This is a genomic window from Barnesiella sp. WM24, from assembly GCF_004570975.1.
Lineage (GTDB): Bacteria > Bacteroidota > Bacteroidia > Bacteroidales > Muribaculaceae > Muribaculum.
On the sequence record NZ_SPPC01000005.1, the window covers coordinates 1 to 56,344 of the forward strand.

At 50.8% G+C, this 56,344-nt stretch carries 63 protein-coding genes and 2 pseudogenes (1 of these 65 cut by a window edge); 50 read left to right on the plus strand and 15 right to left on the minus strand.

From position 1 onward, the window contains the following. Positions 1 to 267: 267 nt before the first annotated feature. On the minus strand, positions 268 to 675 hold the full coding sequence (locus tag E4T81_RS06160) for a helix-turn-helix domain-containing protein (RefSeq protein WP_135042460.1): 408 nt from the start codon (positions 673 to 675) through the stop codon (positions 268 to 270). Between the two features lie 125 nt (positions 676 to 800). On the opposite strand from E4T81_RS06160, the gene E4T81_RS06165 reads away from it, so the two are divergent. From E4T81_RS06165 to E4T81_RS06250, 16 genes and pseudogenes are all read left to right on the plus strand, one after another. Continuing rightward, positions 801 to 1,013 carry a hypothetical protein gene (locus E4T81_RS06165; RefSeq protein WP_135042462.1) on the plus strand — a complete coding sequence of 71 codons (213 nt, stop codon included), beginning with the start codon at positions 801 to 803 and terminating at the stop codon, positions 1,011 to 1,013. Between the two features lie 6 nt (positions 1,014 to 1,019). Continuing rightward, positions 1,020 to 1,340: a hypothetical protein gene (locus tag E4T81_RS06170; protein ID WP_135042463.1), complete on the plus strand. Its 321-nt coding sequence runs from the start codon at positions 1,020 to 1,022 to the stop codon at positions 1,338 to 1,340. A 117-nt stretch (positions 1,341 to 1,457) separates the two neighbouring features. Further along, positions 1,458 to 1,538: pseudogene (locus E4T81_RS06175) on the plus strand. Between the two features lie 15 nt (positions 1,539 to 1,553). Beyond that, complete coding sequence (locus E4T81_RS06180) at positions 1,554 to 1,775, plus strand: hypothetical protein (RefSeq protein WP_135042465.1); 222 nt, start codon at positions 1,554 to 1,556, stop codon at positions 1,773 to 1,775. Positions 1,776 to 2,182: 407 nt separating this feature from the next. Next, positions 2,183 to 2,566, plus strand: coding sequence for a hypothetical protein (locus tag E4T81_RS06185; RefSeq protein WP_135042467.1), 384 nt, complete (start codon positions 2,183 to 2,185; stop codon positions 2,564 to 2,566). Between the two features lie 11 nt (positions 2,567 to 2,577). Then, positions 2,578 to 4,578, plus strand: coding sequence for a hypothetical protein (locus E4T81_RS06190; RefSeq protein WP_135042469.1), 2,001 nt, complete (start codon positions 2,578 to 2,580; stop codon positions 4,576 to 4,578). 56 nt (positions 4,579 to 4,634) lie between these two features. Next, positions 4,635 to 5,507 carry an ATP-binding protein gene (locus E4T81_RS06195; RefSeq protein ID WP_135042471.1) on the plus strand — a complete coding sequence of 291 codons (873 nt, stop codon included), beginning with the start codon at positions 4,635 to 4,637 and terminating at the stop codon, positions 5,505 to 5,507. Next, the gene (locus E4T81_RS06200) at positions 5,504 to 5,737 is read left to right on the plus strand and encodes a hypothetical protein (RefSeq protein WP_135042473.1); all 234 of its coding nucleotides are present in this window, start codon (positions 5,504 to 5,506) and stop codon (positions 5,735 to 5,737) included. The genes E4T81_RS06195 and E4T81_RS06200 overlap by 4 nt, the downstream gene beginning before the upstream one ends. A gap of 2 nt (positions 5,738 to 5,739) precedes the next feature. Continuing rightward, on the plus strand, positions 5,740 to 6,366 hold the full coding sequence (locus E4T81_RS06205) for an AAA family ATPase (protein ID WP_135042475.1): 627 nt from the start codon (positions 5,740 to 5,742) through the stop codon (positions 6,364 to 6,366). After that, positions 6,366 to 6,581, plus strand: coding sequence for a hypothetical protein (locus E4T81_RS15755; RefSeq protein ID WP_135042477.1), 216 nt, complete (start codon positions 6,366 to 6,368; stop codon positions 6,579 to 6,581). Before E4T81_RS06205 ends, E4T81_RS15755 begins: the two co-directional genes overlap by 1 nt. A 5-nt stretch (positions 6,582 to 6,586) precedes the next feature. Further along, positions 6,587 to 6,805 (plus strand): hypothetical protein, encoded by a 219-nt coding sequence (locus tag E4T81_RS06215; protein ID WP_135042479.1) that lies wholly within the window; start codon positions 6,587 to 6,589, stop codon positions 6,803 to 6,805. Beyond that, a complete protein-coding gene (locus tag E4T81_RS06220; RefSeq protein ID WP_245207022.1) occupies positions 6,786 to 7,298 on the plus strand; it encodes a hypothetical protein in 513 nt (170 codons plus the stop codon). The genes E4T81_RS06215 and E4T81_RS06220 overlap by 20 nt, the downstream gene beginning before the upstream one ends. Before the next feature lie 23 nt (positions 7,299 to 7,321). After that, positions 7,322 to 7,981, plus strand: a complete 660-nt coding sequence (locus tag E4T81_RS06225) for a DUF3164 family protein (protein WP_135042480.1) — start codon at positions 7,322 to 7,324, stop codon at positions 7,979 to 7,981. 451 nt (positions 7,982 to 8,432) lie between these two features. Then, a complete protein-coding gene (locus tag E4T81_RS06240; protein ID WP_135042486.1) occupies positions 8,433 to 8,990 on the plus strand; it encodes a phage virion morphogenesis protein in 558 nt (185 codons plus the stop codon). Continuing rightward, entirely contained in the window at positions 8,987 to 9,469 is a 483-nt protein-coding gene (locus E4T81_RS06245) for a hypothetical protein (RefSeq protein ID WP_245207023.1), read from the plus strand. The genes E4T81_RS06240 and E4T81_RS06245 overlap by 4 nt, the downstream gene beginning before the upstream one ends. A gap of 24 nt (positions 9,470 to 9,493) precedes the next feature. Then, complete coding sequence (locus E4T81_RS06250; RefSeq protein WP_135042488.1) at positions 9,494 to 9,823, plus strand: hypothetical protein; 330 nt, start codon at positions 9,494 to 9,496, stop codon at positions 9,821 to 9,823. An 80-nt stretch (positions 9,824 to 9,903) separates the two neighbouring features. On the opposite strand, the gene E4T81_RS06255 is transcribed toward E4T81_RS06250, so the two are convergent. The 9 genes from E4T81_RS06255 to E4T81_RS06295 all read right to left on the minus strand — a co-directional run bounded on the left by E4T81_RS06255 (position 9,904) and on the right by E4T81_RS06295 (position 17,795). Then, positions 9,904 to 10,749, minus strand: a complete 846-nt coding sequence (locus E4T81_RS06255; RefSeq protein WP_135042490.1) for a DNA adenine methylase — start codon at positions 10,747 to 10,749, stop codon at positions 9,904 to 9,906. Beyond that, complete coding sequence (locus tag E4T81_RS06260; protein ID WP_135042958.1) at positions 10,746 to 11,390, minus strand: thymidylate synthase; 645 nt, start codon at positions 11,388 to 11,390, stop codon at positions 10,746 to 10,748. The genes E4T81_RS06255 and E4T81_RS06260 overlap by 4 nt, the downstream gene beginning before the upstream one ends. 70 nt (positions 11,391 to 11,460) lie before the next feature. Next, positions 11,461 to 11,733: a hypothetical protein gene (locus tag E4T81_RS06265; RefSeq protein ID WP_135042492.1), complete on the minus strand. Its 273-nt coding sequence runs from the start codon at positions 11,731 to 11,733 to the stop codon at positions 11,461 to 11,463. A gap of 199 nt (positions 11,734 to 11,932) precedes the next feature. After that, positions 11,933 to 12,463, minus strand: coding sequence for a hypothetical protein (locus tag E4T81_RS06270; RefSeq protein ID WP_135042494.1), 531 nt, complete (start codon positions 12,461 to 12,463; stop codon positions 11,933 to 11,935). A gap of 208 nt (positions 12,464 to 12,671) precedes the next feature. Next, positions 12,672 to 13,937, minus strand: a complete 1,266-nt coding sequence (locus tag E4T81_RS06275) for a phage minor head protein (protein WP_135042960.1) — start codon at positions 13,935 to 13,937, stop codon at positions 12,672 to 12,674. A gap of 122 nt (positions 13,938 to 14,059) precedes the next feature. Then, on the minus strand, positions 14,060 to 15,328 hold the full coding sequence (locus E4T81_RS06280; RefSeq protein ID WP_135042496.1) for a DUF935 family protein: 1,269 nt from the start codon (positions 15,326 to 15,328) through the stop codon (positions 14,060 to 14,062). Positions 15,329 to 15,330: 2 nt separating this feature from the next. Next, positions 15,331 to 15,747, minus strand: coding sequence for a phage protein Gp36 family protein (locus E4T81_RS06285; protein ID WP_135042499.1), 417 nt, complete (start codon positions 15,745 to 15,747; stop codon positions 15,331 to 15,333). A gap of 1 nt (position 15,748) precedes the next feature. Beyond that, the gene (locus E4T81_RS06290; RefSeq protein WP_135042507.1) at positions 15,749 to 17,317 is read right to left on the minus strand and encodes a hypothetical protein; all 1,569 of its coding nucleotides are present in this window, start codon (positions 17,315 to 17,317) and stop codon (positions 15,749 to 15,751) included. Further along, positions 17,307 to 17,795, minus strand: coding sequence for a DUF1804 family protein (locus tag E4T81_RS06295; protein ID WP_135042509.1), 489 nt, complete (start codon positions 17,793 to 17,795; stop codon positions 17,307 to 17,309). Before E4T81_RS06295 ends, E4T81_RS06290 begins: the two co-directional genes overlap by 11 nt. 167 nt (positions 17,796 to 17,962) lie before the next feature. On the opposite strand from E4T81_RS06295, the gene E4T81_RS06300 reads away from it, so the two are divergent. The 4 genes and pseudogenes from E4T81_RS06300 to E4T81_RS06315 all read left to right on the plus strand — a co-directional run bounded on the left by E4T81_RS06300 (position 17,963) and on the right by E4T81_RS06315 (position 20,829). After that, positions 17,963 to 18,841: an HK97 family phage prohead protease gene (locus E4T81_RS06300; protein ID WP_135042511.1), complete on the plus strand. Its 879-nt coding sequence runs from the start codon at positions 17,963 to 17,965 to the stop codon at positions 18,839 to 18,841. Positions 18,842 to 18,860: 19 nt separating this feature from the next. Then, positions 18,861 to 19,798, plus strand: a pseudogene (locus tag E4T81_RS06305) (hypothetical protein); the annotation flags it as partial. A gap of 30 nt (positions 19,799 to 19,828) precedes the next feature. Further along, complete coding sequence (locus E4T81_RS06310) at positions 19,829 to 20,296, plus strand: N-acetylmuramoyl-L-alanine amidase (protein WP_135042513.1); 468 nt, start codon at positions 19,829 to 19,831, stop codon at positions 20,294 to 20,296. A gap of 26 nt (positions 20,297 to 20,322) precedes the next feature. After that, positions 20,323 to 20,829, plus strand: coding sequence for a hypothetical protein (locus E4T81_RS06315; RefSeq protein ID WP_135042516.1), 507 nt, complete (start codon positions 20,323 to 20,325; stop codon positions 20,827 to 20,829). A gap of 58 nt (positions 20,830 to 20,887) precedes the next feature. Here E4T81_RS06315 and E4T81_RS15605 read toward each other — a convergent pair whose 3' ends face one another. Further along, a complete protein-coding gene (locus tag E4T81_RS15605; RefSeq protein WP_167761748.1) occupies positions 20,888 to 21,025 on the minus strand; it encodes a hypothetical protein in 138 nt (45 codons plus the stop codon). A 94-nt stretch (positions 21,026 to 21,119) separates the two neighbouring features. Between E4T81_RS15605 and E4T81_RS06320 the strand changes: the two genes are divergently transcribed. From E4T81_RS06320 to ispG, 25 genes are all read left to right on the plus strand, one after another. Continuing rightward, complete coding sequence (locus E4T81_RS06320) at positions 21,120 to 21,626, plus strand: hypothetical protein (RefSeq protein ID WP_135042517.1); 507 nt, start codon at positions 21,120 to 21,122, stop codon at positions 21,624 to 21,626. Positions 21,627 to 21,629: 3 nt separating this feature from the next. Continuing rightward, entirely contained in the window at positions 21,630 to 22,106 is a 477-nt protein-coding gene (locus E4T81_RS06325; RefSeq protein WP_135042519.1) for a hypothetical protein, read from the plus strand. Between the two features lie 38 nt (positions 22,107 to 22,144). Continuing rightward, complete coding sequence (locus E4T81_RS06330; protein ID WP_135042962.1) at positions 22,145 to 22,342, plus strand: hypothetical protein; 198 nt, start codon at positions 22,145 to 22,147, stop codon at positions 22,340 to 22,342. Then, positions 22,339 to 26,220, plus strand: a complete 3,882-nt coding sequence (locus tag E4T81_RS06335; RefSeq protein WP_135042521.1) for a hypothetical protein — start codon at positions 22,339 to 22,341, stop codon at positions 26,218 to 26,220. Before E4T81_RS06330 ends, E4T81_RS06335 begins: the two co-directional genes overlap by 4 nt. A gap of 1 nt (position 26,221) precedes the next feature. Beyond that, positions 26,222 to 26,689, plus strand: coding sequence for a hypothetical protein (locus tag E4T81_RS06340; RefSeq protein ID WP_135042524.1), 468 nt, complete (start codon positions 26,222 to 26,224; stop codon positions 26,687 to 26,689). Between the two features lie 23 nt (positions 26,690 to 26,712). After that, a complete protein-coding gene (locus tag E4T81_RS06345) occupies positions 26,713 to 29,652 on the plus strand; it encodes a hypothetical protein (protein WP_135042526.1) in 2,940 nt (979 codons plus the stop codon). A 13-nt stretch (positions 29,653 to 29,665) separates the two neighbouring features. Then, on the plus strand, positions 29,666 to 30,850 hold the full coding sequence (locus E4T81_RS06350; RefSeq protein ID WP_135042528.1) for a hypothetical protein: 1,185 nt from the start codon (positions 29,666 to 29,668) through the stop codon (positions 30,848 to 30,850). Between the two features lie 32 nt (positions 30,851 to 30,882). After that, positions 30,883 to 31,248 (plus strand): hypothetical protein, encoded by a 366-nt coding sequence (locus E4T81_RS06355; RefSeq protein WP_135042530.1) that lies wholly within the window; start codon positions 30,883 to 30,885, stop codon positions 31,246 to 31,248. Next, positions 31,245 to 32,321: a hypothetical protein gene (locus E4T81_RS06360; RefSeq protein ID WP_135042532.1), complete on the plus strand. Its 1,077-nt coding sequence runs from the start codon at positions 31,245 to 31,247 to the stop codon at positions 32,319 to 32,321. Before E4T81_RS06355 ends, E4T81_RS06360 begins: the two co-directional genes overlap by 4 nt. Beyond that, complete coding sequence (locus tag E4T81_RS06365) at positions 32,321 to 33,733, plus strand: hypothetical protein (RefSeq protein WP_135042534.1); 1,413 nt, start codon at positions 32,321 to 32,323, stop codon at positions 33,731 to 33,733. Before E4T81_RS06360 ends, E4T81_RS06365 begins: the two co-directional genes overlap by 1 nt. A 32-nt stretch (positions 33,734 to 33,765) precedes the next feature. After that, entirely contained in the window at positions 33,766 to 34,305 is a 540-nt protein-coding gene (locus tag E4T81_RS06370; RefSeq protein ID WP_135042536.1) for a hypothetical protein, read from the plus strand. 48 nt (positions 34,306 to 34,353) lie between these two features. Continuing rightward, positions 34,354 to 34,644 (plus strand): pyocin knob domain-containing protein, encoded by a 291-nt coding sequence (locus E4T81_RS06375; protein WP_135042538.1) that lies wholly within the window; start codon positions 34,354 to 34,356, stop codon positions 34,642 to 34,644. A 25-nt stretch (positions 34,645 to 34,669) separates the two neighbouring features. Then, complete coding sequence (locus E4T81_RS06380) at positions 34,670 to 35,095, plus strand: hypothetical protein (RefSeq protein ID WP_135042541.1); 426 nt, start codon at positions 34,670 to 34,672, stop codon at positions 35,093 to 35,095. A gap of 66 nt (positions 35,096 to 35,161) precedes the next feature. Next, positions 35,162 to 35,932, plus strand: a complete 771-nt coding sequence (locus E4T81_RS06385; protein WP_135042543.1) for a hypothetical protein — start codon at positions 35,162 to 35,164, stop codon at positions 35,930 to 35,932. Between the two features lie 337 nt (positions 35,933 to 36,269). Continuing rightward, positions 36,270 to 36,764, plus strand: a complete 495-nt coding sequence (locus E4T81_RS06390) for a hypothetical protein (RefSeq protein ID WP_135042545.1) — start codon at positions 36,270 to 36,272, stop codon at positions 36,762 to 36,764. Beyond that, entirely contained in the window at positions 36,761 to 37,312 is a 552-nt protein-coding gene (locus tag E4T81_RS06395; protein WP_135042547.1) for a hypothetical protein, read from the plus strand. The genes E4T81_RS06390 and E4T81_RS06395 overlap by 4 nt, the downstream gene beginning before the upstream one ends. Positions 37,313 to 37,544: 232 nt before the next feature. Next, positions 37,545 to 38,099, plus strand: coding sequence for a hypothetical protein (locus E4T81_RS06400; protein WP_135042549.1), 555 nt, complete (start codon positions 37,545 to 37,547; stop codon positions 38,097 to 38,099). 933 nt (positions 38,100 to 39,032) lie between these two features. Beyond that, on the plus strand, positions 39,033 to 39,881 hold the full coding sequence (locus E4T81_RS06405) for a 1-acyl-sn-glycerol-3-phosphate acyltransferase (RefSeq protein ID WP_135042551.1): 849 nt from the start codon (positions 39,033 to 39,035) through the stop codon (positions 39,879 to 39,881). Between the two features lie 24 nt (positions 39,882 to 39,905). Next, a complete protein-coding gene (locus E4T81_RS06410; protein ID WP_135042553.1) occupies positions 39,906 to 40,844 on the plus strand; it encodes a GNAT family N-acetyltransferase in 939 nt (312 codons plus the stop codon). Further along, positions 40,841 to 42,355: a capsule assembly Wzi family protein gene (locus E4T81_RS06415; protein WP_135042555.1), complete on the plus strand. Its 1,515-nt coding sequence runs from the start codon at positions 40,841 to 40,843 to the stop codon at positions 42,353 to 42,355. Before E4T81_RS06410 ends, E4T81_RS06415 begins: the two co-directional genes overlap by 4 nt. A 2-nt stretch (positions 42,356 to 42,357) precedes the next feature. Further along, positions 42,358 to 42,816, plus strand: coding sequence for a lipocalin-like domain-containing protein (locus E4T81_RS06420; protein ID WP_167761749.1), 459 nt, complete (start codon positions 42,358 to 42,360; stop codon positions 42,814 to 42,816). A gap of 72 nt (positions 42,817 to 42,888) precedes the next feature. Continuing rightward, positions 42,889 to 44,322, plus strand: a complete 1,434-nt coding sequence (rpoN, locus tag E4T81_RS06425) for an RNA polymerase factor sigma-54 (RefSeq protein ID WP_135042559.1) — start codon at positions 42,889 to 42,891, stop codon at positions 44,320 to 44,322. Between the two features lie 42 nt (positions 44,323 to 44,364). Then, a complete protein-coding gene (locus E4T81_RS06430; RefSeq protein ID WP_135042561.1) occupies positions 44,365 to 44,964 on the plus strand; it encodes a hypothetical protein in 600 nt (199 codons plus the stop codon). A 46-nt stretch (positions 44,965 to 45,010) separates the two neighbouring features. Further along, positions 45,011 to 45,517: a 5-(carboxyamino)imidazole ribonucleotide mutase gene (gene purE, locus E4T81_RS06435; RefSeq protein ID WP_135042563.1), complete on the plus strand. Its 507-nt coding sequence runs from the start codon at positions 45,011 to 45,013 to the stop codon at positions 45,515 to 45,517. 16 nt (positions 45,518 to 45,533) lie between these two features. Next, entirely contained in the window at positions 45,534 to 47,201 is a 1,668-nt protein-coding gene (ispG, locus tag E4T81_RS06440) for a (E)-4-hydroxy-3-methylbut-2-enyl-diphosphate synthase (RefSeq protein ID WP_135042565.1), read from the plus strand. Positions 47,202 to 47,299: 98 nt separating this feature from the next. On the opposite strand, the gene E4T81_RS06445 is transcribed toward ispG, so the two are convergent. From E4T81_RS06445 to E4T81_RS06460, 4 genes are all read right to left on the minus strand, one after another. Continuing rightward, positions 47,300 to 47,773, minus strand: coding sequence for a hypothetical protein (locus E4T81_RS06445; protein WP_135042567.1), 474 nt, complete (start codon positions 47,771 to 47,773; stop codon positions 47,300 to 47,302). Between the two features lie 110 nt (positions 47,774 to 47,883). Next, on the minus strand, positions 47,884 to 48,645 hold the full coding sequence (locus E4T81_RS06450; RefSeq protein ID WP_167761751.1) for a polyphenol oxidase family protein: 762 nt from the start codon (positions 48,643 to 48,645) through the stop codon (positions 47,884 to 47,886). Further along, entirely contained in the window at positions 48,620 to 49,807 is a 1,188-nt protein-coding gene (gene obgE / locus E4T81_RS06455) for a GTPase ObgE (protein WP_135042573.1), read from the minus strand. Before obgE ends, E4T81_RS06450 begins: the two co-directional genes overlap by 26 nt. 175 nt (positions 49,808 to 49,982) lie before the next feature. After that, positions 49,983 to 50,237: a DUF86 domain-containing protein gene (locus E4T81_RS06460; RefSeq protein WP_135042574.1), complete on the minus strand. Its 255-nt coding sequence runs from the start codon at positions 50,235 to 50,237 to the stop codon at positions 49,983 to 49,985. Positions 50,238 to 50,346: 109 nt separating this feature from the next. Between E4T81_RS06460 and E4T81_RS06465 the strand changes: the two genes are divergently transcribed. The 5 genes from E4T81_RS06465 to E4T81_RS06485 form a co-directional block, all read left to right on the plus strand. Then, a complete protein-coding gene (locus E4T81_RS06465; protein WP_135042576.1) occupies positions 50,347 to 53,040 on the plus strand; it encodes a glycogen debranching protein in 2,694 nt (897 codons plus the stop codon). Between the two features lie 6 nt (positions 53,041 to 53,046). Continuing rightward, positions 53,047 to 54,897: a glycoside hydrolase family 13 protein gene (locus E4T81_RS06470; RefSeq protein WP_135042578.1), complete on the plus strand. Its 1,851-nt coding sequence runs from the start codon at positions 53,047 to 53,049 to the stop codon at positions 54,895 to 54,897. Positions 54,898 to 54,912: 15 nt separating this feature from the next. Continuing rightward, a complete protein-coding gene (locus E4T81_RS06475; RefSeq protein WP_135042580.1) occupies positions 54,913 to 55,416 on the plus strand; it encodes a metallophosphoesterase in 504 nt (167 codons plus the stop codon). A gap of 15 nt (positions 55,417 to 55,431) precedes the next feature. Further along, the gene (locus E4T81_RS06480) at positions 55,432 to 55,956 is read left to right on the plus strand and encodes a hypothetical protein (protein WP_135042582.1); all 525 of its coding nucleotides are present in this window, start codon (positions 55,432 to 55,434) and stop codon (positions 55,954 to 55,956) included. Between the two features lie 337 nt (positions 55,957 to 56,293). Further along, a protein-coding gene (locus tag E4T81_RS06485) for a hypothetical protein (protein ID WP_135042584.1) crosses the window boundary here: on the plus strand, positions 56,294 to 56,344 show its beginning. It continues 2,331 nt past the right edge of the window; 51 of the gene's 2,382 nt are visible here — the first part of the coding sequence; the start codon lies at positions 56,294 to 56,296; its stop codon lies beyond the right edge, outside the window.

The following is a 56,344-nucleotide window of genomic DNA, read 5'->3' on the forward strand; positions in this document are numbered from 1 at the left end:
TAATTGGGGGGGGTGATAGAGGGGTGGAAAAATACCGTTTTTTCAAAATAGACCCCCGATTTTTGCATTTCACTATTAAGAAAAAACCATCACTCTGCGAGTTTGCACCTTATTAAATAAGGTAATTTCAGTGATTTAGGTGGTTTTATGACCCGTTTTGAGGGGGGGTAACACCCCGGAAAAGGGCGGTTCGGTGATCCGCCGGGGTTCCCTTTGGTATCCATTTCGTTCAGTTGGGACATATCCCATATTTATCCCACATCTCTTTTAGTCTGCCGGGGAAGTCGAAAGTTCCCTTGGGGCATCTTGATAGGGTGCCGTGGGTTCGTTTTTTTCGCGCTCAAGCTGCTCAATGCGCTCCTTGAGGTGACCTATCTCTTCTGCCTGAGCAACAATACGGTCAAGGAATTGATTCTCATCTTTTGCAACTTCTTTTGTGGGTATTGGTGCTTCATCAAGGTGTAGTGCAGGTGTTCCTCTACCTGTGATAAGCCAATCGATATTGACCTGTTCACAAACTGAAAACACAAGTGGCAAATCTATCGAATTACGGTTTCGCCAATTAGAAAGTGTGGCCTTCTTGATGCCAAGAAGGTCAGCTAATTCAGTATCAGTTCCTACTGATAAGGCCGTTTTTAGACGGTTTAGAATGTCATCTGAAGAAAAAGTTTTCATTTTGTGTATCTTTTTCGTCCTAAAATTTGGTGGTTCACAATTTGTGTACTATCTTTGTGTCGTATTCCAATTGGAACGAGCGGTCAAATATACTAAAAAACCGCGAGTTCACAAAATTTAAGATTATGAGTGAGACAGACGAAATAAAAGAGTGGCAGACGCAGAGTGCTAAGCACAAGGTGGCCTTCGTGCTGATGATGGACGGCGTGTCCTTCCGCTACGATGAAGAGAACGGCATCACGTTCACGGCCCCGGACTTCTATGTAGAGAAGTTGAAAGATCGCCTGGTTTATGCCCACGGCTGCTCAGTAAGACCTATTATTAAAGAAATCAAATAAAAGACAATGAGAATAACACTTAAAGACCTTCTGCACGCAATTAACATTCTTGGCGATGACCGCGATGTAACAGTTGATGGAATGGACTCAATCGCAGTATGTCCTCCCGTAAAGATTACCCCGGAAGGAGAAAAGCATTTTCATAAGGCACTTGAAGCAACCGTGGAGGTGGAATACAAAAACGACTGCCATTACAGCACATATGTCAGCGATGACGAAGAGGATATCAACGAAGAAGCATGGGACTTGTTAGTCTCGCTCGCCGGATGCTGTACAGAGAATAAATTCAATAAATGGTTTGAAGGTGACACTGCCAAGGTTATTTGAAAACTTCAAAATACAGGGTTAGACCCAAGAGAGGGCAATCCTCCGGCAAGAGAGCCGGTTAAAGCCGAAAGGCACAACATTAGAACCCTCGGCGTTGCCAAATGCGCCGAGGAATTCGGGAGGATAGTTCAGTTGGCAGAACAAGCGGCGGTAACCAATCCGACTGTATAGTCCTCGGTTCGAGTCCGAGTCCTCCCACTAACAATTCAAACGATGAAACGACTTTCAGAACAAAGGACAGACCGAGCCATAAGGCTGCTGTTGCAGACGCTGGAGCAGAACGTGGCCGATGCCGGGACAATTCTCGACGAGTTCGAGGCTACCCACGACGACTGCGAGTTGTGCGACTCAAAGCAATACAACGCGCTCAATGCCGGCTACTTTGCCATGAAGGATGCCATCGAAAAAATCAACAACCGACTAAACAAAAAGTGAGACTATGAAGATTATGTATCTGGTGCTGAAATTTCTTGGACTTCAGCTGTATATGAAAATTGCGAAGAGGAACCAAGCGCACATAGTGAGAAGACTATCTGAGACAAATGCACGACTGACTGCGGTCTCACACAAGATTTATCAATGTGAATCTGAACTCCGGCAAATTCTATTCAGCGAGCTTCAGCCTCTTCGTCAGGATGGAAGTAAAAGCGCTTGCTCTGCAATTCAAACCCAAGAGGGCGAAGAATCCCAGCAAGCTCGGCAACGCGAGAGTCCAGTATGGCTCCGGGCAGTTTCCGGGCAGTGGACGGATACTGATCTTCATTGAAAGATGATACATAATTGTTCTATTTGGAATTCTGCCATAAAGTTAACAAAAATATCAATATACATAAGTGAGAACAATGAATAAGTACATTTCAGTCAACAAGGAGGGTATCAAGGCCCTACAGCGAACCTTCAAGGTCAACGGAAAGGAAATCTGCGAGCGGTGCGTCAAGAACGCCCTGGCTTACCGCACGAATAACGAGCTTGCCCGGAAGATACGTTTCGCTGCTATCAAGCATCATGGCGGCTGCACCTACTACAACATCCCGGAAGGCGAGTTCTTCTTTGACTCGGACAGTTGCTGGCATGCTGTCTACCCCAACGGAGCCGAGGTATATCTGGATAAGCAGACAGGTGAGGGAGTTGTCTACGGGCCCAAGGGTAATGTGGTGGCAAAATACGCCAACGTTTTGCTAAGTCAGATCGATGATATAAAAGAACAGGCAGCAGCCTTGAGATAAGGGTTAGGGATATGGAATACTACGGTGACAGACTTTGCATCTCGATGCGCGACCTTGTAGCTGGCGGCATTATGTCGGAACCCAACTACAAGCAGCTTGCCGCCCGTGGCCGCTTTGATGTGGTGCGGAAAGGTCGCGGTCAGGGATGTTATGCGTTGGTTGCCGTTGACAGCTTACCCCAACGCTACCAAGACAAAGTCAAAGAGGTTTATCCCGACGGCGCACAGGCTCGACTTGAGGGTTGGATAAAGAGCAACTACGAAATTGACCAACAGGCTACCGTCTTCTTCTTCTCAAAAGAGAAGTGCGGAGTGGCACTCCCACGCGAGAAGGCACAGGAATACATCACCAACGCCTCAGTGCTCAACACATGCATCAAGCTCTATGAGAGAGCAGCCACCGCGCAGAAACTCTTCGGAGGCAAGTATGATTGGGGTATGATGACAGCGACCATCGAGATATTGCGCAAGCATTTCGGCCACACCCTCCCGGCATCGACACTGCGGTTCCGCAAAAAGGTCAATGACTACAAGGCCAACGGATATGCCTGTCTGATCAGCGGCAAGTTCGGCAATCAGTCGGCACGAAAGGTCGATTACAAGACTGAGCGTCTTATCCTTGGCATCGCAGTTCAGCCCAACAAGCCTTGGAACACCAACGTCCTCGAATTATACAACTCCTTTGTGACAGGCGAATTTGATGTCTTTGACCCGGATACAGGCGAACTCTTCAATCCCGATGACTTTACCGACAAGAACGGAGAACCGATGGTTCTAAGCGAAGCTACAATATGTAACTACCTCAACAAGCCGAAAAACAGGGCACTAATAGACCATCGCCTCATGACTCCGATAACCTTCATGCACGAGGTAATGCCCCACATGCACCGCCATCACGGCGAGTTCTCACTGTCGAAGGTATCATTCGACGACCGTGACCTTCCGCGAAAGCTCAAGGATACCCGGATTCGCCCGAAGGCATACTACGCCTATGATGTCACAAGTGGATGCTGCATCGGCTACGCCTACAACCGAACCAAGAACGTCGACCTTGTTGTGGATATGTTCCGGAATATGTTCCGGCTGCTTGACCGCCAAGGCTGGGGTTGCCCTGCCGAGGTAGAGGTAGAAAACCACCTCATGAGCCAATGGCGAGATTCCTTCCTCCGAGCCGGAGTCATGTTCCCCTTTGTGCGGTTCTGCGCCCCCATGAACTCACAGGAGAAACACGCCGAGCAGTTCAACGGCGCAAAAAAGCGGAGTATCGAGCACCGCAACCATGTTGGCATCGGCAAGTTCTTCGCCAAGAGCAGACAGTATCGCACTGAGAGCAACAAGGTATTCGATGAGTTTAACAACACCTACGTCGAGAAAGAATACTACACTTGGGACGAATTGATCGCTGACGATATGCGTGACATCTACGAATACAACCATGCCCTGCACCCCAATCAGAAAAAGTACAAGGGCATGACACGATGGGATGTGCTTGTCGCCAACATCAACCCGACACTGCAACCCCTCGACAAAGCGACCATCGCCCGGTATGTAGGCGAGAGAGTCGGCACCACAATCCGGCGAAACTCATATTGCCGGGTAGCCGGAGAGGATTGGTGGCTTAGCAAGACAGAGGCCATTGAGCTGCTCTCACCGAATGACTATAAGGTCGAGGCTTACTATCTAACCGACGAAGAGGGCAAAGTAACTGATATGTTCATCTACCAAGGCGATATGTATATCGACCGCCTTGAAAATATCGGAACCTACAACACAGCCCGTGCCGAGCAGACCGAGGCGGACGAGAGAATCTTCGTGGAGCAGCGCAAAAAAATCAGCCAGTTCAACAAATATGTAGAGGATAACGCTATCGGGCGTGTGGGCGTAATAGAGCGCGACACACGGTCTCAGACTATCGAGGTGGAAGAAGTTATCGTCCCGGAGCCGGAAACGCGAGAAACGCAAGATTATGGCCTCAGTGAAGATTACGCTGCACGAGCCTTGCAAGACTTATAGAACGAAATTCTTTGCCTTGCAAAGCGATTAAAATCGATAAATAACACTGTTAGAATATGATTACAACAGAAGTCAAAAACAAAATCCTCGCCGCAATCAAGGCGAACCGCGCCAACTATCCAAGCGACGCAAAGCATGCCGCCTCCCTCGGCATCACTACCTCGGTTTACAGCGCGGTCAAGAACGGTCAGACCGACCGTGTTCTGAGCGATGCCAACTGGATAAGCATCGCCCGGAAGCTCGGAGTCAGCCTCCGGGGAGAGATTGAATGGAAGGTGGCTAAGACCCCGACATTCATGTTCATTACAGCGCAGTTGGAGGCCTGTCAGTCGAGCGGCATCAGCGCAATCCTCTGTGACCTGCCCAATATCGGCAAGACCTTCACTGCCCGGCACTACGTCAAGACGCACCCCAACACCATCTACATTGACTGCTCGCAGGTCAAGACCAAGCTCAAGCTCGTGCGTAAGATAGCCGCAGAGTTCGGCGTGGACAGCAAAGGGCGGTACTCAGATGTGTATGAAGACCTCGTTTACTACCTCGGCTCCATCGACAGCCCCCTCATCATTCTCGATGAAGCCGGTGACCTTCAGTATGAGGCTTTCCTTGAGCTGAAAGCACTGTGGAACGCTACCGAGCGGTGCTGTGCATGGTATATGATGGGAGCCGACGGTCTCAAGGAGAAAATCAACCGCTCCATCGAGTGCAAGAAGGTTGGCTACACCGAGATGCTCAGCCGCTACGGCGACCGCTACAGCAAGGTCACGCCGGACGACAGCAAGGAGCGTACCAAGTTCCTCATAGAACAGGCACGAATCGTGGCCAAGCTCAATGCCCCGGAAGGAGTCGATGCCGGGGAGATAGCCCGGAAGACCGGCGGCGGACTTCGACGAGTTTATACCGAAATCGAAAAACTTAAAAGACAATGATAATGATAAGTGTAATTGAAAAAGAATACATGGAGACCGTCATCAGAATGGGTAAGCGTCTCCAAAGCGGCCAACCCGATTGGGAGCAGCGTCGATATGAAATAGCTTTGACTATCTATATGAAACGGAGAGAACACATTCTTTCATCAAGAGAAGATGATGCCAGAGGAGCTGTAGAAGAAGCAAATTTGCTTATTGCAGAACTGAAAAAGACTCAAGATAAGAAGTAACGATGGCCAAGCGAGCATATAGTCCGAAAGAGGTTCTTGCCAAGACCTACAAAACCTTGCCTTGGGGTGTGCGGTGGAGCCGACCATTCGGCTTCCCGACCACCAACGAGGCGTGGTTCATCAGCGGCGCGTCCGCTTCCGGCAAGAGCAGTTTTGTGATGCAGCTCGCCAAGGAACTTTGCAACTACGGCATGACACTCTACTGCTCCTACGAGGAAGGTGTGAGCCAATCGTTCAAAGAGCGTGTCGAACGGTTTAAAATGGGTGATGTTCAGGGAAGGTTCCGTGTCGCTACAAGTGACTCCTACGATGAACTTATAGAACGTCTCGCTAAACCCAAGAGTCCACACTTTGTGATAGTGGACAGCTTTCAAGTTGCCGGGTGGTCATACGACCAAGCAAAGCAACTCATAGACCGCTTCCCCTCAAAGAGCTTCATCTTCATATCGCAGGAACATAAAGGTCAGCCAATGGGTAAAGCAGCCGTCCGGCTCCGCTACATCGCCGGACTCAAAGTCCGAGTGGTAGGCTACAAGGCGTTTTGCCAAGGCCGCTTCACCGAAGACCCCGGCAGCTACTATGTGGTGTGGGAAGAAGGCATTTTAAGAACCTCAAACAATATCGGATAATGAGTAAGAAAAGAGAAATGATAATACTTGAGCCGGATGGGCGCATCCACAAAGAAGGGTTCTGCTCCCGGCCAATGACGTGTCCTTACTGCGGAGGCAAAGGATGGTTCTACAGTGGGCGGCAGGAGCCGGAGACAATACCATGTCCCGACTGTGAAGGAACCGGCGAGGTCATCGCCTTAGTAACGATAGATTGGAAACCTAATAAACAATAAATAAAATGGCACAAAACATTGATCAGGCCTTCCGTCAGTTAGGCCGAACCGAAAAGGCTCGATTCATCGAGAAGAATCTTGAGTATGCCTCTGAACAGGCAATTGCAGAATTTGTGGATACCTACTTCTTGGGGGTAGCACGTCATCTGCCCATAGAGACACTTGAGGCGATGCTTCATTCAAAGGAAGATCAAAACAAGAGCAATGAAGCAACAGGTAACTAATTTCGGACGGTTCTACTCCGCTTTCCATAAGCTCACCATTCATGGCGAGCCGGATGAGGCAAAGCGTCAGTTTGTGTTGCAGTACACAGCCGGGCGCACCGACTCCCTCAAGGAGATGACTCGAAAGGAGTACACCGACCTCTGCATCGCCATCGAGGGCATGAACGGCACCAAAGACGAACTGAAGCGTCGCCGGAGCATCGTTCTCAAGCTGATGCAGGAACTTGAGGTTGACACAACCGATTGGGCGCAGATAAACGACTTCTGCCGACATCCCCGAATCTCCGGTAAAGCCTTCGGGCAGCTATCAATCGATGAACTGATGGAACTCGCTACCAAACTTCGTTCGATAAAGCGTAAGGGGTGGCAACGCAAGAAGTCCTTGCAAAGCAATGCACCGGGAGCGATGGGAGAACCGACACAAGACCCGGCAAATCCACACCAACACATAACATATCTTATAACCCTTGCCTCCCCCGGCATGACTAACTAACAATATAAATTAAAGTAACTATCATGAACAAAGAAAAAGTAGAAATGACAGCCGAAGAGCGTCAGGAATTCGAGGCTTACAGAGCCGAAAAAGAAAAAAAGCGTCGTGAGCAGGAACGCAAAGAGCAGCGCAAGCAGTACGCCGACATGGTGGATGACGAAATATCCACCACGATTCCTCAGCTCCGCGAACTGAGCGACCAGATCAAACTGGTCAAGGAAACCATCTTTGGCAACTTCGAGACAATCCTCAAGATGAAGTCCGAGATTACCGGCGTTGCCCGTGACAATCAGAACAGCCACACGTTCACCAATTCCGACAGCACCCTGCGCGTCATCCTCGGGGTGAACACTGTCGATGGCTACCGCGACACAGTCGAGGATGGTATCGCGATGGTCAAAGGTTACATCGAGAGTCTTGCTAAGGATGATGCCACAAAGGCTCTTGTCAACGCTGTGCTGCGCCTGTTGAGCCGTGACGGGCAGGGCAACATAAAGGCCAGCCGAGTGCTTCAGCTCCGCAAAATGGCAGAGGACAGCGGCAACGAACAGTTCCTCGAGGGAGTGAAAATCATCGAGGAGGCTTACCAGCCCACTATCTCCAAGAAGTTCATCCGCGCCCAGTACAAAAACGACAAGGGCGCATGGTGTTATATTCCTCTCGGCATGACCGATGTCGACTAAAACGTAACGAAAATGGAAAAAGAAATCAAAAGACCGCCCCGGATCGCAGTGTGCCGGGAGTGCAACGGAACCGGGCTTCAGCAGACCGAGTCACCGCAAAGATACCCGGCGAGATGCTCCCAGTGCGATGGCAGCGGCAGGGTTACTGTCAGCAGTGTGATGAGGCTCGATATTCGACCTTATAAACCGATACCTCTAAACTGATATTGATAAATGGGTAAGAAACCCGGAAAGAGTTATCAAAAGAGAGTTACAGACATCAACAGGATATATGACCAACACGCCAAACAAGGAATTCCCAACCGGGAAATATGGCGCAGGTACATATATCCTGTGTATGGTATCTGTGAGCGTACTTTTTACAACCTTTTGAAAGCTCCGACCAAGCCGGGTTTCAGTGAAACATTACCCAATTTACCCAATCTTTTCGATATGTTTGACAATAAGAACGATGGCGAATAATTATGACCAAATAATCAAAAATATCCTCCGCGACATACAAGTGGAGATGACCGATGAGTTTGACCGCAATTTCGAACGACAGGCCTTCTTCTCCGAGGCATGGCAACGCAGGAAGAGTCCCACTCGCCCCGGTGGTCATATCCTTGTTGACAGCGGCGGTCTTCGCCGGAGCATCATGAGCTATCAGACCGAGAACAGTATCGTGTTCCGAACCGAACATCCAGCAGCGGCCATTCATAACGAGGGCGGTGAAATCAAGGTAACCGCTAAAATGAAACGCTTCTTTTGGTATAAATACTATTCGGCCACAGGCTCCTTTGGCAGACGCAAGGACGGCTCACTGCGCAAGGATAAGAGAACGGTACAATTGTCAACCGAGGCAGAGTTCTGGAAATTCATGGCATTAATGAAAGTTGGATCCACAATCAGGATACCGCGCCGACGATTCCTTGGTACAGCTCCGGAGGTCGAGCAGACAGTCCGACAAATTATCGAAGAGAATATCACAGAATTTTTCAACACCGATTTTGACATCATAGAACGATGAGAGAAGAATTATACCGTAAACTCAAGGCTCAGCTTGAGACATTGTGTATCAATGCATCCGGAGAGTATTTTGAATGCTCAAGCGAAGCGGATGCCGATGATTCACTATATCCTCGTGCGATAAAACACATAGATCTTTGGAATCATAATATTGAGTTCATCGAACAAGAGAACGCATGGGCACGACCGGCTGTATTCATCGAGTTCGTGCCTTTTAAGTGGCGTGCTATCGTGCCTGGAGTTGAATACCGGGCTAAACCTCTAATTAATCTCCACATAGTGACCGACTGGGCGGAGCAAAAGAATATCGGCGAGTTCCAGCTGCTCGATAAGATTCATGGACTGCTTGCCGGGCTGGAGGGTGAGACTTTTATGGAATTTGACATTGACAGTTCTGCCACCAATCATAATCACGAGGATATTGTAGAAAACATTGAGACATTTACTTGTGTAGGTTTTAGACATTTACATAAGAATTGATTATTTTTGCAAAAAAATACGGACATGAAGAAGGCTATATTGTTTATTTCACTGATTATTCTCCTTGTATCATGCAAAGAGGAGCTGGAGATTGAAGGGCATCCTGAAAATCAGTATGGGGTAATTTTTGAGAATTATACCAATGGGCAACTGTACATTCAGAGTCATCAATTAGTCATGGGGATGCCCGAAATTTATCCCGGAGAATCTACTGACCCAATTTATGGCAATACTCCGAATGTAAGCATTACCTATTTTGGAGAAGGCACACATTTCCAAAAAATCGAAAAAGAGATTATACTTACTAAGGATAAGATTAGTACAATAAGACTTGAATATCCCCCTGTCTCATAAACACATTGTATCACAAGAAAAGAGAGCCGTTACCTTATTGAGTGACGGCTCTTTTGCGATATATGAGCCCGGAAATGACCTTATGTGGCATTGTAAGTCGGTGACGTGAATAACATCATGTCAGTATAATGGGCATTGTAGTTCATCGTCGCGTTAAACTCCTTGCGGCTGCAACGCTCGAACGGGTTGCCGAGTGACGGGTTGCGGCCCATCCATTCGCACAACTCCACGAGGCATGATTTCTCGGAAGTAAAATAAACAAAGTTATGGCCCGACAGCACCGACAGCACATCGAGGTAATCCGCGAGTCGCCAGTACATGCGGTATGTGCCCACGTCGGTAGACAGATAAGGCGGGTCTACGAGGAACACCACACCGGGCACATCCTTGAAACGCTCGAACAGTTCCCGGTAGTCGCACGATTCAATTTCCAGTCCGGCGAGATAATCCGGACATTCGGCATATCCGGCCTTGCGCACATTATTGTAGAGCGTTTCCTTGCGCATCTCCGGGATGCTCATCTTATACTTCATAGAGAACATTAGCGACGAGGACAGGGTGATGAAGTCGAGGTAGCCTGTTTCCTGCTCTTCCTGCTTAAGCAGGGCGAATATACGCTCCCTTGCCTCTCCTGTAATGGGCTTGTGCCGCCCGAAACCGTCGGATATTGGTCTGATAAGGTCAAGTAGGACATTGGTGCGCGGAATATTGGCTATGCGCAGCCGGTAGTCGTCGAAGTCATTGTAGATGACCCGTGAATCGGGATGGGTGTGCTTGGTGATGTGTGACAACAGTCCCGAGCCACCGAAAAGGTCAACGAAGACGGTGCCGGCCGGATATTGCTTTATTACTTCGATGAAGTGTTTGGCGAACATACGCTTCTGCCCGACGAATGGCAGGGGAGCGGACAGATAAAGGCGGCTCATACGTTCAGTTCGAATTTGACGCTGTCCTCTCCGGCGAGAAGTCGGCGGGTATTGTCAATATTGTTGTCATACACATGTACGTTGCCCAGGAACAGTGTTATTGACTTGAGGGGGAAGTCGATGTGCCGGGCCATGAGGTAGAGGTGGTATATGTCGGCCGGCAGTCCGAGGTTGGCGTCGGAGCTGCGCTGGTAGGCGGACACCACCAGCTCGCCGTCCTCGATCTGGAACTGAACGAGTGACAAGCATGGGGTCTGATTGCTCTCTGCCTCGGTCGCTCCGAGGAACAGCACATAGTTCTTTGACGGTCGACGCTCGGTATTGATCCTGGCGAGCAGCGGCGGGAGCTTCTCGAAATAGGTGGGATAGGAGTTGACCAGGATCGAACCACAGTAGTCCCACCAGTTTATGCCGGCCTCGCGGTACTTCTCCACAGAGCGCTCGCCGCTCATGAAGAGCCTCAGCTCGGAGCGTAGCTTCTTGCGGGCCAGTCCGTGTCCCTCGAAAATTTCAAGCAGGTCGGCAGGAGTAAGTGAGAGCTGCTCATTGATAAGGTAAGTTATATTGCCCTTCTTGTTGACCTGGTGCCTGCCGTTGTCAAGAATCCTGGCGAGGATTTGGTGATATTTGTTGCGTGCCATTTCTGTTGATTGTTGGTGATGGTGCAAAGGTAGACATGCGCCATCAGCGGCACACTATCGGAATTGGGAATCACACTGCACGCGGATTGCAGTCATTCTTTGCCGGGCAAATCGGCAGAGCCGATGACTGGAAACGCTTTATCAGGCTGTATACCTTCCTCTCGCTCACGCCATATTTGTCGGCCAGAACCGCCACTGCATACGATACCTTGTCGCCGGCGCCGACCATATTGTTGAAGTCAACAAAAAGGTCGATGTAGGCGATGTCCTCGAGCCTTACGCCAATGCGGCGCAGTCTTTCGAGCAGTTCGCGGTTGAAATTCAGCACTTCAAATATTGTCATGTCGGCGAAAATTGCTAATTTTGCAGTGTCTCACTTATTCAAATAAACACCGTATCATGGGCTGGGAAGGCATTTGCCCCCGGCGGCCCGTGATACGGTGTTTGTTGTTAAAGAGTAAGTGAGACGACTATTTAACAGGCCGGGGGCATTTTTTGTGCCCCCGGAAAAAGCTTTGGATTAAAACTCAGTTATATGTCGGTCAGAATTCGAGACCGATACCTCCGAATAAGGTATGCCGAGTCGCTCCAAGGTTTACGATAAGCTTCCTGTGATTGAACACCAGATGTGCCCCGTAATCAAATTTATATTTTATGTTTGTGGTCACCTTGTTGTCAATCCCTGTCAGATTTCCGAATGCATCGTATGATAACTTCCAATCATATCCATCTGTCTGCACTTCCCCCACTCCGGCGACTCCGATAACTGGAATGACGCGCAATGATTTTATGACTGGAATCTGGTAACCGAACTGGAACATAAAGGATGCATCCTCGTTCCAAGTGTCAAGGCGGGGGTCGTTTTCATGAGTCGAACCAAAGCCGCCGATTGTGAGGTGAAAGCCTCGAACAGTGGCTCCAAGACCATACACTGCCACACGTCCAGAAGGTGAATAACCACCATTGACGGAGATGTTCCATTTGTGATTTACCGTGTTGAAAGGGAACCAGTCGGTGGCTGCCGCCGAGAAATGGAGCGCCAGCACCATGAGCAGAAATGTGATTTTTTTCATTGGTTTATATTTTGAAGGATGAATTGTGCCCAAGCGATGAAGATATTGATCTGTCAATGGCAAAGTTACGCAAAATTTTACATTAAATCCCATAAATCAGGACAAATCTATCCCATAAACTTTTGTGTTTCAAGAATTGTTCCTATCTTTGTACTAACGATTCCGTGGCTAATGACCACCGATTCGTTGCAGAAGGAGGAATGAGCGATCATTCCTCTGACTTTTTATATAGCAGCCTTAGGTGGCCATTTTCGTTTAACCATACTTCTGAGATATGATGACCATCCTTTAACCGTTGATTTATTACGCGCTTCATGTACGCGTCAGTAAGGTCTGGTTTGTCAATGATAATTCGGTCAGATTGTTTTAGTCCGTGGTTTACCATATTAGAGAAAGCGCGTTTGGGATTGTCGGTCACAAAGCCCTCATGCTCGTACCAGTAATCGTCTATTTTTAGGTCAGGACACTTGCCGTAATAACGGGTTCCGCGTAGCGAGCCGTATACACAGTCGTATTCAAACCTTGCAGGGCGAGTCATTTTGGGCGTCAGAACAACCCTTGCGCCATCGGCGGCAAAATGCCGTGCGACAGACAGCAGCCGATCATAATCCCCGTCAGTACGATCGACAAGGTGACTTATCTCGATTGTGCCTTTGCCGTGCTTTATCACTTCGCCCCGTAGCTGTTCACATTGGTGAACGAGGGCACATGCCTGGCACACCTCGTTATCCGGCACAAACGCCAGTTTGCGGCCTTTGCCACCTTTCGCGATAGGGCAGGTCGAGCAACGGCGGATGGTATATGGATTGTAGTCCGGGACGGATTTGCCCTCCTTGCCGGCGTTGAACCGAAAGATACCTTTTGTGTCGCGCTGCAGGGCCTCATCTCCAAGGCGCATCGCCTCGTCATGGGGAGTTTCAGGATACTTTGATTTGCGCACCTGGACGACAGTGCAGCGGCAGTTCCAACCGTTCGGCGGGTAGAACTCCTCCCAGAATGAATCAGAAAGCGGCAGAGTCACACGGTCGAGTGCGGCATGTTCCGGGCGCACCTTGTCATCGCGCTGTGTACGGTACTGGAGATTGTATCGGTCGCCGTCGCGCATGAACTGCTCCCACCGGCCGGCCATCTCCGCAGATGCGGCCACGAAGTTATATTCAGCCCGGAGGTAATTGGAATTATAGGTTTTGTCGATGCTTTGAACATCATTCAAAAACCGTTCGAATGGCTTTCTATTGCCGTTCTCGTCAAGCAGCGACGGGAACGCCTCGTGCAGCTCATGAAATGCCTTCATGCCGGAGAAAATGTAATTCGACCGGGTCAGGCGCCGGCGCATCGCATCAGACATCTCCAACTTCTGAAAGGCAGAGTCGAGAGCCGAGGCATGAGCATTGACAAACTCCTGCACAGCCGGATCGGCTACAAGCTCGACACGGAACTGCGCTCCTTGCTCTTTGAAAAGCGACTTCATCATGCCTGAGAACAGCAAGGACAGACGCTTGCGCAAATCATCGCCGGGAGCGGCAAGGTTCTCTATGACCACTCCATCGAGTAAGGAGGCATAGCGTCTGTGCAGCCCCTCGTAGTCAGAGGGGCTCAGTCGAAAAAATGTTTTTTCTCCTCTTTGTCGTTATCATCTTCTTTGCCATTTTCAGCCGAGGAGAGAGTCATAGGATTGCGTCGTTCACCGACCGGCATATTGTATTTGTCGGCGAAATACGACGGGTCGACCTCGTAGCGGTCGACAATCATTGTTTCGTATGCCACCTGCTGCTCCGGCGTATAGTCAACCGCGTCATTCCACTCGAAGCGCAGCCCTTTGACCGGGAAGCCGTGCAGAACCATGATGGGGATAAGTTGATTGTTTATGATGTCGCGCAGGAAGTCGCGGTCAGACTCCACCAGATTCATGAACACCTCGAGGTGGGTCTGTGACTGGGAGAGCGACGAGCCGTCCTCGATGGTCATGGTCTGACCTATCACCAGTTTTGACAATTCAGAGTTGGCGCGATCGATTCTCTTGTCATAGACGTTGAAGGCATCCCCCTTGCCGGATTCCACGAACTGAATCTCCGTTTCCATGCCGGCAACCATGCCCTGGTTGGCTCCGCCGTTGTAGATCATGTCCTGCAGACGCTTGAACTCATTCGGGTCGCGGGTCGATGTGCGGGCTATTCTCCACGGCATGCCGAATATTTCCGCGAAACAATCCCAGAACGTCATCGCGTGCTTTTTGGGGATGGTATGAAGTGCGGCCTTCAGCAGCAACCCGAGGTCATCCGGACGCCCGGCCTCGATAAGCCAGTCGCGCCAGGGCCGCTCCCGGAACTCGATGCCGGTTTCCCAGTTCATGCCCACGCGCTGCACCACTCGACCCTTTTCAGGAATTACATGCTTGCGGGGTATGAGCGACACACTGGAGAAAGCCGGGTGGCCGTCGCCGTCGGTAATGACATCGCCAAGCTCGATGAGCGAGTGGCCGTACCATATCGACTCCAGGCAGAGCCGGCACAAGTCCTTGAACCAGGACTGGTCGAACAGGTGCCCTGCGGCATCGTCCTGGTCGCCGTTCTCATTGACGAGTTTGAACGAGCGTGACATAACAAACCCCACGCGCTGCTGTATGCAGCCCGAAAGATGCGAGTCGGTCATGGCGTCGCGGTAGATGTCGTACAGTTTCTGTCGGGACGGGTGGCGCGGATCAATCGCGCTCTGCCACGCCCGGCGCCAGTCCTCGATGTCATTCTTTGAGAAAAACTCCGCATAGCGGTGCAGCTCCAGGATAACGGAGGTCTGCTTTTGTATCCTGCCTTTGGCATCCTTCTGCGCCCGGCTGAGTTTCGGTCTGTTCTGTCTGCGGCCCATAATCACCAGTTGTGTCTAAGTTTGGGAAATGAATAATAGGAGGTGCCGAAGCCGGGGCTGTCGTCATTAGATCCGGCAAGAGGAAGGTCGGGGACGATTTTGCCTGCCTGTACGCCCTCGAGCCATTTTATGGCGCGCTCATATCGCTCCTTGCGGATTTCGCTGCCCATCTTCTGCGGCTGCGAAGCTGTGAGGTGATAAAGTACAATGTCAGCGGTGTACATCACTAAAAGCTTGTTGCGGTCATTGCCTGTTGCTGCGAAAATGGCCGCTGTGTCATATACGGGGCGAAGATAGCCTGATATTTCCTCAATGGCCTCTGCCTCGGCATTGGCTATATTTTCAGGTGATGACTGCGACACGACTTTCAAGGCCGCATCACCAATCACCACTTTGTAATCTTCGGTATCTATAAACATATTACCACATATTTTTAGGCGAGCGACGGGGAATCGCCACCGGTTTGAAAACTTCCTGACGAGTGCTGCGCTGCAGATACCAGATAGCACCCTCGTCGGCATCCGGCGCGTCATCATGCACGCGGGAGCCCCGCTCGATAGCCAGGGTCTGCTCGATGCCGACCTCCATGTCAGGGGACTCCTTCAGAGCCTCGTTGTAAAATACGAAGCCACGCTCCCACAGCGGCGACACCGCTTCGATGCGCTGCACCTTTTCCGGCTTCATCCTGGTGTCCGGCAGTATGGGCAACTGGTACCCACGGATATTTCCCTCGGCGGCGAACTCGTCGAGGATGATGTCCTGCATGAAATTGGCCTCCATGAAGAAGGATATTGCCACACGGTCACGTGTGCGCTCATAGAGGTCATAGAGCCAGCGCACCATTCCGGACACTGTGTCCTGGCGGACATAGCAGGCAATGAGGTGCAGCTCTGTTCCGATCTTGCCCCACAGGCGGCATGCCTTGTAGTCGTTTGCCGTTGTCGATTTGAATGACGGGTCAGTATAGCACACGAGCATCTCGTACTTTTCGAGTTTCGGCATACGCTTGAAGCGTATCCACTCATGCCGGAATATGGAGCCGTCATTGATGGGGTTGTGCATCATCTCCTTTTCCCAGGCACGGTATCCCATGAAATCCTTGACAGCCTGCGCCTCTTCTTTAGTCCACTTCTCAGCCCACACCGGGTTGCCGTCACGGTCGACAGCCTTTATCTCGGACACATGCACACCCTTTGAAGCGGCGATATTGGCAAGCACCGATTTTTTAGAAATAAGGTTGCCTACCATGATAAAGCGGCCACGGCCAACATCGAGCGCACCGAACAGAGCCTCCTTGACCCAGTCTGTGAGCTCCTTGACGCGCTTTTCATTGCGGCAGAGCTCGTCATCGTCAAGGTCATCGATCACAATATAGTCTGGACGGGCCTCACGGTCGCGGAGGCCGCGCGGCGACTGTCCGCGGCCCACGGCGAGGAATTTTGCCCCGCCTTTGGTTTTGAACTCACCCTGCAGCCATAAGCCAAGGTTTTTCTGTTCACCAAAATCAGCGATGAACTTCTGGTTGTATTCCAGTTCCGCCTGAAGGTCACCAAGCAGACGGTTGGCGCTATCCTCAGACTTGCCGACAGTGACCATAAAATTGATAAGCCTCTTCGGCTGGAAAATCAGCCAAAGGGGAATGAACACTCCGATGTGGGTGGATTTGGCGTGGCTGCGCGGCCATTTGAACACCGCCTTCAGATTCGGCGTGTTCTTTATCGTGAGCGCCGCTTTGGTGTGGAACGGCGCATTGTGTATCACTCGGATAACCTCCCCAGTGGTCTTGTCGCTCAGGGTGAGGTAGTGTGCGAAATAATACTCGCAGAATTCGTCATAATTGGAGAGCAGCCGTTTGATGCGACGCTCCTTCTCTACAGGCGACTCCTTTACGATAGACAGGGACGCCGCCGTCATGGCCTGGACTTCGCGGCAGTGTTCCTTCCACTGCGCGAATGCCTCCTTCTGTTCCTTTGTAAGTTTAGTCGCCATGGTAAACGAGTGCTCCCTTGTTGAATGATTCGATGAGGAATCCGTCCTGCAGCTTGTTGACCTTCTTGATGAACTCGATAGTTACCTCCGGGTCTGTCTTAGCGCGGAATTCAAGATATTTGGAGAAAGCAGTGAACACCTCTATGGCGGCCACGACATTGGCCTGTGACTTGTCGAGCTTGTCGATGGCGGCGGTCAGCTTCGAGAGCTTGTCGCCGAGGCTGTCTATAAGGGCGAGGTCGCCGGATTCGTTGACTTTATCGAGCAATGTGTTTGTCGCCAGGAGTAATTTCTTTATGAGTTCCGGGCGAGTGATGGTCTTGGCAGCGCGGGTGGCCTTCCACCCGTCAGCGGTACACCATTTGGATATAGTGACTCGTGACACGCCTATCATCTCGGCGATTTCGGTCTGCTCCTTCCCTGAAAGATACAGGGTGCGTGCCAGGTTTCTTTTATTTTCAAGTTCAGCTTTTGTCATGTCGATAATGATTTTGGCGCTTTTGCACTGCAAAAGTGCGAATATGAGGTGTGCCTTCAAAAAAAGTGTGCAACCATTGCATACAAGTGTGCAACCATTGCACACTTTTTTGGAAACAAGCGGTTTATCTCTCACTTTTGCACCGAAAAAATCATTATCGCACAGACATGGGCAACAGAGTAAGACTGACAAACGACACGCTCAACAGCTACGGGTACCGCGTCCTGACCGATGGTGTGGACATCACCCAGTATGAGCGCAACCCCATACTCCTTTATATGCACAACCGCGGCAAGGCTATCGGACTTATAAAGGACATAAAGAAAGAGAATGGCGAGATCACCGGCGAGCTCGCATTTGACGAGGCCACCGAACTTTCCACCCAGTGCAAGAAGCAGTGGGACTTCGGCTCGCTACGCATGGTGAGCATCGGCTTCGAGGTGATCGAGACAAGCGAAGCCGCGGAGCTTATCGTGCCGGGGCAGCGCTATGCGACAGTGACAAAGGCGCGCCTTATCGAAGTGTCGCTTGTCGACATCGGAGCCAACAACGATGCCATCCGGCTCCACAAGGACGGACAGTTAATAACGCTGAGCGAGGGTGGTGACTGCCCCCTTCCAAGGCTGAATCATAAACCAACCAACAACCAACCGCAAATGGACATCAAGACACTCGCCCTGACACTGGGCTTGCCGGAAACGGCAGACGAGGCGGCCGTCAACGCGAAACTCGCGGAACTCAAAACCGCCAACGACGATGTGGAGAACATCCGCAGGGAAAACGAGCAGCTCAAACTATCACAGGTCACAGCCGCCGTAGACGCGGCCATCGCCGCCAAAAAGATCCCGGCGGAGAAGAAGCAGCACTTCCTCGACCTCGGCAAGAAGGTCGGTATCGAAACCCTTAACGCCACCCTCGACTCCATCGCTCCGGCGCAGAAACTCAGCGCCACACTCCAGACCGAACCGACTTCCGACGACGCCCCTAAGGCCGGCCCGTGGGAACTGCGCATGGCCGAGATCCGCGAAAACCTCAAGAAACAATAACCGCTAACACCATACACCAATGGCAATCAAAGTAGACAACACCAACTACAACGGCGAGGTACTCGAGCGCATCCTCACCGTGGCCGCCACGGGCAACGAACTCGTGGAGAAGGGTCTGATAATGGTCATCCCCGGCGTCACCAAGAAAATCAGCATCCCGCGCCTGAAAGTGGGCAAGATGCTCCAGAAGCGCAAGGAGAATCCTATTGTCGAGGACAGCAAGGGCGACTTCAACTGGTCGGAGCAGGTGCTCGAGCCCCACGACTTCATGGCCTTCACAGTGTTCAACCCCCGCTCTTTCGAGCATATCTGGCGCAAGTGGCAGTCCACCGGCAACCTCGTGTTCCGCAACCTGCCCCCCGTAGGTCAGAACGCGCTGCTCGACGCGCTCTCCAAGCAGGTGCAGTTTGAACTCGGCGACCACTATGTCAACGGAGAATATGCCGACGGCACCGACGACACCAAGCTCATGAACGGCATCCTCACCCAGGCCGCCAAGGACAAGGACTGCGTCATCGTCGACGGAGCCGGAGAGACCACCATGCTCGGCAAGCTCAAGAAGATCCGCCGCGCCATCCCCAAGGCGATGCGTCCGAATCCGAACCTCCGCATCATCATGGGTGTCGATGACTTTGACACCTATGATGACGAACTTAAGGCTCGTGAGGCCAAGAATGCCGACGAGACCGAGGTCAACCGCAAACGCTACAATGGCATCACCATCGAGACAGTGGCCGCATGGCCCGACGGCGTGATAGTGGCCACCCTCTGCTCACCGGATGCCGACGGCAACTTCTTCGCCGCGGTCAATCTGCAGAACGACGAGTCGGTGATACAGATCGACAAGGTGAGCAACGCCTCTGAGCTGTATTCTTCAAGCTGCTCATGATGGCCGATACCAACATCGCCTTCGGCGAGGAATTCATCGTGATGGACACCCGCGCCACTCCCAAGTTCACCAAAAAGGCGGCAGCCACTGAATAAGCGATGGCCCGGCTTAAGTATCTCGTACTGCACTGCACAGCGACACCCGAGGGGCGTGAGGTGACAGCCGCCGACATCAGGCGGATGCACCTTAGCCCGGTGTCGGCTGGCGGCAGGGGGTGGAAGCAGGTCGGCTATACCGACATCATCCACCTTGACGGCACCGTCGAGCGGCTTATCGATAACAACGAGGACGCCAATGTCGATCCGTGGGAAATTACCAATGGGGCCAAAGGCTACAACTCCGTCAGCCGTCATGTCGTCTATGCCGGCGGCTGTGACAGGTCGATGAATCCCAAAGACACTCGGACGCCGGCACAGTGCAAGGCTATGGAGGCGTATGTGAAAGACTTTCACCGCCGCTTCCCTGATGTGCGTATCATAGGCCACAACGAGGTCGCAGCTAAAGCCTGTCCGAGCTTCGATGTTCAAAAATGGCTCAAGTCCATTGGCATCAACCAAGCAGCCTAAATCTCACTAACTAAATCCGAGTGGCAATGACATTCAGTGAAATCCTCAACATACTTCTTGGCGGTGGCCTCCTTGCCCTTGTGGTGGGTGTCATCACGCTCAAGGCAACAGTCCGAAAGGCTAATGCCGATGCCGAGAGAGCAAAGGCCGATGCCGAAAGTGTGCGCATCACCAACACTGAGAATGCCACTCGGATTCTTGTCGAGAATATTGTAAAACCCTTAAAAGAGGAACTCAATGCAACCAGAGAAGACCTACAGGCAACGAAAAAGGAAATGGCCTCTACCAAGAGAGAGATGGCACGTCTCCGCAAAGCTGTCGAGGCTGCCTCCGCCTGCCCTTATTCTACTAATTCTAATGGCTGTCCTGTGCTTTACAAGCTGCGCGACAACCAAAAAGGCTCAGACGGAGCAGATTCAGACTGTGGTGACGGTAGAGAAGCACGATACCGTCACCGTAATAAGGCAGACCCTCAAGGAGACAGTGCCGATGAGTCAGGCTCAGATAGCAATATCCGTGGACAGCCTCCTTAAACTTCCGGCTGGAGCATCGTATCACAAGCGGAGCGGTCAAGCCGGAGCCGAGGTTTCCTTAAGGGGCGACACTATATTCGTCACGGCTACCTGCGACAGCCTTCAGCGCGAAGTCGAATACTACGAGGAGCAATACCATGCCACCCTCGAAGCTCTCGATAGGCTCAAGGAGAGAGTTGAAGCGGAGCGCGAACATCGTTTAAATCCAATTAAAATCGCATTGGCGGCATTAATAACCGGGCTATTTGTCGGCGTAATTTCAACAATAATCATTCTAACAAAGATTCAACATGGAAAAAAATAAAAACTTCCTGTATGGCATCGGCTCTCTTGCTTTCGAGGACTTTACGATGGGCTACATTGAAAAAGGATCATTCGATTTCGGAGGCACCAAGCCGGAGTCTGTCGATATCGATGCCGAACAGGTTCCCGATGCACCGGTTCTGACCCTCCTTCAGAAGAATGGTCAGATTGCGCCGACCTTCAACCTCATTCAGCTCAACTACGAGAATATCGCCGCAGTCCTCGGTGGCAAACTTGTCGGGACCAAACCCAACTATACCGGCTGGGAGGCTCCTTCCGACCTCGTTCAGAAGTCCGGCAGATGGACAATCAATCTCGTGTCCGGCCAAATAATCACCATCCCAAACGGCACCATTCTCGCAAGCCTCGCTGGAAAGCTCACGCTTACCGAGGTGGCCAAAATCGAATGTCAGCTCAAGGTCAACAAGCCTGCTGACGGTTCCTCACCTTACACTATCAACGATGCGCCATCGACTACACCCGCCGGTTCGTAACGTATGGATGATAAGACAATCAGACTAATCCAACAGGAGGCAGCGGAGGCACTCTTAAATGTGGGCGTCTCCCTCCCCCTGAAGGAGTTCCGGCTACCGTTCCGAAAGCGACCGATAGTCTTGCGGGTGACGATGCGCCGCCCCTGTATGTCCGGCCAAATCGAAATTGCTCGGACATATTTGTCAATGGGAGTCAAAAGCTCTGAGATGGAGAAATTCTCCAAGGAGGAGCAGATGCAGTTCCTCGCCAAACATGGAAATAAGGTCTGCCGGATGATTGCCCTTACTCTTGGCAGAACAGTATTTGCAAGACCTCTTACATGGTTCGTGCGGCACTTTGTACGCTACGAGTATCAGATGGCGGCTGTGAGGAAGTTTGTCAGCCTCATGGGAACCGACCCTTTTATTCCTATTATCAAATCAGCCGAGAAGACAAATCCGATGCGGCTGAGACTGAGCCAAAAAAAGAAGGGGAGTTAACGACTCACTACGAGAATTCCCATAGCCCCTTCGGATTCCTGTGGCAAGTGGCTACCGCTACAGGGTGGACTATTGACTATATACTCCACAAGGTCAATTATCAAACACTAATCATGATGCTGAGCGATGCACCCCGGTACATTGAGAAACGAAACTCAAAGCCGGATGCCGGAACTTCGGCAGAGGATGAAGCCAACGAAATAGCAGGATTTTTCAGAAGCAACCTCTCACAATGAAACCGGTCGAAATAGAATTCTTGATGAAAGACGGACTGACTCCCGGATTGAAAAACGCCGGAAGGATAGTCCGTCAGTTCTCCGATGACGCAGCTGCCGAGCTAAAGGAAGTGTCAGAGTCTCTCAAATTGCAGAGGCAGCACGTGTCGCGCCTTGAAAAGACTCTCAAGGAGTTGGAGAAAGCATCCAAGAGTGCTGCGCCCGGCGCGGAGTGGAGCAAGGCCAAGGCTCGAATCGAAGAAGTCAAGAAAGAGCTTGAAGAGGAGAAAGCCGGACTTGCCGAACTTGTCGATATGGAAAATCAACTCAAGGCTGCGTCGGAGGGGGCAGATGTCTCCCTCCGTCAGCAGCTCCGCAATCTTACCCAAGAGATAGCTACACTCATGGTGGCATACGCGCAACTCAGTGATGAGGAACGAGCCACCGCTGAAGGCAAAGCTCTACAGCGGCATATCGAGGAACTGACCGAACAGGCAGGTGTACTTAGGGATGCTATGGGCGACACCACTGCGGCCATTAACAATGCTGCCTCTGACACGCGAGGTTTCGATCAGCTCGCAGGTGCCTTGCAACTTGCCATCGACAGTTTCGGTCTGGCCACCGCCGGAGCCGAGATGTTCGGAGTCAGCCAAGAGGATTTGGTGGAGGCTCAGACGAAATTGCAAGCTGCCCTTGTAGCGAGCAATGCGTTAAGCTCCATGCAGAACAATCTGCAGAAGCAGTCTGCCCTCATGCAGGGTATAGGCATTATTCAGACCAAGACTGCTACAGCTGCCGAAAATATAAAGACCGCAGCGCAGGGTCGAGGAGTTATCGTAACAAAGGCCGCTACGGTCGCACAGGCGGCGTTTAACGCCGTTGCCAAGGCGAACCCATACGTTTTACTCGCTATTGCCTGTGTGACGGTTGTCGGGGCTTTATATGCCTTTGCCAAGGGAAGCAAGGAGGCTAAAAAGGTAGAGGAGGAACGTCAGAAGCAGATGGAGAAGGCTCGTGAGGAACAGGAGGAATTCGCCAAGGCTGTCGCCACTTCTGCCGGAGAGCAGATAGCCTCGTTCCTCAAACTCAAAAAGTCATGGGAGAACCTTGGTGACAGTTTCGACAAAAAGAAGAAGTTCATTACTGACACTAAAGAGGAATGGCGCAAGCTCGGCAAGGAGATCGATAATGTCAATGACATGGAGAAGATCTTCCGTCAGCACACCAAGGACATGTTGACAGCCATAATACTCCGAGCAGAACTTAAAGCCTACGAAACCCGGATTCAGAACGTTGCCGATCAGATGGTGGAGGATGTTGAGCGTAACAAGACCTATAAATATAAATCAGCCACCACTGAGACTAAATTCAATGATCTGACTGAAGAGGAGAAGGCTGCACTCTCTGACCGGGATAGTGCCGGGAATTTCATTATAGGAGACCGAAGCAGAAGAAATCTTCGCTCCGTCAATGGAGCGTCCTCATATTGGGCACTCTCAGAAGAGGGTGCAAGGATTGTAACCAATATGCGCAAGGCTGCAGGGAATTCGGCTGCATTGGCCGCACAGAACAATGCCCGAACCAATGCCGAGCGTACTATCAGCGGATATGTCGATGAAATAAATCGTCTTTCCGGTCAGCTTGAGACCACTATGTCAAATATGCCCGGCAAGGATGTTGATCCGGACGGAAAATCAGGGAAGCCGGACAAACCGGATAAACCCGACAAACCCGATAAGGATGATCGTGTCGAGCAGGAGCGTCGTGTTGCCGAGGAATTGCGCAAACTGCGTTGGCAGAACCAACAGGAGGAGATAGATCAACTTGAGGATGGCGCAGAAAAACGTCGTCGTCAAATTGCTCTCGACTACGAGAAGCAGATGGCCGAAATACAGGCTCAAGAGGATAAATGGAGAGAGTTGCAGAATGGCGCACTCACACCGGATCAGACCGATGCCCTTGCAGAATCCCGGCGACTTGCCAACCAAGGTATGCAGAACGCTATCCAGGAAGTCGAGAAGGACGAAGTCGCAAAGAGCCGGGAAAAGCTCAATGAGCTACTTGAGCAATACAAGGACTTCGATCAACGCCGCCGGGACATCGAGATTTCCCACAAGGCAGATATGGAAGTTCTCAATGCCGAGCTTGCCCGGCTTGAGGCGGAGGGTCTTGACACTACAGCAGTAAAGTCTGCCATTTCTGCAAGGGAGGAAGCCTACCGATCATCGATAGTATCCCTTGAGGGAGAGATTCTGCAAGCGAGTGATTTCTATGACAAATTATTCGGCACTGTGTCTGACCGAGGCTACAAGGTTCTCAAGGATTTCTACGCACAGGCCAAAGAGACTCTTGAGAATGCCAAGATCGACGGTGACGGTGTCGAGATATCCATTCCGGTAAAGGATGCAGACGGAAAGTTTGTAAAAAAGGCTGTAAAGATCACTGTCGATGAATACCGGCGAATGCTGAAGCAGGTACAGGATATCAGGAAGCAGCTTGAAAAGGATAATCCCTTTGCCGCTTTCCGAACGTCTTGGTCTGATCTCAACAAGGCGATAAAGGAAGGTGGCGATGTGTCCGGAGCGTTGAAAGACCTTAACTCCAAAGGAAAGGAGGTGACCAATACCATCAGAGGGTGGGGAGAGCCGCTCGGTTCGGTCTTCGGTGACAACTTCAAGAACTCTATGAACGAGATTCTGACATTCTGCGATGGTGCTATGGATATGGGAACCGGCATCGCTCAGATATGGGCGGGTGATATTGTCGGAGGCATCACAAGCACACTCAGCGGTCTGTCATCTATCATTTCTCTCTTTACCTCGTGGAAAGAGAAAATGGAGGAAATGAAACGAGAGTGGTATATCGCCGAGATAGAAACCAACCGTGCGCTCCGGGAGCGTTCTGCCGAGTACGCCGCCAACCGCAGTCAGATCTCTGACATCATCAAAGATGTCGAGCTGCTGAATTGGCTCATAGAAAAAGGCTATGCCAAGCCGTCAAGTGTCAGCGTTTGGGAGGCGCAATCATCGGCTCTATCAGAATATACCAACAATCTCCGAAAGGAAAGTGCCGTGTATGATGAATTGTGGGAGAAATTGCAGGGCAGCGAGGGTCACTATGAGTGGGGCAACTCCCTCAATGGCGGCTCCGCTACATGGAGCCTTCGTGGAGCAAACGCCGATATGATTGAGTTGTGGTACAACCAAAATAAACTCAGTGATGCTGCAAAGGCTTATTATGAGGCATGGGTGGAAAGCGGCAAGACCATCGAGGAGCTTATAGAGAAAATCAACGAGTGCAAGGAATCCATGCGCGAAATGGTCATGGGAGTTTCCTTTGACAGTTTCCTGTCCAATGCCAAAGACGCATTAAGAGAAATGCGAGGAGATATCTCCAAACTTGGCGAGTTTACCGAGGATACTCTTGCCAACGCCATACTCAATGGCTTTATGTACCGCGACCTTGCCAACGTGCTTGAACCTCTCTATAACGAATTGTCAGATGCCTTCATCGATGGAACTGCTGATGCCGCCTACATTGAGGAATGGCGTAGGAGATTCGAGGAGGTTATGACCGCAGCCGGAAACCGTCTCGATGAGATAGCCGATGCCGCCGGAGTTGACCTTAACGGAGGTTCCGGCACTTCCCAATCGGGGAAAGCCGGAGGGTTCACAGCCATGAGCCAAGACCAAGGTACAAAACTCGAAGGGCTGTTTGTCAGTGTTCAGATGCATACCGCATCAATTGATGAGCAGATGGAAGATGTATCCGACAAGATGGGGCAAGCGGTTGAACGCCTCCGCAAGATCGAGGAGAATACAGGCCGGACGGCAGACAGGCTCGATGCCGTGGCCGATGACATCAAGAAGATAATTCGTGACGGAATAAAGACAAAATAACATGGATACCGAAGCATTGAAAAATCTTGTCGTAATCAACGGCACTGATATATGGACTGAGTTCGGAGCCTTTCTGACCGAGGAGAAGAAGGGTGGCCGGGAGAACCTCACCGCAATCATGACGGCCTCCAAGGTTAAAGCTCATGTGGCAGTCAATATCCGGGAACAGAACGGTTCCAAGTATTCCAAGCATCTCGATGTCAAGAACGAGGAGCGTGATGTCACCCTGCATTTCGCCCTGTTCGCCGAGACCAAGAGCGAATGGCTGCGCCGTTACATGGATTTTATCACATTCCTCAAAACCGGGGATAATGGCTGGCTCAATGTGCGCTTTACTGAATTGAACCTCACCATGCGGATGTTCTTTGTCGAAAGTCCGGCCTATAAACCGCTCACATACCTATGGAAAGAGGGAGTACAGGCAAGTCGTTTCAAGGTGAAATTCCGTGAGCCTGTACCCTCGTTTTAACGAAATTATAACGCTGTTCAAATATGCTTATAACGATATACGACTCGGTCGGTAACCACAAGGTTGACCTTTCGCCGAATGACAGCTCAATACAGGTCAAGGAGGTGCAGGGCGACAGCGTCCTTACACTGTCCTTTACCCACAATGAGCATATAGAACTCGATGTCGATGACTATGCCGATTTCCTTGGTGAGCGTTTTTGGCTGACCGAAAAGTACAGGCCGCGTCAGAACTCCAAAATGGAGTGGGTGTATGACATCAAACTCTACGGAGTCGAAAGTATGATAAAGCGTCTGCTTGTCATTAAGACCGTCGATAACGAGGATGACCCCGTGTTCACACTGACCGCGCCGCCGCGAGACCATGTCGCAATGATTGTCAAATGCATGAACGACGGCATGGGCAACATCACCGATTGGAAAGTCGGACAGGTGAACGGCACGGAGAATATTGTCATCGACTATTTCGGCAAATATTGCGACGAGGCTCTCAAGGAGATTGCCGAAAAGGTCGGTGCTGAGTGGTGGGTGGAAGGTCAGACCGTCAATATCTGCAAGTGTGAGCATGGGGAGCCAATCCCGATGGGCTACGATAAAGGACTCCTGTCGATCGATCCCGGTACTGCAGACAATGTCAAGTTCTACACCCGGCTTTATCCTGTCGGTAGCAGCCGGAACATAGATCGGGAAAAATACGGATACTCCCGGCTTCAGTTGCCCGGTGGACAGAAATATGTCGAGATCAATGCTGACAAGTATGGCCGTGTTGACCACTTTGAGCAGTCCGCCTTCGAGGATATATATCCAAGACGCATCGGCTCAGTGAGCAGTGTGCGCAGCGAGGTCAAGACAGGCGAGGATGGGAACCCGTTCACCATCTACTATTTCACTGACAACAGTCTACCGTTCGACCCCAACGATTACAAGATTAGCGGTCTTGTCATCCGTGTGTCATTCCAAGAGGGCAGCGAGCTTGCCGGACTTGGCGATGAGGAGGACGGCACATACTTTTTTGAGGTGAATTTCAACAGCTCGACACGCGAGTTTGATATTATCACGATATGGCCGTATGACAATGATATGCAGCTCCCCGGCGACAAGCTAATTCCTAAAGCTGGAGATAAATATATCCTGTGGAATCTCCGTATGCCGGATGAGTATTATGCGCTTGCCGAGGAGGAATTTCTGACAGCGGTCAACAAATACAATGCCGACCACAATCTTGACATATCGGTCTATAAGGCACCGACCGACCATGTGTGGATTGAAGACAATAATGTCGAGCTGACAATTGGTCGCCGTGTGCGCCTTGAGAGCGAGGAATACTTCCCCGGCATCGGATTCCGGGACAGCCGAATCACAAAGATAACCCGGAAAGTCAATCTTCCATCCTCGATGGATATTGAAATCAGTGATGCACTGAGCCGGACATCTCAAGAGAAAATGTCCGACTCTATTGCCGATGTCCGCAGTTATGCTCGGTCGATAGAGGCCTCCATCTCATTGCCTGATATAATACGCACAGGGGACAGGACTTTCCCTACAGATAACAACCTCTTTTCAGCACGGCGCTCGCAAAAAGAATTTCTTTCCAAGCTCAAGGATGACCGGAGCGCGGGGAAGATAGCGAGTGACGCGGGCTTCGAGGCGGGGCGGTATGTGAGAGGTCTTGCCGGTGGATTCATCGATGACCACGGGGATGCAGACCTGGGGCATGCGCGACTTCGTGACGGGGCGCACTTCGGCGACTTCGTGGCGGGGCTGTACGCAGGCACCGGCGCGGGTGTCGACCGTGACGGCAACATGGAGGTGCAGAGCCTCAGGGTGCGCTCATTCTTCGAGGCTATGGAGTATATCGTTAATAGGCTGTCGGCCATCGAGGGCGACGAGCTGCTTACCGAGGCTGACACCATAGAGCGCGTGGTGCATATAGAGGGGGATGTCTACGGGCTGTATCTCCGCCCGAAATGGGAGGGTTATTTCACCGCCATCTCGGAGGGCTCGGTGCTTAAAGGCATCATCAACACCCTGGCGCAGGGAAGCGGCACATACTACACGGCATGGTCGAGGGTCAACAGCGTCAACACCGCGCTTAACTATATTGAGGTCTCGATGTACCCCGACAGCGAGGTGCCGGGCGGCAGGAACTTCCCTCCGTGCGAGATGATGAACGTGGCGCGGTGGGGACACCAGACCGACCCGCGCCGTCAGTCGTGCATATACCTGTCGTCGACCGAGGGGCGCATAGTGAGACTCACCGCCGTCACCAGGCCCATCATCGACAAGAGCAATTACGGGCTCGTGCTCGGTGAGATTCCCGACGGGCTTGTCGACGACCCGAATATCATACCCGGGCGCGACTATCTCTTTGCCCAGGGCATAATCACCAACCAGATAATACATGTCGACCGCACGGGCAGGCCTGTGGCGACTCTCGTCGACTGTGGACCGTGGCAGCAGGGCGGGAAATATCGCTTCGAGACCGTCAACCCCGACACCGACATCCTGGAGACCTCGACCGTGTGGCACTACGGATGCCGGTGGAAGTGCATGTTAGACGGCACGACAGACGAGCCGACCTATAAGTCGACGGCATGGGCGTTCCTTGAGGGCAACCCCTATTTCACGGTGCGCTTTGACGCAGGTGATCATGTCGTCATAGACCCCGACGACTTCAGGCTGCCGCTTGACATCATCGCCGAGCTGTATAACCGTGACGTGACAGCCGACGTGGCTGACACCGACGTGGAGTGGTCGCGATACTCGGAGGATGCGGAGGGCAACCCGCGCACCGCCTCTGACAACGCATGGGCAATCGCGCATGCCGCCGCAGGAAAGGGGCTGACGCTGACACCTGCCGACCTTGACCTGAACGGCACCGGACTGCCGAAGACGATGGTGTTCCGCGCCACGGTCAGGTTTCGTGACGGGCACACGTCCACAGCCGACTTCGCTTACCTATAAAACTATAACAATCATGGCTACAAAATTTTTCGGATTTAATTTCAAGCCGCTGCGGGTGTCCCGCTCGATGGAGGTGCTCGGCTCCGTGCCGGCGCGCCAGAAGGTCAACCCCGCCGACGGCGGTCACTCGCCCGACTACACCCTGACACCGCTGACGCTGTTCCCCCATGTCACGGTGCGCGACCCCAACGGCATCACCCCCTCGGGTGACGGCAACCAGCGGCTCGCAAACATAAGGTGGCATGTCGTGCGCGACGGCGTCAAGTCGCTCATCGACTTCACCAAGCCGTCGGGCTATGTGCTGCTTGGCGCGGAGGGCTCTGCTAACGCAGGCTGTCTTGAGGTGGGTGTCAACGCCGACCCGGGACGCCCGCTGACGCTGGTGTTCTCCGCCGACCTGCCAGACACGGCGACCTCCCAGGTGCATCACGTGGAGATGTCGTTTCCGGTAGTCGCCTATGCCGACACTTGCGAGTCCCGCATAGAGCTTGACTGCGCCCCGCAGGTGCCTTATAACCCGCTCCGCATGCCGGCGCAGATGACGGTCAACGCCCGCCTGATGTACGGCGGCACGGAGGTGACACCGCCTGATGTGAGGTTTGTGTGGCAGCGGCTGCGTGATGACGGCACATGGGGGCTGACCGGCACCGACGTGCTTGACTACGACGTGGAGGTCAGCGCCGACACCGCCTCTGCGACAGTGCGCCGCGACCTGATGGGTCAGCGTCTCTGCCTGCGGGTCATCGCCCTTTATGAGCCGGGGACCGACCCGACCACGCTTGCGCCGGCCGACGACAGCCCGCACTCGGTAGTGACCCTGAACAGGTACATACCGGAGATGCACTGTGATATCGCGGGAGTGCCGATGAACGTGACTCCCGGGCTGACCGCCGTATATCCGGAGGCGGTGGTGACCGACAACTGCGGTGTGGTCACCGGATGGGAGTCGGTCTTTGACGCAGTGTGGCGCATAGGCAAGAACCGCCGTCCTGAAGCGTCGGGTGCCGCGCAGCCCACCATCTCCTATGTGACCGTGGGCAGGGGCTCGGGCATAGCCGTCCCGCTGTCGGCTGTGGCTGACATGAGCAGCGGCGCCATCATCGACCTTACCCTTGAAGACCGCGGCCCGCTGTGTGCGCTCGCCGACTCCGACGGGGCGGTGCTCACCGATGATGACGGTGCCATACTGCTTGCGTGAATAACAGAAAACCATATTAACACCATATAATCATGTCATACTACATCAAAGTAAACAAGAAGGTACGTGACTTCCTGTCACTCCCGAACCGCCCGACGCAGCTGCCGGACGGCAATTTCCTGCTATGGCAAGCCGACATGCTTGCCTTCGGACCCGTCTACAGGCTCATGGAGACATGTGCCTCGATAGGCGCGGTGGCACTCACCCCGGCACAGGCGGCACAGGAGCAGCGCGGCATCATCACGACCACGCTTCCCGTGGCGACCGACCCGCGCTTTATCATGGATGAAGAGCCCGCTGACGTCGACCCCGGGTCTGACGAGACCGCGGATGATGAAAGCACCACGGATGATGACGGTGACGCCGACATCACAGCGGAGGAAGGAGGCGGGCGATGAGCAAGGGAAGCGCGTCATGCACCGTGAAGTACCGCCGCAAGACAGGCACGTTCTCGGCGGTGGTGATGGACCCGAAAGGGAACGTCTATCAGGAGTACACCGACTACACCGGCGGCAAGGCTACCGGGGTGTCGCCCGACTTCTCCCGGACACAGCCCGAGCTGGCGTTTGTGTGTACATCGTCGCGCGTCACCGAGGGGCTGGCACAGGTGGCGTCGCTCAGGGTGACGTTCGGCACGCGGCAGGTGGTGTTTGACACCTCCGGCAGCTCCCTGGGGCTTCAGACGGTGTCGGGGGTCGACTCCTCGGCCGCCGGCACGTTCAGGCTCCTGCCGCCCGACAACGACAGCCCCTACTGGAGGGTAAGGATAATGAAAGACATCGTGGAGCTTGCCGGCGGTCAGCCTGTCAACATCACGCTCACGGGCAGTGTCTCCGATGCCGACGGGAACCTCGACGAGATACAGGCGTCGTATCAGGTCGCCATCTCCAAGAGGACGGGCACGGGCTACAGGCTGTCGATAGTCGCCGGTGACTCCAACATGTTCACCATCCGCGAGAAAGGCGGCTCGTGTGTGCTCAGGGGCGAGGTCTACGGCACCGACGGCTCGGTCGTGACATCCGGCATCACATGGCAGTGGCAGAGGATGTCGCAGTCGGGATGGGTGGACTGCACCGGAAAGACCGCGGCGACGCTGACAGTCAACGAGGCTGACGTGGACACCTATGGGGAGTTCCGCCTGAAGGCGACCGTCGGCTCGGACACATACACCGACGTGCAGGGTGTCATGGATGTCTCCGACCCTTATGTGCTTGAGCCAAACCCGACGCCCATCGACGAGGTGATCGACGATGACGACCCCGCGGGCAAGGTGAGCTATTCCCCACGGCTGTTCAAGCGTGGCAGCAACACGGCAATAGCCGGACAGAAGTTTGACTTCGTGGCGATGTCGGCGGCAGGGGTCAGGATAGGCTCCGCGACGGCGGTGACGACTTTTGAGGTGACCCACGCGATGGCGCAGCAGGCGGCGTCGGAGGGTGACATAACCGTGACCATATATGCGTGTGACTGATGAAGGCGAGTGCGACCACAACGGTAAGAATCGCCCGTAAGGGGCGGGACGGGGTGTCGGTGAACGTGTCACCGCAGAATGTAGTGTTCAGTCAGGGCGGCGCAGTGCGCACCGTGGAGGTATATGTCGACCTGTATTCGGGCGGCGACAGGATACCCTATCAGGACGCGGACAGGGGCGACATGCAATGCTCGGTTCTCGGTCCGAGTAGCAGCATCGTGCTCGGTGCCGACGGGGAGCGCATCGGAGGGCTGTTCTGGCGCTACGGGACGACTGACGAGGGGCGGTTCTATTATGTGTTGTCAAAGTCGCCCGGTGTTGTCGTTAACGCGACCGTGCCGTTCACGGTACTGTGGGACGGCATGAGACTGCCGGGCACCATCGAGGTTGTCACTGTCCCCGACGGGGAGCGCGGGCCTGTGCCGCGTGGGCCGGTGTACTGGAAGGACTACCCCGGGGAGTTCCCGTTTGAGAGCGGCGCATCGGGCGAGACATATTTTGACACGGTGTATAACATAATATCCGGGCAGAAGAAATTCTACACATGCAGGCACAGCCACACAAAGGCCGCCGCACGTGAGCCGGGGGTGTCGGCAAACTGGGACACCTATTGGGAGGCCGCGTCGGAGATTCCGTTTCTTGTCACAAGATACGCGCTTGTCGACTTCCTCAGCACCGAGCAGGTGACCCTGAAAAACCTTTCGCTGATTGACAGCCACGTCCCCACCATCGGGGAGATATACGGCATACCGAAGGACATAGCCACGGAAGTCACGGCACAGACCGGGGCGAGCGGCAGCGGCAGCAGCGATGTCGGGTCGGCGTCAAGCCCGAGGACTGTCACCGTGACAAAGACCGTCTCCATTTCAGGCAGGGGTTATGGACGCTGCTACTTCGGCACGTCGCTTGTCAACACCTCCGGCTCGGCTTCGCGGCACACGGTAAACATCATGTCGGTCACGGCAAAGGTCAACGGTATCGCGGTGACCGATGACGGCAGCGGCTTCAGCTTCACGGTGGCACCAGGCGTGACGAGCTACAGAATCGAGGTCACATACAGCTACTGGCTCCGTTATGCCGGCTCGACATCAGGCTCGGTGTCTCAGCTGTCGGTCTACAATGTCGAGGCGCGCATAGGCGGCGCCGGTATGACCGGCTACATGAGGTTTTTCCCGAAACCCGCGCCCGAAGACCGTGACCCGCGCACAATAGTAGGCACAAACGGGTTTGTGACCACCGATGATGACGAGATGCTTTTCCATGTGCAGCACACCGAGGAGAGCCATGACGGTCACACATACCCCAAGGCTGTCACGATGCTTGTGGGTAATTTCGGGATAAGGATAACCGGCAGGGGTATAGAGCGGACGCTTGACGGCGGTCTCGGATGGCTGTCGGGAATCGACATATAGAAATATAAATCAATCATTTAATACTGTTTTTTATGAATAAGACAAAAACATTAAAGGAGACTCCGGAGGTGACGGCACTCGCCGCCACTGACCAGGTACTCGTTACGGATTCTGCGGGCAAGGCGCACAGAATCTCAAAGGCGAATCTGCTCGCGGACAGAGTGCGGTTTAACGGCACCGGCGCGGGGTGTTGGGTGAGGGTCGCGAAGTTTTTTGATTCAGCAGGCTGTCTGTTGGCTATCACTTCTAATTGGTATTCAAAACCGGTGCATCGGATTCTTGCGGACTCGCTTCTGCACTCAAATCAATGTAGTTACTGTCACATGTCGGTTTTGTCATCGGGGAACGCCATCGCTACGCCTATGAACATCACAAAAGCAAGGGTTGTTGCTAGTTTCAATAAGGTCGGCTATATCGACATTTATTGTAACATGACTTCGGCTGACACCATTATTATCGACCTTATAAACTCGCTGAATGTCACCTTGATGACCCCCGTGGTCAACGCGGAGGTGCCCGACGGTTACAGCACGAAAGAGTTTGACCTGACCCAAACAGCGTGGGGGGGGTAAAATACTCCCTATCAGCGCGTTACAGCGTAGCGCAGAAAGGAGGGCGGCATGAGCACCACAAAAACAAAACCGCTTACCAAGGCGCTGCTGGCAGGCATCATGGACAATGCTGTTATATCCAGAGGCAGGGCAACAGATTTCAACGCAAGTATGGCATCCGGAGTTTATTCATGTTATCAGGCGGAGAACGGTCCGGAGAAAGACCTCTGGGGTGTTCTGATACACGCGAAAGTATTGGAGAATATATGCGCTCAGTTGTTCTTAACGAACACAGGCAGACTCTATTTCCGCGTTCTATGGGACAGATGGGACGGCTGGAAAAGAGTGACTACAAGCTGACCCTCGGAAAGGAGGTGGTTGCTGCATGAGTACGGTAAAATTGCTCACTGACATGGTAAAAGCCTTGCCGGAGCTGTCGGGAATAGGCTCTAACATGGTGCTTGCAGCCGCCACCTCGGGTGACCTCGGAAAGATTTCCAAAGAGGCGCTTACGGGAATGGATGTCACAGTTACGCAGAGCGGCGATTATGTGATTCAAAAAACTGGTGTTCATCTCGTTGCGATATGGGATACTGACGCTTCATCGACTAAATATTGGGTCGGTCTGTTCATCAACAGAAACGCGAATACTGACGGCAACATTACCATGATTACCATAGCCGGGGAAGGTTTCCCAGTTTATTATAGCAAATGGGGCACCTTATTCTTCGGAAATTACAGTGGTAATCTCACTATTGCTTGCATCACCTTGCCCGCTTCCTCTGCCATTTTAGGGGGGGTAAGCGACTGACTTCCAACGTATTGAAAATCCCATTGCCGAGTCATTTGAGGCATGGCGCACGAGAGATCAAACATTATGAACTTAATTGACACGACAATGGGAAAAACAAGGAAACTTAGCGAAAAGATAAAGGAATTGCCTACAGTGAACGACATGACAGGCAGGACTATCATTACCAACGGCAGTGACGGCTCACTCGGAAAGATGTCGGCTGAGCTGATGCTCGACGGGGTGTTCATCATGTACCACCGCAAAAGCGACGATACTCCGCTCATGGTGAAACCCCACAAGTGGACGGCGATACAGAACGCTGGAGAAATCGCCGACGGTGTGGTAGTCGTCGAGGGCGGCAAAGTGCTGGTAGTGGCACCCACCGAAGCCGACAGCGCAGGTATAACGTGGAGTAGCGCGGCGGTCAGCGGTGGCGCGACCACAACGACCGACCGCGTAACGGCGATGAACGACTGGAACGGTCCGGCAAACACCGCGTCTATCATTTCAAAAAGCACGTCGTCGGCTGTCACAAATACCAGCGCATGCGCCCCCGGTTTTTGTAACCTCTACAGCCGAGCCAACGCCAACGGCAAAGGACTGACCGCCGGTAAATGGTGGCTTCCGTCGATAGGCGAAATGATGATGATTTACGCCAACATGACTAAGATAAACTACTGTCTTAGTCTTATCGCCGGGGCAACCCAGTTGATTCAAAACTGGTACTGGACAAGTACAGAGCACAGCGCGGCTCGCGCATGGGGTCTGTACCTCTACGACGGCGGCCTCGACGGCATGTATACTAAGGCCAGCAGCAAGGGTAGAGTGCGCCCTGTGTCGACATTCACTCAGTAGCCTAATCCCCGGCGGCTGCGAATAGCCGGGGAACAACTTTAAAGCAATGGAAAAATGACAGAAACAAACAACATTTTCGCAGTCGCCATGACTGCATGCGGGACTATGATGCTTATCAAGGATGTAATCGGTGAGTAGTCATAGCTCTAATTGAAAAATAGAATGGCCTTCGGATGATATTCGGAGGCCATTAACTGATCCAAGCAAAGACAAACTCAATCCAACGAAGCAGACTTTTTAGAAAGATGGTGATTTGGGATACGTTTCGTTTTTCAGAACTGAACACCTCGTTTTCAGGAGCAGGAACATTTCGTTTTGCGGATTATAAATATTCACCATGAAGAAAATATTAATATTATTTACTTTATTGACATTTAGCCTGTCAGGCTATTCAAATGAGCCTATTTCCCGTCTCAATAATGATAGTATATTATCCAAATTAATAAAAGGTGAACAGGTTATCTTACATGACTCGCTGAATCCCTGCGATAGCCTGTACAGAGTAATCGGAAGTAGGAGCTACTATTTAGACAAGAATAAATTCTCAGGGACTGTAATAAAAATAATTGTTTTTCCGAAAAAAGGCAACAATATTATAATCTCCTTGTACACCGTCGACAAATATAACGGCTATGAATCCATCTATAAACGCGAACTAAATAGAGTATCAGAATGGATAGACATGGTTGACATCACCAAACTGATCAAGGACAAGGAACCATGTATCTTTAACGGACTTGCATTTGCCAAAATCTTAGACGTGTTTTTTATATATGATATAGTACCAAAAACGGCTGAGAAAACAACTGTCAAAAATGATTCCATTAAATGAAAAGAATTGTAATTCTCGTGGCAAGTCTTATTTTCATGGTTGGCATAAGTGGTAAAACCAGGGTCTATACCGCTAATGACCATATTCTCATGGAAATATATAGCGCCTATTTGGCATTAGCCCTATTAAACGCAGAAAATCACGATTTGCTGCTTACTCTACTTAATGACCCCAATGAGAGGTTTGTAATACTATCACTGCTAAAGCCAGACGATAACTTAGAAAAGATAAAAGTGTCCAAAAAACCTATTTCATTTTCTGCAGAAGATTCTGACTATATTTGCTCAAGAGTAAAAGAAGAGTTTTTTAAATCAGACACTATTGTTTGCTTTGCGCTCTATGATGGTTACGGTCTTATTCCGAAAGAAGACTTTGACTTTCTTGACTGCGTTCATACCGTACCTTTCGGCTCTTACTCTTTTCAAAAAGCGATCCAAAAATCAGGGGCTAAAACTAACGATGAGAAAATACAAGTGCTAAAGGAATGGATAGATGAAACAATGAAGTCATTAAGACTTATGTCTACAGATCCGCGGAAATGTTTATGACAATGCCACTATATACCGATCAAGCCACGATAATGGATATGCCAATACCCGACTGCTTCACAAACGGGGCGGTCAAGCGGGTGATTCTGAATAGGCCTGATGCGTCTTCTATGTCTTTCGAATCGAAATACAAACTATATGGTAACAAATTTGCCAATTCGTATAAACACATACCTAATTATAATATTCCTGTAAATAAAGTCCCAAATACATTAAAATATCTGTTACGGAAATGAAAAAAATAATTATTTTATTGACAAGCTTCGTTTTTATCATAAATGTCTATGGTAAAACTCGTGTCTACACTACTAATGACCACGCATATCTTGACATAGAAAGTGCCTATTTAGCCTTAGCTCTATTAAAGACTGAATACCACGATTTGTTATTTACACTACTTGATGACACTAATGAAAGATTGGTGTTTATATCAAATTTGAAGCCGGATAATGATTTAGAACTGGTAAGAATAAGACGTAAACCTAATTCACTTACAGATAAAGAAGTGGACTCTATTTCAAAAAGTATAAAAGTTGAATTTTTGAAATCAGACACAATTTTTTGTCTGGTCTTACATGAAAATCTTTATCACACTAAAGCACAGAGGGACTACGAATATCTTAACAGATATCAGTATCCTGTTTTCAACTCAAGTTTGTTCCAAGACGCAGTAAAAGCCTCAGGAGCAAAGACTCACGATGAAAAAATACAAGCATTGAAAGAATGGATCGACAAAGTCATGAAACAACCGATAAGAGCATCATCTGACCCATGGAAACTGTTATGACAAAGCGGTCACGCGTCGACTTATCCGGTGGTCTACGAGAACGGGCAATTGACCTGTGTTACGTTGCCGCCGGGTACACCACGTTTGCCGATGCCGGGAAAGGGCGCCTCGGTGCAGCCCTGCAAGTTCGGGGGCAAGCCCCATAGTTTTCTAAATCAGATACTATTTGCTCAGAGGGTTTATATCACACAAAAGCCCAAAGAGACTATGAATATCTTAACCAATATCAGATAATTATTTTCAATTCAGACTTATTGCAAGAAGCGGTTAAAGCCTCAGAGGGTAAAAACCTCTGATGAGAAAATACAAGCATTGAAAGAATAGATCTATGACGCATTGTGGCAATTGAGACTAATGTCTGATGAAGGAAATAATTTACATCATGAATATATTATTAATTATGAAGGATATTATAGACGGAATCAATTACTGGATTTATTGGTATGAATACAAAATATGGGGCGGAAGCTGGAGTATATTTGAACATTTATGTATAATGTTTCTGATGTTTTGTATGCTGGCTTTTGGCGTTATGTTCGTACGCTATAACATAATTCTCCATGCCTTGTCTACTGCGCCACTTAAAATGATACCGATTATTTCTCTTTGTTTAACTACATGTCTCGCCATATATTTATTATGGGGAAAGAGATACAAGGTAATTTTGTCACAACACGATAAATTTCGCAGACCTAAATATATAATCTGGACAATATCCATTGTCACCATTACAATGATATGTTATATAGGACCATGGTCCTATCTTGCGCTTACCGAATGACACAAAGAAAGGCACATGCATGATTAATCGGAGAGCGACAATGAAGCCAGAGTGAGGCAACCGGTGAGTCAGGCTGCCATAGCAGATTTTAGGTATATGCATCCATGCTGCAAAACGATAGTTATTTCAATGGAATTTCGTAATTTTGCGACATGAATACCAATCAGAAAGAACCCGCCGACAGTCGCTTGCATGTCGACGTGGCTGCCACATTGCGCAGCAGGCTTCCGAAAAAATACCTTAGATTCATACCGGACTTTGCGGTAAGATGGCTTGAGCGCACAATATGTCAGGATGACCTCAACGGCATCCTTGACCGCACACGCGGAAAGAAAGGGAAAGAGTTTTGCAGCGCGATGCTCAATGACCTTGGCATAACGTACACTGTCAACGGCACAGAAAACCTTCCCGCCGACGGAAGAGCGATTTTTGTATCCAATCATCCGCTTGGCGCCCTTGACGGGATTGTGATGATAGACTTTATCGCAAAGCACTACGACTGTGATGTAAAATTCATTGTCAACGACATACTTATGGCAGTAAAACCGCTTGACAACGTGTTTCTGCCCGTAAACAAGCACGGCAAACAGAGCCGCCGGTCGTCAAGCTACATAGACGCCTGTCTTTCAGGCGACATGCCTGTCATAATTTTTCCCGCCGGTCTCGTGTCGCGCAAGCAAAACGGGGGCATAAAAGATCTAAAATGGCAGAAAATGTTTATAAACAAAGCCATTCAATCAAAACGCGACATAATTCCCCTACATTTTGGTGGCGAAAATTCATCGTTTTTTTATAATTTTGCAAAACTGCGCTTACGCCTCGGAATAAAATTCAATATCGAGATGATTTATCTGCCACGAGAGATATTCCGGAACCGTGGCGCACGGTTTGAAATAAATGTCGGGAAACCCGTTTCCTTCCATTCCTTGAAAGGCGGCATAAACGCTGCCGACGAGGCAAGCCGCATAAAAGAAATTGTATATAGATTAAAAACACGATAAGCATTTTAGCATATTACTGCGACAATGGACATGAAAATAATCGACCCTATACCTGTCGAGACACTGGAAAGCGAACTTACTGCCGACAAGTTTCTGCGTCACACCAACAAAGGCGGCAACCATATATATATAGTAGACGCCTTCGACTCTCCTAATGTAATGAGAGAGATCGGGCGACTGCGTGAAATCGCGTTCCGCACCGCCGGAGGCGGCACAGGAAAGGAGTGTGACATTGACGAGTTTGACACCATGCAGCCCCCCTGCCGCCAACTAATCGTCTGGAATCCCGAAGCACGCGAAATCATAGGCGGCTACCGGTTTATCACCGGAGAGGACATCCACATCGACGAGCAGGGACGCCCGCGCATAGCGACAGGCCACATGTTTAGCTTCTCTCAAAAGTTTATCAAAGATTACCTACCCTATACACTTGAGCTCGGACGTTCATTTGTGTCGCTCGACTATCAGTCGACACGCGCCGGCTCAAAAGCCCTCTACGCCCTTGACAATCTTTGGGACGGTCTCGGAGCCTTGACGGTCATATATCCCTCGATAAAGTATCTGTTCGGAAAAGTGACCATGTATCCGAGCTACAACCCGGAGTGCCGCAACATGATACTTTATTTCCTTAACAAGCATTTTCCCGACACGGAAGGTCTGGTCAAGCCGTTCCGGCAGCTTGAGACCAACATGAATCGCGATGACATGGACAAGCTCTTCACAGGCACATGCTTCAAGGATGACTATAAGATACTCAACAAGGCTATACGCGACCACGGCTACAATATACCGCCGCTTGTAAACGCCTACATGAGCCTGTCGCCGTCGATGAAGATGTTTGGCACCGCAATCAACGATGAATTCGGCGATGTAGAGGAGACCGGTATATTTTTTGCCATATCCGACATATTTGAAGAGAAAAAAGACAGGCATATAGGCACTTACAATCCTGCGGAGTCATGATAATCCGTCTACTGCTCTCCTTTTGCCTTTTATTGGTGGCTGCCGTCCCGGCTGTCGCGACCTGTCCCGTCAATTATAAAGGCGAGATAATAGCCAACGCGGGCAGCGGCAACTTCGCGCCCTACTACATTGCATCAAATAACTACGGAATACTCACCCAGCCCAAGTCAACCCTGGCGCGTGGCGCGGCATGGAAAGAGATGGAGACAGGCGAGCGTTTCAGCTACGGATTCGGAATCGACATCATTGGCGGATATGCCTCATCCACTCCCTACCTTAGATATTCAGAGTCCACCCTGTCTTTTTACCCCGTAAAGCGACACCCCGCTTACCTGTGGCTGCAACAGCTGTATGGCGAAGTCAAATACAGGTGTCTCTTCATATCGGCAGGACTGAAAGAGACCGGATCGGCACTGCTTGACAACCGCCTCTCAAGCGGCGACATCACATGGAGCGCAAATGCGCGTCCCATGCCCGGGTTAAGAGCCGGATTCCACGGTTTTGAAAATATCCCGTTCACCAACGGATGGGTGCAGATCAACGGTGAATTTTTCTTCGGAAAGCCCACTGACAACGACTGGCTTGAAGAGCGCTATAACTACTACAATTCATTTATAACCACGGGGCGATGGATTAACTATAAGCGCGTGTATTTCCGCACAAAACCGTCAAAACCGCTGTCACTCACCATAGGCATGCAGGCGGCGGCACAGTTTGGCGGCACGCAGGCGACCTATTCCGACGGTGTATGTAACAAGACAGAAAAAGCGTCGGCGTCAATTAAAGACTTTTTCCAAATGATTATCCCCGGAAAAGATGACGACTACTGGTCAGGCAATCATCTCGGCAGCTGGGACGTAGTGTTTCGTTACCGGTTCAAAAACGACGATGAGGTCAAGCTATATATGCAATCGCCCTGGGAAGACGGATCCGGCATAGGCAAGCTGAACGGATTTGACGGGTTGTGGGGCATAGAATACAGGAAAGCGGGCAACGGCTTGATAAGCGGCGCGGTAATCGAATATCTTGATTTCACCAATCAGTCAGGACCGCTTCACTGGGACCCGGTAGACAATTCCGGCTCAACCATAGCCAACCAGGCAACAGGAGCCGACTCCTATTACAACAACTACTTCTATAACGGCTATGCCTACTACGGGATGTCGCAGGGCACACCGTTTCTCATGTCGCCGCTTTACAATCTTGACGGTTACATGCGTTATATCGACACGCGTGTGCGCGGATTTCACGCAGCCGCCGAAGGTCGACTCACGGATTGCCTTGAATACAGGGTAATGGCATCTTACCGCATATCTTACGGAGACAGCTATGTGCCACGCCTTAAAAAAGCCCGCGACATGTCATGGATGATCGAGGCTCAATGGCACCCGTCATCCATTCCCGGAATGACGCTGAAAGGACAGGTAGCCATGGACCGCGGCAACATGTATGGCGATAATTTCGGAGCATTGTTATCGCTCTCCTATCGTGGCATATTTAAATTCAAATGACGATGAAAAGTATATACACCCTGCTATTGGCGTCGGTATTCATCCTGATGACCGGATGCACCCATAATGACGGGGACATCGGCCCGTGGTTTGGCACCTGGCAGCTTGAAAATGTCATGATTGACGACAAGCCCGAAGAGGACTATCATCACGACATATTCTGGCAGTTCCAGAACACTGTGTTCTGCATGCGCAAGGTCACTGAAATGCATGACGCCTATCCACGATGGGGGACATGGCGGGAGACTGACGACAACACGACATTACAACTTGACTTCACCCACCATGACAATACCCACCCCGAAGGCAGCACAATCTACACCCCGTTTCCTGAAACCCACATAAAAGCCGACGGCGTGACCCGACTCAAAATCGTGGAAATGAGCCGGTCAAAATTACATCTGCAGCACACTGCCGACGATGGCATAACCTACAGCTATTATCTTAAAAAATGGGATTAAAATAAAATCCTCCGTTCCTTTCTGCAATATCTGCCGATTATTTGTTATTTTTGTAATTGAAAGGTAAGTTGTATGGAAGAATCACTGAGTTTGTCACAACAGCAACGGCTGCAACAAAAACTTTCTCCCCTTCAGGTCAAGTTTGTAAGAATGCTTGAAATGAGCGGTCCTGAAGTGGAGGATGAGGTGCAACGTGCGCTGGACGACAACCCCGCCCTGGAGGCAGCCGACCTCACTGACGCAGCCCCTTCGGAAGAATCATTCAATGAGAGCGCCGAGGAATTGCGCATGGCTGACTACGCCAACGACGATGAAATCCCGTCCTATAGGCTTGAAGCGCGCAATCACAGTTATTCCGACCCCTATTACGAGCCTGTGGCGGTCGACTCCTCATCTACGCTTATTGACACCCTCTCCGCCCAACTTGCAGAACACAGCCTGTCGGAACGCGAACACAGGATTGCCATATATGTAATCGGGAATCTTGACGACAACGGTTACATAACCCGCGATTCGGCATCAATAGCCTATGACATCGAGGAACAGACAGGCACCCCGACCACCACTGCCGACGTCAAGCGCATGCTTGAGCTTGTAAGGAAACTTGAACCGGCAGGAGTAGGCGCTGTCGATCTCCGTGACTGCCTCCTGCTTCAGCTCCGACGCCGCAAATCATCACCGGCGGTAAAAACAGCCATTGAGATTGTATCTCACAATTTTGACCTTTTTTCGCGCAAGCACTACGACAAACTGGCGTCATCCACCGGGTGTACGCCCGAAGAGCTTAAAGACGCGATAGCGCTCATCCGCACCCTCAACCCCAAGCCTGCCGGAATCCTTGGCGATGACCCGGCAGAAGAGCGCACGCGCCACATCATCCCCGACTTTTCAGTCGAGATTGATGACGGTGAAATCCATCTTGCACTGCTGAACAATATCCCGGAGCTGCGCATCGAAGAGACATTCAGGGAAAACGACACCGACCGGCTGCAGCAGGACACGCGCCGGAACCGTGAGGCATCACTATTCGTCAGGCAGAAACGCGATGAAGCCACAGAGTTTATCAAACTTCTGCGCATGCGCCAGGAAACACTCTTCAACGTAATGCGCGCGATTGTAAAAATCCAGCGTGACTTTTTCCTTAGCGGGGATGATGAAAGCCGCCTGAAGCCAATGATACTCAAAGACATCTCTTCCCTTACAGGCTATGACCTGTCGGTGATATCTCGCGCCACATCGGGTAAATATGTCGCCACGTCTTATGGAGTCCACCCCCTGAAAATGTTTTTCAACGAGCGCCCCAAAGACAATGATGACACATCGTCTCATGAGATACTGTCGGCGATAAAAGAGATAATCGCAAATGAAAACAAGCATAAGCCGATGAGTGATGAGGCAATAACTTCAGCCATAGCGGCAAAAGGCTATGACATAGCCCGCCGAACAGTCGCCAAATACCGTGAGAAACTCGGGATACCGGTAGCACGGCTTAGAAAGGAGCTATAAACAATTGTTTTAACATTCCGTTAATAATAGAAACTGACATAGATGAACAAGATATCACATATTATTTCCTGGGTGCTTAGTCCGGTACTTATACCTACCTACGCCGTATTCACGTCATTATGGATAACTACGCTCGCCGTGCTTCCCGCCGGCTTGCGGATTAATGTCGTGCTCATGACATTCTTATTGACAAGCATAGTCCCGATGCTTGCAATAATACTACTCTACAAGATGAAACTCATTTCCCACCCCGGACTTAACAACAGAAAAGAGCGATACATCCCGTATGTAATCACAGCCATATGCTATCTCGGCGCGGCATGGTACATGTTACGCATACACGCCCCCTCGTGGCTATACATGTTCCTTATTGCCGGAGCGATAGCGGCAGTCGTGTCTTGTATCGTCAACATATGGTGGAAAATCAGCGCTCACCTTGCAGCGATGGGTGGCTTTGTCGCTCTGTTATTCAGAATATTATCCGACGGCATCTGTATATATGACATATGGATACCGATTTCTGTGGCGGTATTGCTTACCGGAATGCTTGGAAGCGCACGCATACAGCTCCACTGCCACACATTCTGGCAGGTAATCGCCGGAGCCGCCAACGGCTTCCTGTGGGTATATCTGCTTACATGACCCGCGGGGCATGAACTTGAATTTTCAACAAAACTAAACTTATATTATGAAACCGATCGTCAGCATTATCATGGGCAGCACGTCTGACCTGCCCATAATGGGAAAGGCAGCACAGCTACTTGATGACTTTGAAATCCCGTTTGAAATAAACGCCCTGTCGGCCCACCGCACTCCTGCACAGGTGGAAGAGTTTGCCTCAGGCGCAGCCGACCGTGGACTGAAGGTAATCATCGCCGCAGCAGGAATGGCAGCGGCGCTACCCGGCGTAATAGCCGCAAACACCACGCTTCCGGTAATCGGAGTGCCTATCGCGTCGACACTTGACGGCATAGACGCCCTGCTCTCCATCGTCCAGATGCCTCCGGGCATTCCTGTCGCAACTGTAGGCATAAACGGAGGCTACAATGCCGCTCTTCTTGCAGTAGAGATGCTTGCCATTAGCGACGAGAAGATTGCAGCCCGCTTTGCCGACTTTAAAAAATCGCTTGCCGGCAAAATCGTAAAAGCCAATGCCGAACTTGCCGAAGTAAAATACAAGTTCAAGACCAATTGACATCACGCAGCGACCGATGAGTGTATTTGATTACCAACGCAGACTGTCGCGCGAGGTAAACATAGGCGGTGTGCCGCTCGGAGGCAGCAATCCCGTGCGCGTACAATCGATGACCAATACCTCGACGATGGACACCGACGGCTCTGTGGCACAATGCAAGCGCATAGCCGATGCAGGAGCCCATTATGTAAGACTTACCGCACAGGGAGTGAGGGAGGCTGAAAACATCGGCATCATCCGTAACCGGCTCCGCGAAGAAGGCTATACCGTGCCGCTCGTAGCCGACATCCATTTCAACCCGCGCGCCGCCTTTGCAGCCGCTGAAGTCACTGACAAAGTGCGCATCAATCCGGGAAACTTCGTTGACCCGGGACGCACGTTCAAGAAACTGGAGTACACTGACGCAGAGTATTCAGCCGAGCTTGACCGCATTGACAAAGCGTTTAGCCCGTTCATTGAAGTGTGTCGCCAACATTCCACGGCAATACGCATCGGGGTGAACCACGGTTCGCTCAGCGACCGCATAATGAGTCGCTACGGCGACACCCCCGCCGGCATGGTAGAGAGTGCGATGGAGTTTTTGCGCGTTGCGGTAAAGCGTGAGTTTTTTGACATCGTAATCTCGATAAAAGCGAGCAATGTGGTGGTGATGGTCGAGACTGTGCGCCGTCTTGTCAAAGCTATGGAAGCCGAAGGCATGTCATTTCCGCTTCATCTCGGCGTAACAGAAGCCGGTGACGGAGAAGACGGAAGAGTCAAGAGCGCTGTAGGCATAGGCACTCTGCTCGCGGAAGGCATAGGCGATACGATCCGTGTGTCACTTAGCGAGGACCCTGAAGCCGAAATCCCTGTGGCGAAAGCCCTCGTGGATTATATATGCGCCCGCGGCGGCTCGCCATCCGTCGGAGGGGAATATGCACCGGGCTATAATCCTGTTATGCCGCAGCGCCGCAAGTCAACAGCAATCGCAGGAATCGGAGGTGACAATATCCCTGCCGTCATTGCCGATGGAGAAACAACGCTCGACTGCTACGTGACACTCGACGCTGCCGACACGGCTGAAAGCAACATAGCCCTGGCAAAGGCTAATCCCGACAAAATACTTGTCGTCACCACTTCCCACATAAACCGCTCCGGCTCGATACAGGCTCTTGCCCACAGCCTCACCACAGCAGGCATCGACAATCCTGTAATCCCGATGATTGATTACGGCGATGCCCCGGTGGAGGACGTAACACTGATGGCGGCAGCCGATTTCGGAGCGATGCTCCTCAACGGCATACGTGACGGAATATGGATAAAAGGTGACCGTCTTGACAATGCCACGACTGTGCGCATAGCCCTCGGCATACTTCAGGCGACACGTCTTCGCATAAGCAAGACCGAGTATATCGCCTGCCCCGGATGTGGACGAACCCTCTTTGACCTGCAATCGACTCTGAAAGCGGTAAAAGAAGCCACATCCCATCTTAAAGGACTGAAAATCGGAGTTATGGGGTGTATCGTAAACGGACCGGGCGAAATGGCGGATGCCGACTATGGTTATGTAGGCGCAGCCTCAGGGCACGTAAGCCTCTACAAAAACAAGGAGTGTGTCGAAAAAAACATTCCACAAAGTGAAGCCATACCTCGCCTTATCGCCCTTATAAAATCATCAGGCGACTGGCAGGAGCCCGCCAACTGACCCAACCATCGGGAATCAGCAAAAACAATCGGGGGATGCCTTTTTTGGCATCCCCCGATTGCTTTATAATTGACTCTGAATTTATAACTTTCAGGATATTAGTTGCGAGTAAAAGTCATTTTTTCATAAACCTCATATGGATTGTGCTCTGTCGGTGCAGAATAATATTCAAGCACTAAGGTAGTTTCGGTTAATAAACCCACCTTATATGTGTCATATGAATCATGTCCATCATAACTGTCATATATCACCAGTTCACTGCCATTCAATACATATTCATAATCTTTAATCAGACCTTGATATAACTCCATCTCTCCGGATTTGTCGGAATTAAATTTCATACTAAATATTTCTGAATCGGAGACAGAATTGCTTTCCCAGTCCAATTCGCCATTAGTCTTGCTCCAACCTTCATATCCGGTAAGCTTCCAAGAACCCACAATCAAGTTAGAATTAACAGCCTCTTCCTTGTCATTGTCATCATCATCTCCGCATGCTGAAAATCCAATGCCAAATGTCATCGCAACAAGACTAATCAACAACAGCTTTCTTAAAAATTTAAATTTCATCATTTGCTCTGTGTTTTTAATTAATAAAAATTTCCGTACAAAGATACGAAATCTCACTTCTACCCCCCCCCATTAACATATATTAACCACACTCTTCAATTGAATTCTTCACGTCAGGTCTTGACTATCATTGAGAAATTACGACCGGAATTGATGCCCAGCGCACGTGCCGAGAAATAACGGTCGCTGTCACACTTGGTGCAGGCAAAGGGCATCGCGACCGCCTCCGGCGCGACACCACCGGCAATCAATATTGACGCTACATAGGCAGGCAAGTCGACATGAGGTTTTCGACCTTCCTCGTCTATGACACAATCGTGGGGAAATTGTCGAGCTACCTCCTCGCCCACTTCAAAACAATCCTTGCATATACATGGGCCCATCACCGCTTTTATATAGTGCGGGTCAGCGCCAAGAGCAATCATCCGGTCGAGCGTAACACCGACGATTCCGCCTACCGCTCCGCGCCATCCGGCATGAGCCGCTCCGACAACCCCGTTTACCGGGTCGGCAAGAAGCACCGGCACACAATCAGCCGTCGACACCCCGATTGCCACCCCTGGTAACGAAGTGACAAGCGCATCGACACTTTCAAGGTCTTCTGCTACGACAGGAAGCGAATCAATGACGCGGCAATTGATTGAATGAGTCTGCCGCGGCATGATAAGCTTACAGGGGTCTATACCTGCTTTACCGGCAATATAGACGCGGCAACGCTCCACCTTCGCAGGGTCGTCGCCGGTGTAATGACAAACGTTAAACCCTGAATATGGCGAAGCAGTCACTTCGCCACGCGACGTGAAGTAAGCATTTATTCCACCGGCGATATTGACGGTCGCGATACAGCCGTCATTCGTAATCGCCGCTCCCGTCATAATCCTCCCAACTGTCGTCCCAGTCTCCATCAAACTCATCATCCTCATAGAGTTCTTCATCAGGTTCCGGAGCCTCGGGATTCTCAAAGATAAATTCATCTTCCTCCCTTACCCTGTGGTGTCCGTCAAGACGACGGTGAGTTATCTTGACAGGCTCTATGCGGTTTGACTCATCGGTAATCGCAGTCCAGAGCAGATCTTTAAGAGTCTGTATGCCAAATCCTGACACAGAAGATATAAACACATGGGGCACATCGTCGGGAAGCTCCTTCTCTATCTCCGCCATAAGCTCCTCGTCAAGCATGTCGCTCTTGCTTATCGCCAAAACCTTCTGCTTGCTCATAAGCTCGGGATTGAAGCGCTCAAGCTCGTTAAGCAATATCTGATATTCCTTGCTTATATCATCGGCATCAGCCGGCACCATGAACAACAATACGGCATTTCGCTCAATATGTCGCAGGAAACGCAATCCGAGACCCTTACCCTCGCTTGCACCTTCGATAATACCCGGTATGTCAGCCATTACAAATGAACGGTTGTCACGATAGCTCACAATGCCGAGCTGCGGCTCCATCGTAGTAAACGGATAGTCGGCAATCTTTGGGCGCGCCGCCGATATCGAAGATAGCAGAGTTGACTTTCCGGCATTAGGAAATCCGACAAGACCCACATCGCCAAGCAGCTTCAGCTCAAGGATTACAGTCTTCTCGATAGCCGGCTCTCCGGGCTGGGCATAACGCGGCGTACGGTTGGTAGCGCTTTTGAAATGCCAGTTGCCAAGACCGCCTTTTCCGCCTTTCAACAGCTTTATCTCCTCTCCGTGGTCAGTCACTTCACAAAGGAAGTCGCCCGTCTCCGCGTCAAACACAACCGTTCCACACGGCACTTCGATCACCTTGTCTTCACCATCTTTTCCAAAGCTCCTGCCGCCGGATCCCGACTGACCGTTACCGGCAAAGACATGGCGCTGGTATTTAAGAGGAAGAAGTGTCCACATATTTTTATTGCCGCGCAATATCACATGACCGCCGCGACCGCCGTCACCACCGTCGGGACCTCCCTTAGGCACATATTTTGCACGATAGAAATGACGCGAGCCGGCACCGCCCTTTCCTGAGCGACACATAATCTTAACGTAGTCAATAAAGTTGGATTCTGCCATATTGTTTTGTCTTATTTATTAGAAAAACACTTTGCGCCGTGAGGGGTTCAGCGGCGCAAAGTCCTTTTACTCTCACAAAGTTAACACTTTTTTCTTAAAAAACTGTCAATCCATGCCCGAAGAGCTGACAATACAACCCCGAAGCAGCGAGGATAGACATGTCTTTTTCAAGTATTTACTCTACTATCGTTTCAGGTGATATTCCATATTCGGCAATGATTTTCTCCACATCTTTTTTGAGTTCGGGAATATGGCGTACAACCAAACTCCACAGAAATTCGGGTTTCACAGAATCGTAGCCATGTATAATGCGGTTGCGTGTGTCAATCACAGCTTTTGCATTTGGCAACTGCAATAATTTTTCTGAATCCACCCTACAAAATTGAGAATCATTGAAAAATGTACTGTCTTTCAATCCAATCCATGACATAAACTATGTTTTCACAAGAAAAAGAGCGTTGTTTGTCCGATTTTTAGTATCTTAGCGGATATTCTGTGTTTCAGAAATAAAGAACGGATAAACAATAGTATATATATTAATGAAACTTATTAGCGCCATGTCGGGAGTTGCCTTGATTTCAATTGCGGCAACCGGTTGCGACAACACATCACAGCCCACTGACGTACTTTACTCGTCGGAAGAGTTCTCAGTCTATACTGACCGAGTCGTACAAGGCGGATTCACAGCCAGGGCAGTCAGTCCGACGGAGATAACAAGCAGCTATGAAAGCCCTGAAGAGAGCGGCATATCTCAACTTCTCCACTTCAAGCTATCGCTCAACAGCCGCGACAACGAGCTGCCTCAAGGCAAGACCCACGATGTCATCATCGGTGCCGACACTGTGTTTACATTCGGGGAAGCTCTCTCCATAGCCGACTCCATAAAAGCCGACATCCCCGCGAAACTGGACAAGAACACCCGGTGGACACTGAAGGTAAACATGAATCCGGTGCTTGATTCGTTTAAAAAGAGAGGCTATTATGTCACGCCGACCAACGACACCATTTTCAAGGATGATTTCAAAGGAGTGTGGGTGGCAGGCAGCGTCGAGCCGCTGACATGGGACTTTGAAAACCTCTACGGCAAGCATGACCAAAAACTCAATGACCGTGGCGACGGCGTCTACGAGGTAACGCTCAATCTTAATCCCGACAAGGAGTTGCAGCCCAATAAGGATGGATGGAAAATCGACTCCATTGCCGCTGACATGCCGCGTTACAAATCAGACCAGCCGCTTGTCGACGCGCTCTACAACATGGCAATAGCGGAAATAAAGAGCAATCTTCGACCCGATTCAACCTATCGCGCAGGAAAAGAATGGGACGGAGTGTGGACACGCGATGTCAGCTACTCGATATATCTCTCATTGGCAATGCTCGACCCGGAAAACTCATTACGGAGTCTGCGCGCCAAGCTGAAAGAGGGCAAAAACGGCACGATAATAATCCAGGACACCGGCACCGGAGGCTCATGGCCCGTTTCGAGCGACCGCATTGTATGGGCGATGGCGGCGTGGGAGATATATAAAGTGACCGGTGACAAGTCGATGCTTGACGAAGCCATCCACGCAATCGAAAATACGCTTAACGATGACATGCGTGTCGTGTGGAATGACTCCTACAAGCTCATGCAGGGCGAACAAAGCTACCTCGACTGGCGCGAGCAGACTTATCCCAAGTGGATGCAGCCGAAGGACATCTATGAGTCGATGTGTCTCGGCACCAACGTAATGTTTGCCGAAGCGTTCAAGGTTCGTGACGCCATGATAGCCGAGTCGCCCGACAACAACACGATACCGATGTGGCTCGGCATAGATAAGGAAATTGCCAATTCAATCAACAACAACCTGTGGATTCCCAACATGGGATATTACAGCGAATACCTTTACGGCGGTGTCTATCCCATACAATCACAGGCGGTCGACAATCTCGGACAGGCACTTGCAATAATATTCAACGTCGCCAATCCCGAGATGGCGCGGTCAATCATAAGCAAGACACCTTACACGCCCTATGGAATATCGTCGGTATATCCTCAGCAGCCCGACACGAAACCCTACCACAATGACGCTGTGTGGCCATTTGTACAGGCTTACTGGAACCTTGCCGCGGCTAAAGCGCGCAACATCCCAGCTGTGGAAAAGGGGCTTGCCGCGATGTTCAGGGCAGCAGCGCTATTTGGCACAAACAAGGAGCTGTTTGTAGCCCATAACGGTGACTTCCGTGGCACAGCCGTCAATTCCGACAGCCAGCTATGGAGCTGCACGGGCATGGCGGCAATGGTGTTCCGTGTGATAATGGGCATTGATTTCAAGCCCGACGGCATAAGTTTTGCCCCTGTCGTGCCCCCTGCCCTATCGGGAGAAAAGACCCTGAGCAACATCCATTACCGCGATGCCAACCTGACAGTCAAGGTGATAGGCACCGGAGTGAATGTAAAGTCATTCACTGTCAACGGAAAAGAAGAAAGCACATGCTCCATCCCTGCCGACATAAAGGGCGACGTGGAAGTTGTCGTGACGATGGACAACAAGCCTGCGCCAAAGTCAGAAATCAACAACCAGCCACAGGCGTGGATGCCGTCGACACCGATTATAACATGGAACAGCGACGGGAAAGGCACAATCGAGAATTTCAAAGAAGGAATATCCTATAATATAACTGTTAATTCCAACTTCCTTGACCAGACCACAACGCCTTCAGTCAACTTTGTGCCCCAAGGAGTCTACTCCCTGATGGATATAGTGCCGGTGCTTAAAGAGACCTATAGCGGATTTACCAACCGCCCCTACGAATACATCCCCGCCGACGCACTCACTACCATAGACGCGGCAGCAATGGGTAAAACCGGCACCGCATTTATAAAAAACAAAGACCTTGCATCACAATTTATCGAAACAGGCAAGAACAAAAACCGGGAAATCGACTTCGATGTCACGGTAAAGGATGGCGGCGACTACTTCATTGACCTGCGTTATGCCAACGGCAGCGGACCGATAAATACCGAAAACAAGTGTGCGATACGCATGCTCTATATCAACGGTGCTGAAGCGGGAGCCATTGTAATGCCACAACGCGGAACAGACGAATGGCTGTCGACCGGCTACAGCAACATGCTTCCGGTGAAGCTCAACCCGGGAGTCAACCACCTTTCACTACGTCTTGACATCGACAACATGAACGGCGAAGTCAACACCGCACTGATAAGACATGTCAGAATCATAAAACAATAATGCCTCATGAAAAAAATCATTCTATTTCTTACTGTCATGATTGCAGCAATGACATCTTCAGCACAGCCCAAAATCGACCGTATAGAACCGCCCTATTGGTGGACGGGCATGAAGCAGGACACCTTGCAACTGATGGTCTATGGTCCACATATCGCTGAGAGCGAAGTTACATTGAAATATCCCGGAGTCAACATCGCCGAGACCGTGCGCCTTGACAATCCCGACTACCTTATATTGTATCTAAACATCTCCGACGCGGCAAAGCCCGGTGACATGAAACTTACATTTACCGGGAAAAAAGGTAAAAAGACAACCGTCAGTTATCAGCTTAAACAACGCGACCGTGAGCCGGAGGCATATACAGGTTTTGACGCCTCCGACGTGCTTTATCTGATAATGCCCGACCGCTTTGCCAAAGGTGCCACAACCGATGACGCTACAAAATGCAATGCACTCCAATACCCCACCGTCGATGACCGTGATAATCCAAATGCCCGACATGGCGGCGACATCGACGGCATGAGGCAACATCTCGGTTATCTTGACTCCCTCGGTGTCACAGCCGTGTGGGTTAACCCCGTACTCACCAACGACATGCCCGGAGGTGCCTACCACGGCTACGCGACTACCGATTACTATAACATCGACCCGCGATTCGGCAGCAACAAAGAGTGGCGCGAATTTGTCGCGGAGGCTCATAAACGAGGCATCAAGGTAGTCATGGACATGATTTTCAACCATTCCGGAAGCAACCACCCATGGTTTACCAACCGACCGTCAAAAGACTGGTTTAACTTCCCTGACAAATTTGTACAGACCAACTACCGTCTATCCACAATCCATGACCCCTACGCAAGCGACTATGACAAGAAACGCACTGTCGACGGATGGTTTGTAGAAAGCATGCCCGACCTCAACCAGCGCAACACTCACCTGATGAAGTATCTTGTACAAAATTCAATATGGTGGATTGAAGACTCCAAGATAAACGGCATAAGAATGGACACATACCCCTATGCCGACATGGACGCGATGGCAGAATGGATTAAAGCGGTAGAGCTGGAATATCCTGATTTCAACATCGTCGGCGAGTGCTGGTACAACAACGAGGGCAGCGAAGCTTTCTGGCAACGCAACTCTTACGTAAACCGTCAGCGCAATCCGGAGTTGCCGACAGTGATGGACTTCGTGCTGTCAATCAAAGCCAGAGACGCCTTTTCAGGACAGACCGACCGCCTTACCGGACTAAATGACATCTACGACCACCTTTCACTTGACTTCCTCTTCCCCGAACCTCAGAAAATACTTACATTTCTTGACAACCACGATACCGACCGCTTCCTGCTTGAAGAGCCCGACTCGCTCGGATGGTGGAAACAAGCGGTAGCATTTCTGCTTACATCGCGAGGCATACCTCAGATTTACTACGGTACAGAAATTCTGATGAACGGCAGCAAAGAGAAAAGCGACGGATATGTGCGCCGCGATTTCCCCGGCGGATTTCCCGGTGACAAAAACGACAAATTCACCCCGCAGGGTCGCTCACCGAAAGAAAACGAAGCCCATGACTTCATGGCAAAGCTTCTGAACTGGCGTAAAGGCAATAAAGTAATTTCGGAAGGCAGCCTGAAACACTTCATGCCTGAGAATGGCATTTATGTATATCAGCGTAAACTCGGTGACAATGACATCATCGTAATGATGAACGGAAATGACACTCCGGTCACAACCACAATGGAGCGCACCCTGGAGATTCTTCCTTACGGGACCACACGCCGTGACATGCTCTCCGGCAAAGAGATAACCATAACTGAAGAAATGACCTTCCCGCCGAGAGCGCTATATATACTTGAATAATAGCCTGACGCAGACATGAGACGAATAGGCATATTGTCCGACACCCATTCCTACTGGGATGAACGTTACGAAAAATATTTCTCCTGTTGCGATGAGATATGGCATGCAGGAGACATCGGCGACATATCCATCCTACAGCGGCTGCGCGACATCTGCCCTATTGTGCGCGCTGTAGCAGGCAACATCGACCACGGCTATGTGAGACGCGAATGTCAGGAAGTGGAGATGTTTATGGCAGAAGGCGTGAAAGTGTGGATGACCCACATTGGCGGATATCCCGGAAAATATGCGCGAGGAGTGAAGCAGATATTGCGCGACAATGACATTCAGCTTATGGTCACCGGTCACAGCCACATCCTGAAAGTGATCTATGACCCGGATCTGAAACTGCTGCATGTCAACCCCGGGGCGGCAGGTGTACAGGGGTGGCAACAACAGCGCACCCTGATTCGCCTCTCCATTGACAACGGGACAATCAAAGACCTTGAAGTAATCGAACTGCATAAACCGATAAAATAAAAAAATACGACAGAAATGAGACTTACAAGCAAAATAGCATTGGTCGCGCTCACGGCGTTTACCATAACCGCGACTTCATGCAAGACAAACGAAGCAAACTACCGTGCCGCCTACGAAGCGGCAAAACAAAAAAATGAAGACAGTCGCGGCATTGAAGGCACCATCTACGAGAAAATAAGAAACGAGGCTATCGACTCGCGGCTTATAGTCGACGGCGACTCGATACCGATGATGACAGTAAATGTCAAAATCGCGGCAGAAACAGCCACTTCCGAACAAGTAAAAAAGTATTCAGTCGTGATAAACCAGTTCAAACAGATATTCAACGCAAAGTCTCAGATGACGCGCCTTCGCGAAAACGGATATCCCGATGCGTTTGTCCTGGAGACGGCAGAACCTCTTTATTATGTAGTGGCGACCACAACCGACAACGGAGAAGAAGCCCGGCAATCCTACATAAAAATCCAAAAAGACAAATCAATTGTATTAAAGTCACCATTCCCATGGATACTGCAACCGTCAAGTTTGCCGGTAAAATAACATGTTTTGCAACATAAACGCTTGTCGATTAAGAATAGAATACCTACATTTGGAAATCATTCTTCTTTGACCGTTTTTTCAAAATATATATGTTTTTATAGATTGTAGATTATAAAGTGAGGCGTCGCGAGACACCTCACTTTTATTTTTAGCAGGAAAGCCATCCCGCTTATTGTACTATGTACAAATACTTTACGTCTTGACGCCATAACATGTTACATAGACAGAGGCTTATGTTACAACTTATTTTGGCATAATTTAAACGATGACTTATTTTTGCAGCAACTGAAACATTGGACAGTACAAACCAACTTAATACCGCACAGAAGCATCATTTATGAAACAACTGCCAATTTTATTAGCCGGATGCATAGCTCTTTCAGCTGAC

Excerpts from the sequence above, each read along its gene's own strand:
- E4T81_RS06160 (WP_135042460.1), bottom strand. The coding sequence starts at position 675 with ATGAAAACTTTTTCTTCAGATGACATTCTAAACCGTCTAAAAACGGCC.
- E4T81_RS06165 (WP_135042462.1), top strand. The coding sequence starts at position 801 with ATGAGTGAGACAGACGAAATAAAAGAGTGGCAGACGCAGAGTGCTAAG.
- E4T81_RS06170 (WP_135042463.1), top strand. The coding sequence starts at position 1,020 with ATGAGAATAACACTTAAAGACCTTCTGCACGCAATTAACATTCTTGGC.
- E4T81_RS06180 (WP_135042465.1), top strand. The coding sequence starts at position 1,554 with ATGAAACGACTTTCAGAACAAAGGACAGACCGAGCCATAAGGCTGCTG.
- E4T81_RS06185 (WP_135042467.1), top strand. The coding sequence starts at position 2,183 with ATGAATAAGTACATTTCAGTCAACAAGGAGGGTATCAAGGCCCTACAG.
- E4T81_RS06190 (WP_135042469.1), top strand. The coding sequence starts at position 2,578 with ATGGAATACTACGGTGACAGACTTTGCATCTCGATGCGCGACCTTGTA.
- E4T81_RS06195 (WP_135042471.1), top strand. The coding sequence starts at position 4,635 with ATGATTACAACAGAAGTCAAAAACAAAATCCTCGCCGCAATCAAGGCG.
- E4T81_RS06200 (WP_135042473.1), top strand. The coding sequence starts at position 5,504 with ATGATAATGATAAGTGTAATTGAAAAAGAATACATGGAGACCGTCATC.
- E4T81_RS06205 (WP_135042475.1), top strand. The coding sequence starts at position 5,740 with ATGGCCAAGCGAGCATATAGTCCGAAAGAGGTTCTTGCCAAGACCTAC.
- E4T81_RS15755 (WP_135042477.1), top strand. The coding sequence starts at position 6,366 with ATGAGTAAGAAAAGAGAAATGATAATACTTGAGCCGGATGGGCGCATC.
- E4T81_RS06215 (WP_135042479.1), top strand. The coding sequence starts at position 6,587 with ATGGCACAAAACATTGATCAGGCCTTCCGTCAGTTAGGCCGAACCGAA.
- E4T81_RS06220 (WP_245207022.1), top strand. The coding sequence starts at position 6,786 with ATGAAGCAACAGGTAACTAATTTCGGACGGTTCTACTCCGCTTTCCAT.
- E4T81_RS06225 (WP_135042480.1), top strand. The coding sequence starts at position 7,322 with ATGAACAAAGAAAAAGTAGAAATGACAGCCGAAGAGCGTCAGGAATTC.
- E4T81_RS06240 (WP_135042486.1), top strand. The coding sequence starts at position 8,433 with ATGGCGAATAATTATGACCAAATAATCAAAAATATCCTCCGCGACATA.
- E4T81_RS06245 (WP_245207023.1), top strand. The coding sequence starts at position 8,987 with ATGAGAGAAGAATTATACCGTAAACTCAAGGCTCAGCTTGAGACATTG.
- E4T81_RS06250 (WP_135042488.1), top strand. The coding sequence starts at position 9,494 with ATGAAGAAGGCTATATTGTTTATTTCACTGATTATTCTCCTTGTATCA.
- E4T81_RS06255 (WP_135042490.1), bottom strand. The coding sequence starts at position 10,749 with ATGAGCCGCCTTTATCTGTCCGCTCCCCTGCCATTCGTCGGGCAGAAG.
- E4T81_RS06260 (WP_135042958.1), bottom strand. The coding sequence starts at position 11,390 with ATGGCACGCAACAAATATCACCAAATCCTCGCCAGGATTCTTGACAAC.
- E4T81_RS06265 (WP_135042492.1), bottom strand. The coding sequence starts at position 11,733 with ATGACAATATTTGAAGTGCTGAATTTCAACCGCGAACTGCTCGAAAGA.
- E4T81_RS06270 (WP_135042494.1), bottom strand. The coding sequence starts at position 12,463 with ATGAAAAAAATCACATTTCTGCTCATGGTGCTGGCGCTCCATTTCTCG.
- E4T81_RS06275 (WP_135042960.1), bottom strand. The coding sequence starts at position 13,937 with ATGATGAAGTCGCTTTTCAAAGAGCAAGGAGCGCAGTTCCGTGTCGAG.
- E4T81_RS06280 (WP_135042496.1), bottom strand. The coding sequence starts at position 15,328 with ATGGGCCGCAGACAGAACAGACCGAAACTCAGCCGGGCGCAGAAGGAT.
- E4T81_RS06285 (WP_135042499.1), bottom strand. The coding sequence starts at position 15,747 with ATGTTTATAGATACCGAAGATTACAAAGTGGTGATTGGTGATGCGGCC.
- E4T81_RS06290 (WP_135042507.1), bottom strand. The coding sequence starts at position 17,317 with ATGGCGACTAAACTTACAAAGGAACAGAAGGAGGCATTCGCGCAGTGG.
- E4T81_RS06295 (WP_135042509.1), bottom strand. The coding sequence starts at position 17,795 with ATGACAAAAGCTGAACTTGAAAATAAAAGAAACCTGGCACGCACCCTG.
- E4T81_RS06300 (WP_135042511.1), top strand. The coding sequence starts at position 17,963 with ATGGGCAACAGAGTAAGACTGACAAACGACACGCTCAACAGCTACGGG.
- E4T81_RS06310 (WP_135042513.1), top strand. The coding sequence starts at position 19,829 with ATGGCCCGGCTTAAGTATCTCGTACTGCACTGCACAGCGACACCCGAG.
- E4T81_RS06315 (WP_135042516.1), top strand. The coding sequence starts at position 20,323 with ATGACATTCAGTGAAATCCTCAACATACTTCTTGGCGGTGGCCTCCTT.
- E4T81_RS15605 (WP_167761748.1), bottom strand. The coding sequence starts at position 21,025 with ATGTTCGCGCTCCGCTTCAACTCTCTCCTTGAGCCTATCGAGAGCTTC.
- E4T81_RS06320 (WP_135042517.1), top strand. The coding sequence starts at position 21,120 with ATGGAAAAAAATAAAAACTTCCTGTATGGCATCGGCTCTCTTGCTTTC.
- E4T81_RS06325 (WP_135042519.1), top strand. The coding sequence starts at position 21,630 with ATGGATGATAAGACAATCAGACTAATCCAACAGGAGGCAGCGGAGGCA.
- E4T81_RS06335 (WP_135042521.1), top strand. The coding sequence starts at position 22,339 with ATGAAACCGGTCGAAATAGAATTCTTGATGAAAGACGGACTGACTCCC.
- E4T81_RS06340 (WP_135042524.1), top strand. The coding sequence starts at position 26,222 with ATGGATACCGAAGCATTGAAAAATCTTGTCGTAATCAACGGCACTGAT.
- E4T81_RS06345 (WP_135042526.1), top strand. The coding sequence starts at position 26,713 with ATGCTTATAACGATATACGACTCGGTCGGTAACCACAAGGTTGACCTT.
- E4T81_RS06350 (WP_135042528.1), top strand. The coding sequence starts at position 29,666 with ATGGCTACAAAATTTTTCGGATTTAATTTCAAGCCGCTGCGGGTGTCC.
- E4T81_RS06355 (WP_135042530.1), top strand. The coding sequence starts at position 30,883 with ATGTCATACTACATCAAAGTAAACAAGAAGGTACGTGACTTCCTGTCA.
- E4T81_RS06360 (WP_135042532.1), top strand. The coding sequence starts at position 31,245 with ATGAGCAAGGGAAGCGCGTCATGCACCGTGAAGTACCGCCGCAAGACA.
- E4T81_RS06365 (WP_135042534.1), top strand. The coding sequence starts at position 32,321 with ATGAAGGCGAGTGCGACCACAACGGTAAGAATCGCCCGTAAGGGGCGG.
- E4T81_RS06370 (WP_135042536.1), top strand. The coding sequence starts at position 33,766 with ATGAATAAGACAAAAACATTAAAGGAGACTCCGGAGGTGACGGCACTC.
- E4T81_RS06375 (WP_135042538.1), top strand. The coding sequence starts at position 34,354 with ATGAGCACCACAAAAACAAAACCGCTTACCAAGGCGCTGCTGGCAGGC.
- E4T81_RS06380 (WP_135042541.1), top strand. The coding sequence starts at position 34,670 with ATGAGTACGGTAAAATTGCTCACTGACATGGTAAAAGCCTTGCCGGAG.
- E4T81_RS06385 (WP_135042543.1), top strand. The coding sequence starts at position 35,162 with ATGAACTTAATTGACACGACAATGGGAAAAACAAGGAAACTTAGCGAA.
- E4T81_RS06390 (WP_135042545.1), top strand. The coding sequence starts at position 36,270 with ATGAAGAAAATATTAATATTATTTACTTTATTGACATTTAGCCTGTCA.
- E4T81_RS06395 (WP_135042547.1), top strand. The coding sequence starts at position 36,761 with ATGAAAAGAATTGTAATTCTCGTGGCAAGTCTTATTTTCATGGTTGGC.
- E4T81_RS06400 (WP_135042549.1), top strand. The coding sequence starts at position 37,545 with ATGAAAAAAATAATTATTTTATTGACAAGCTTCGTTTTTATCATAAAT.
- E4T81_RS06405 (WP_135042551.1), top strand. The coding sequence starts at position 39,033 with ATGAATACCAATCAGAAAGAACCCGCCGACAGTCGCTTGCATGTCGAC.
- E4T81_RS06410 (WP_135042553.1), top strand. The coding sequence starts at position 39,906 with ATGGACATGAAAATAATCGACCCTATACCTGTCGAGACACTGGAAAGC.
- E4T81_RS06415 (WP_135042555.1), top strand. The coding sequence starts at position 40,841 with ATGATAATCCGTCTACTGCTCTCCTTTTGCCTTTTATTGGTGGCTGCC.
- E4T81_RS06420 (WP_167761749.1), top strand. The coding sequence starts at position 42,358 with ATGAAAAGTATATACACCCTGCTATTGGCGTCGGTATTCATCCTGATG.
- rpoN (WP_135042559.1), top strand. The coding sequence starts at position 42,889 with ATGGAAGAATCACTGAGTTTGTCACAACAGCAACGGCTGCAACAAAAA.
- E4T81_RS06430 (WP_135042561.1), top strand. The coding sequence starts at position 44,365 with ATGAACAAGATATCACATATTATTTCCTGGGTGCTTAGTCCGGTACTT.
- purE (WP_135042563.1), top strand. The coding sequence starts at position 45,011 with ATGAAACCGATCGTCAGCATTATCATGGGCAGCACGTCTGACCTGCCC.
- ispG (WP_135042565.1), top strand. The coding sequence starts at position 45,534 with ATGAGTGTATTTGATTACCAACGCAGACTGTCGCGCGAGGTAAACATA.
- E4T81_RS06445 (WP_135042567.1), bottom strand. The coding sequence starts at position 47,773 with ATGATGAAATTTAAATTTTTAAGAAAGCTGTTGTTGATTAGTCTTGTT.
- E4T81_RS06450 (WP_167761751.1), bottom strand. The coding sequence starts at position 48,645 with ATGACGGGAGCGGCGATTACGAATGACGGCTGTATCGCGACCGTCAAT.
- obgE (WP_135042573.1), bottom strand. The coding sequence starts at position 49,807 with ATGGCAGAATCCAACTTTATTGACTACGTTAAGATTATGTGTCGCTCA.
- E4T81_RS06460 (WP_135042574.1), bottom strand. The coding sequence starts at position 50,237 with ATGTCATGGATTGGATTGAAAGACAGTACATTTTTCAATGATTCTCAA.
- E4T81_RS06465 (WP_135042576.1), top strand. The coding sequence starts at position 50,347 with ATGAAACTTATTAGCGCCATGTCGGGAGTTGCCTTGATTTCAATTGCG.
- E4T81_RS06470 (WP_135042578.1), top strand. The coding sequence starts at position 53,047 with ATGAAAAAAATCATTCTATTTCTTACTGTCATGATTGCAGCAATGACA.
- E4T81_RS06475 (WP_135042580.1), top strand. The coding sequence starts at position 54,913 with ATGAGACGAATAGGCATATTGTCCGACACCCATTCCTACTGGGATGAA.
- E4T81_RS06480 (WP_135042582.1), top strand. The coding sequence starts at position 55,432 with ATGAGACTTACAAGCAAAATAGCATTGGTCGCGCTCACGGCGTTTACC.